Origin of the sequence: Atopobium sp. oral taxon 810 str. F0209, from assembly GCF_000466405.1 — a bacterium.
In the GTDB taxonomy this organism is placed as follows: Bacteria; Actinomycetota; Coriobacteriia; order Coriobacteriales; family Atopobiaceae; genus Olegusella.
The window spans coordinates 1-57,671 of the sequence record NZ_KE952966.1; the positions used below are offsets into that span (position 1 = coordinate 1).

Here is a 57,671-nt window from a genome sequence, read left to right on the forward strand (position 1 = left end):
GCAAATTTACACACCATTTTGGACTTGACCACGAAGTGTGGCTTTTGGTACCCAGCATGAAATAGAGTGTGGCTTTTGGCACTTGGTATGAAACAGGGTGTGGCGTTTGACACTTGATATGAAGGAGAGTGGGCTTTTGTTGGTTACGATGCGCTGCTACAAGACGAGTTGATAGTGTGGACACGTGCTTTTCGCGCACGTCCTGCTCCAAGATGTTGCAACCTGAGGTTGCAACGGCAGGCTTTCTACCGGTACGTTTTACATAGATACACAGCTAGAAGGCTTACCAAATTAGCCGTATCAACCTGAGGTTGGGATAGTTTGGGGCATAGATAGGACATATACCCAGACATTTTTTCTTACGTGCACGAATATGGGGATGGGGCGATGGTGGATCTGAGAAGGAAGTGAGTTTAAGCGTAGGCGGATTTGCTTGGCTGAAGAGCTCGACATGCCCAACTAGCTTGGATTTGAGCGAAGTGTGGGGATGCCATAGCGAGAAAGCTTGGCCAAGATTTCAGGATCCGAAGCGTTTGTGATAATTGCTGAAAAGTCAGTGATGGAAGCAAAACGGAACACGCCAGGACGATGGAACTTCTCTTCCTCTACCAGCAGAAAGCGATAGGAGGCGTTATGAATCACACGCTCTTTCATCTCGCCAGTGTCGATGGAGTTGGAAGTTACGGCTCCTTGTTTGAGATTGACGCCGCTTGCTCCGATAAACGCCTTCGCCATCAGTAGAGGTTCCAGCAAACTTTGGGTAGCAGAACTCATTGAACCTGTGACTTGTACGTTGAGATAGCCGCCTGTACCTAACACCGTAACATGAGATAGAGAAGACAGGCGCTGCTGCACTTCAATCATATTGGTGGTAACAATGACGCGCTTGTCGCCTTCGGCAATTAAATCTGCCAGCAACAGGTTTGTTCGCGACACATCCAAGAAAATGGAGTCACCATTATTGATTTCAAGATATGCGCGCCGGGCAACTGCTTCGCGAGCTTGGTGTGCTGTGGTATCAGCTTCTTGTTCGACAGAAATGGGACCCAAGGTGGGCTCGGAGATGTTCCAAGGCCAAGGATGAGTTTGAGCAGTAGGTCGGGAAGCAGTTCCGGAACCTCGAGCAAAGTTCTGACCACTACGACGGACAGCAGTAGGGGTGGGATTACTAATCCTGCGGGCTCCACCGTAATAACGCTCAATACGGCCTTCGCGAGAAAGACTTTGTAAATCCTTGCGGATACTATCGACGCTCACGCCAAAGCGACGTGCAAGGTTCTCGACGCTAGCCGAACCCTCAATTTCAAGAATGGCAACGATTTGCTCCCAGCGCTCCCGACGAAACAAGCCCGCACCCCCTCTCTAGGCCGATGAGCTTGTGAAAAAATTTATCTCACGATACCTCCAAACTGTTGAACCTTTTTTAAATTTACCATAAATATGTAGGAATTATGTACAAAACAAGAAGAAACGCGAATGTGTACTTTTTTCGAACAAAACAGGAAAAAACATGAATAGAATGTGCACGTAATGAGAAGCATCTATGAACTTTCCAAAAGCTTAAGCGCTAACAGAAAGATCTTAAGGTGATTTTAGTGTTTAGAGCCGATTTTTGAGGGGAGGTAACACTATGGGTGCTATGTCTGAAATGCTCAAAAGAGAAAACGTGCAGATTGTTCCTTCTTGTGCAGACTGGCAAGATGCTATTCATGTTGCTGTCCAACCGCTGGTAGATGGCGGCTTTGTTACACCTGCCTATATTGACGGCATCATCGAAAACACAAACAAGTTTGGTCCGTACTTTGTGCTTGCTCCGGATTTGGCTCTTTTGCATGCTCGTCCCGAGCAGGGCGTTATCAAGCAGCAGCTCGCGGTAACCATTGCGCGTCAGGGTGTCGAATTCAAGCCTGGCGAGCCTGTTCGCGTCATCGTTACATTGGCTGCAACAGATCCCGATTCGCACATTGATGTTATGCGCATCTTGGCAACGATGTTTGCCGACCCTGCAAATATCGAAAAAGTGGCAACCGCTGCTGATGTCGATGAGGTTTACAGGATTTTTGTTGAGGCGCCTGCCGCCTAATGCGTGGCTTTGCGGCTTAGCCGTCTGAGCACGTTTGTAATACAAGCGGAACCATGTAAGGCACATTGCAACTGGAGGAGGAAAAATGGCAGTACTAGACTTTATTGTCAACATTCTGTCGACGCCGGCTATTCTAGTCGGTCTGCTTGCACTTGTGGGTCTTTGCCTACAGCACAAGCCTATCGAAGACGTTGTCAAGGGCACCATTAAAACCATTGTTGGCTTCTTGGTGTTGTCCGCAGGTGCATCTTTCCTGCAGACTGGCTCTCTGCTCGCCTTTGGTGAGCTTTTTAACTACGCCTTTAACATGCAGGGCGTTGTTCCCAACAACGAGGCAGTCGTCGCTGATGCTCTTCAGAACTTTGGCACCAGCTCCGCTATCATCATGGCTTTGGGCATGGCGCTCAATATTGTTCTGGCTCGCTTCTCCCGTATGCCTTATATCTTCCTGACTGGTCACCACACTCTGTACATGGCATGCATGATTGCTGTCATTCTTGGTGGCGCTGGTCACCTTGAGGGTGTCTCCCTGTACATTGCTGGTGGTTGCCTGCTTGGTCTCATCATGGTTCTGTCTCCCGCTTATTGCCAGGTCACCTTCCGCAAGGTTACTGGTACCGACGGTGTTGCCTTGGGCCACTTTGGCGGTATCGGTTATTGGTTTGCAGGCGTTATTGGTAAGCTTTTTGCTAATGACCCCAAGCGCAAGAGCACCGAGGAGATTAACTTCCCCAAGCGTCTTGTCTTCCTGCGTGATACTACCGTTTCTATTTCCATCACGATGATGGTTTTCTTCCTGATTGTTGTTGGCGTTGCTGTTGCCAAGGGTCTGCTGAACATCGTTCCTGCTGGTACCGATGCAGCTGCAGCTGCTGAGCTACTTGCTCCTTATGGTCTTACTGTTGGCAACCTTGGTGCTCTGCTTAACATTGGCACCGAGACCAAGACCAACTGGATTGTCTGGGCTCTTACCTCTGGCATGAGCTTTGCTGGTGGCGTCTACATCATCCTGTCCGGCGTCCGTCTGATCATTGGCGAGATCGTTCCTGCTTTCAAGGGTATTGCTGACAAGCTCGTTCCTGGCGCAAAGCCTGCTTTGGACTGCCCCGTTGCCTTCACCTATGCTCCTAACGCTGTCATCATCGGCTTCTTGAGCTCCTTCATCGGCGGTATCGTTGGTCTGCTTATTCTTAACGGCATCAACACAGCCATTCCGGTTGCTCTTATCCTCCCCGGTGTCGTGCCACACTTCTTCTGTGGTGCAACCGCTGGTGTCTTTGGTAATGCTGAGGGCGGTCTCAAAGGCTGCATCGCTGGCTCCTTTGCACATGGTCTGCTCATTACCTTCCTACCTATGATTTGCATGCCTGTCTTTAGCGCTCTGGGCTATGTTGGCACTACGTTCTCTGATGCTGACTTCTCTTGGATGGGTATCGTCTTTGGTAACACTGTGAACTTTGCACAGGGTGGTCTGCTTGTTGCCATTTGTGTCATCGTTTACTTGCTGCCGATTATCTACAACTTCGTCGCTCCCAAGAAGCAGGCCTAATGCCTCAGTTCTTGTCCGAATGACGAGATAGCCAAACATGGAGCCGGAGCCCGAGTGTCTTCGGCTCCTTCGCTAGAAGCACCGTTTATCGGCGTGGTAATTTGTTTTGTATTACTGCTAGAAAAAGTGGATAGACTAGGTACGAACACGCCGCTAAAACGATTATTGGCGGCCCAACCAAAAGGAGATCACTATGGCTATTCGTAAGATTATGTGCGCCTGTGGTTCTGGTCTCGGCTCCAGTCTCATTGTTCACATGAACACCGAGGAAGTTGTCAAGAAGCTTGGTCACAGCGAGATCGAGGTTGATCACACCACCATTTCTGATATCAACCCCACGGCTGCCGACCTCTTTGTGGTTGGTGCCGACCTCGGTGACTTCATTGCCAACATCCCCGAGGATCGCAAAGTTGTTCTGAGCAACATCCTCGACAAGGCCGAGCTTGAAGAAAAGCTCAAGGCAAAGCTGGGCTAGATTTTTGAATAAACGCCCTGTGTAGCTTCGGCTCGCAGGGCTCTTTTTTGTTCTAAAGGTTTCACAACTCATTGGAGGCACGGTGAAAGAAGAAGAGCTCAAGGAGGCAACGCTACTTGCGGCAAAGGTGCGCCGCGATGTGCTTGCTATGTTGCAGCACCGCGGATATGGTCATATTGGTGGCTCCTTGTCCTTGGTTGAGTTGATGGCCGATTTGTATACTAAGCAGCTCAAACACGACCCTGCAAACCCTAAGTGGGAAGAGCGCGACCGTATTGTCTTGTCCAAGGGTCATGCAGGTCCTGTTATGTATTCTGTGCTGGCAGAGCGAGGCTTTTTCCCCAAAGAGTGGTTAATGACGCTTAATGATGGCGGAACCAATCTACCATCTCACACTGACCGCCTGAAAACTCCGGGCGTTGATGCAACGACAGGTTCGCTAGGTCAGGGCACTTCTGAGGCGGCGGGCATTGCTCAGGCACTTGCGCTTAAAGGATCTGATGCGTACACCTATCTCATCGTAGGCGACGGTGAGCTCAATGAGGGTCAGTGTTGGGAGGCGTTCCAGTTTATTGCGGCAAAGAAGCTTTCCAACTGCATCGTCTTTATCGATAGCAACAAAAAGCAGCTTGACGGTACTACGGACGAAGTTCTCTACGGCTTTGATTACGTGGAGAAAATGAAAGCTTTCGGCTTTGAGACTCAAAAGGTCAACGGTCAAGATATTGCCGCGATTGATGCTGCTATTGAGGCTGCAAAGCAGAACAAATCCTCTGCCAATGCAATCGTTCTGGATACTGTTAAGGGTGCCGGCGTCAAGTACTTTGAGACTGCTGTTTCTAACCACTCTATGAAGTGGAATAACGACGAAATCAACCAAACAACTGATGAAGCCATTGCTGCTCTTGATGCAGAAATTGAAGGGAGTGAGGCATAAATGTTCACACTTTCCGAAACGCTCGGCGGCAAGGGTGCTTCATATCGCGATACCATTTGTGATGCCATCATCGACTTCATGAATACTAACGACAAGATCATTATGCTTGAGGCTGATCTTGGTGGCGCTTCTGGTACGAGTAAGATTTTGGAAGCACATCCCAAGCAATATGTACAAGTGGGTATTGCTGAGGCCGACATGATGGGCATTGCTGCTGGTATGAGTTCTGAGGGATTTATTCCCTTTACCCATACCTTTGGTCCGTTTGCAACGCGTCGCGCTTTTGATCAGATTTTCTTGTCTGGTGGCTACGCGGGCAATACGATCAATATCTGGGGTTCTGATCCCGGCTTTACTGTGGGCGCAAACGGTGGCACGCATACAACCTGGGAAGATGTTGCAATTATGCGTACATTGCCAGGTTCTGTTGTCTGTGATGCAGCTGATGCGGTGCAGGCTGACTGGATTGTGCGCGAGTTTGCCAAGATGGATGGTATTCATTACCTGCGCACAGGGCGCAAGGATGCTCCTTCTATTTATGCTGATGGCTCAACTTTTGAGATGGGCAAGGGCAACGTAGTTCGCGAGGGCTCTGATGTGCTGATTATTAGCGCTGGTCAGTTAGTTGCTGATGCGCTTAAGGCAGCAGATCTGCTTGCTGATGAGGGTATTTCTGCAGAGGTTATCGATATGTTCTGCATCAAGCCTCTTGACGTCGAGCTTGTTTTGGCTGAGGCGGTCGGTAAGCGCGCGGTGGTGACTTTCGAAAATCACAGCATCGTTGGCGGTTTGGGTGAGGCTGTTGCCGCTACCCTGATGGAGGGTGGTGTTGCAGTGCCGTTTAAGCGCCATGGTGTCAATGAGCGTTTTGGCCAGGTGGGTACACCCGACTTCTTGCAGGCGGAGTTCAAGCTTACTGCCGCCGATCTTGTGGAGACGGTTGAGGGTCTGCTTGCGTAAGCGAGTCCGCAAGTTGCAATTGTTTTGCTTGTCTCGTTTGTTTGATTTATTTTGCTTGCTAACGATATCTTGAGTCGAGAGTCGCGTGTAATGACAGGACCGGTGGTTGTCGCTGTGGCACCACTGGTCCTTCTTTTGTTGCAATATCCAAGCGTGTAATTGTGCTGAACATGCAATTTATTAAAGGACACTTTGTGAACCCGTTGCATCCTTCTTTATGCAGACGGTTCAAAACCGTACCTTACATGCCACAAAAGCCCTGATAAAAATTGTTGCGAGGGCGCTTATTGAACCCGTTGTAGGCACTTTTCCACAGGCGGTTCAAAAGCGTACCAAACCGCCGAAGAATGCCCAGGTAAAAAATGGCGTAAGGGCGCATATTGAACCCGATGTGGGTTGAAGGGCGCTTTTTGAACCCATCTACAGTGGGAGCGGGTGCTTCCGAAGTCCGTAGGGGAGCTATATAAGCAATTTAATTATGCGTACTTTCTATATATCGTCCTTTGTTGATGCTGGTAGAATTATGCAGAATATGGCTCTTTTGGAAGAAGGCATACATGTGCGGCATCGTTGGCTTTACCGGCAGAAAGCAAGCACAGCAATTTTTGCTTGATGGCCTACAGGCCCTAGAATATCGCGGCTACGACTCCGCGGGTCTATCTATCTTGTCTCCTGATGGCGAACTGCATGCGGTGAAGTGTTCCGGTCGTGTAGCAACTCTTGCCGAGCGCTGCCAAACGGCAAATTTGGTGGGTACCCAAGGCATTGCTCACACACGTTGGGCGACGCATGGTGCGCCGACCGATCGCAATGCACATCCTCATACTGATTGCACAGGACGCATTGCTATTGTGCACAATGGCATCATCGAAAACTATCTCAGCTTGCGCAGCTATCTTATGCAGCATGGCCATGAAATCAAGAGTGAGACAGACTCCGAAGTAGTGGCGCATTTAGTGGAAGATGCGTGGAATGGTCCCGCGCGCGGCAATTTGCTGGCAGCGGTTCGCAATGCGGTATCGCGCCTTGAAGGCTCATGGGCGCTGGCGGTTGAGTGTGCCGATGCGCCAGGAGAGCTTGTCGTGGCACGCAAGGGCTCTCCGCTGGTAGTTGCTTCAACCCCTGAAGGTGCCTATGCTGCTTCCGACGTTATGCCACTTGCGGGCGTTGCTTCTGAAGTTATCAATCTTGAAGACGGTCAGTTTGCGCGCCTTTGCGCTAATGGCAAAGTCGAGGTATTTGAGGCAGACGGCACACCCTGCGAATATCCTCAGACCTTACAGGTGGATTGGGATGCTTCTGCGGCAACACTGGGAGGCTATCCTGACTTTATGGCAAAAGAAATTGCCGAGCAGCCCGAGGCGCTGGAGCGTTTGCTGGCAGGCCGTTTGGGCAAGCATGGCATTGAGCTTGATGAGCTTTCAATGACAAAAGAAGAGCTAGCGGCAATTGATCGTGTGTATTTGGTTGCGTGTGGCACTTCGTACCATGTATGTCTCATTGCTCGTGAGTTGATTGAGCGCTGGGCACATATTCCTACGATTTGTGAGTATGCTTCCGAGCTTAACTATAAAGATCCATTGGTTACCGGCCATACGCTTTGCGTTATCGTGACCCAGTCGGGCGAGACAGCAGACACGCTGACAGCAGCTCGTCGTATGAAGGCTTTGGGTTGTAAGGTCTTTGCGATTACCAATGTCCTTGGCTCAACTGCTGCGCGAGAGTCCGACGGCACAATGTATGTGCAAGCAGGACCTGAGGTTTGTGTTGCTTCGACCAAAGCTTATACGGCGCAGGTGGTTGCTGCATGTCTCTTGACCCTACGACTTGCCTTTGCCAAGGGTGCCATGACCACGGAAGAAATCTCTCGACGTTATCATGACCTTGAGGCGCTGCCCGATCTCATCCGCGAGGTTTTAAAGCGTAGCTGGCAAGACAAGCGTGTGGCACAGGTTTTTCGCAAGGCACATTCAGCGCTGTTTTTGGGTCGTGGCGTCAATGCAACTACGGCATTTGAAGGTGCGCTCAAGCTCAAAGAAATCAGCTATTTGCACGCTGAGGCCTATCCTGCAGGAGAGATGAAGCACGGCCCGATTGCTCTGCTTGAGCCAGGTTTTCCTGTGGTTGCAATTGTGCCGGCAGACCATGTGCATGACAAGACGGTCTCGAACATCCAGGAAGTTCATGCTCGTGGTGCACACTGCATCGCAGTAGCCACTGATGGTGATGTTGATGTAGCGCGTCAATGCGAGAATACCCTTTGGATTCCGCCTGTTCCCGAAGAAGAGTTAGTGCCTATTGTGGCTATTGTGCATTTGCAGATGCTTGCTCGTTTTGTCGCGATGGAGCGCGGTTGCGACGTGGATAAGCCTCGTAACCTCGCAAAGTCCGTGACGGTGGAGTAGGGTTATGGCAACAGCTGGCATCGGCGTTAACATCATGGATATAGAGCGCGTTGAGCGCACTTTGGCTCGCCGACCATCAATGGCCCGTCGGGTATTTACTGATGATGAGCGTCGTTACTGCGAATCTCGTCCTCGCCCTGCAGCTCACTATGCAGTGCGTTTTGCTGCTCGCGGGGCCGTTGCGACCGCCTTGGGGGCGGGTCCCGAGGATGGTATCTGGATGAGAAATGTGACCGTTGAGCGCGATGAAGATGGCAAGAATCATGCTGTTCTTGCTGGTCGTGCACTTGAATTGGCACAAAAAGCGGGTGTTACCGAAATTGCCCTCTCGCTGTCTTTGACACACGAAGTGGCAGTTGCCAATGCGGTTGCTGTGACCGAAGATGCGCGCCCGCGCCTTGAAGAAAAACGTGATCCTGCCGAGGAGCTGCGAGCCACTTTTCGCCGTGCTCGGACGGTAATTGATGAATTAGAGCGTATCCAGACGAACCCCACAAAGGAGTGATGACATGCAGCCAGTGCTTAATGTCGAAGATGTCAAAAGGGTTGAGGAGGCGCTCACCAAGGCAGGTGTGAGTGTGTCAGAGCTTATGCACCGCGCAGGTGCTGCGCTGGCCCATGAAGTACTGCGCATGGAAGGCATTCATGAGGTTGCCATCCTTGCAGGCTTGGGTAACAACGGCGGTGATGGCTGGGTAGCAGCAGATGAACTCAAGCGCCGTGGACTCAGCGTAACTGTGGTTTCACCTGCAGAGATCGAAGATATTCATAGTGATCTTGCACGTGTGTGTGCTCAAGCAGCCCATAAAGCAGGCGTTGGTGTGATGGTTGCTCCTCCGCGCGATCAGCTGGATGCTCTGCTTGCTAGTGCCGATGTCGTGGTTGATGCCATGTTGGGTACGGGTTTTCAGGGCAGCGCTCGTCCACCTTTCAATGTATGGATTGACGCAGTGAATGCGTCGGGTGCGCGTGTGGTTTCTGCTGATGTGCCAAGTGGACTTTCTGCCCAGCGCGGCGTGGCATCTGGCCCTTGCGTAGCTGCCGACATAACCGTAACAATGCTCGTGCTTAAACCTGGTTTGTTGGCTGATGATGGCCGCGATGCCTGCGGGTCCATCGTTGTAGCTCCTTTGGCCGAGCAGACCGAGCGACTTGTTCGTGAAGCAGATCCTGTAGCATGGCGCCCCGACCTTGACGACTACTTAGATGTAATGGCACCGCAGTCTTCGGCGGTGGACAAGTTTAGCCGCGGTTCAGTGTTGGTGGTTGGTGGCTCTACTCGCTATCCCGGCGCTCCAATGATGGCCGCGCGTGCCGCTGCTCGCGCGGGCGCTGGTTATGTAACGCTTGCGGTACCTGCGGCTATTGCAGGTCTTGTGCAAACACATATGATGGAAATTCCCGTAATTGCCCTACCTGCTGATGCTGATGGTTGTTTTTCAACACGTGCTCACGATCTTATTGAGTCTCTGGCAAAAAAGTGTGATGTAACACTCGTGGGGCCCGGCATGCGTGTGAGCGGTTCGACAGTTTCTATTGTCTCGTCTTTGCTTACCGTTGATAAGCCGCTGGTTATTGATGCTGACGGCCTTAACTGTCTTGCTCGTCTTACCTCAAACCAACTGGATGAGTTCCCTGAATTGATTCGTCGTAAGGCGCCGTTGGTGCTGACGCCGCACCGCCTGGAGCTTGGTAGGTTGGTAGGGCTGTCTGACACACCTCCTGATTCACTTACCTCGGTCCTTGAGGCTGCTCGCCGTATTGCATGGGCCGATGGCGGCTCTGAGCTTTGTGTAGTGGCAAAAGGCAGTGCGACTGCTTGCGTGAGTCCAGAATCTGCTCTGCTTCCCAAACCTGGACCTGCAGCGTTGGCGACTGCTGGTTCGGGTGATGTATTGGGCGGTATCATTGCAGCGCAGTTGGCAACTACCAAGATCGGTACAGAGGGACTGCCCTTGCTTACTGCCTTGGCCTGCGAGATTCATGGCCAGGCAGGAGCCATTGCGGCTGGACGTTTTGGCTCGCGTGGCGTAATGGCAACAGACATTATTGATGCAATTGGACTTGCGGCAGATGCAATCGAGGAGCAGGTGGCGCTTCTAGATTTGCCTGGCGCAGCGGAGTAGGGGGTGCAATATGGCGCAGGTACAGTATCCCTCTGATCGCTGGGCGTGGGTTGAGATTGATCTTGGCGCAGTCAAGAGAAATACACGCGCATTTCGCTCGATGATTGAGCCAGGTACCAAACTGATGTGTGTGGTTAAGGCAGATGGCTATGGTCACGGTGCGGTCGCTTGTGCCAAAGCTATGCGTTCTGGCGGAGCAGATCAGTTTGCTGTAGCAACCGTTGCGGAAGGTGTAGAGCTGCGTAAAGCTGGGGCAACTCGCCCTATTTTGATACTTAATCAACCGCCAATCGACGCAGTACAGACGCTTGTGGAATACGACATTATGCCGTCGGTATATGGGACAGAGTTTGCTTTGGCATATGGTGAGTGTGCTGCTGCTGCCAACAAAGTGGGTAAGTATCATCTGGCAGTTGATACGGGTATGACACGTATTGGGGTGATGCCTGACGAGGTGCGCGAGTTCCGCCATGCAGTGGATTTCCACCGCGGCCTTGAATGCGCGGGTACCTTTACGCATTTTGCAACAGCTGAGGTGCCGGGGGACTGGGATTTTGAGTTGCAAGCTAACCGCTTCTCTGAGACTATTGCTGATTTGCGCGCGTCGGGTGTTAATCCTGGTCTGGTACATTGTGACAATACACCGGGTACCGTACTGCATCCGCGCCAGCATTTTGACATGTGCCGCGTGGGTATAGGTTTGTATGGTCTGCAGGCCTCTGATACAACTGCAGCACGTATGGATTTGGAGCCAGCAATGAGCGTGCGCGCTCGCGTGACGCGTGCGGTCAATCCGCCCGTGGGAGCAGGTGTTGGCTATGGGATGACTTGGCGCGTTCCTCGCGGAAACGTGCAGGTTGCAACAGTGCCCTTGGGCTATGCAGACGGACTTGCTCGCACACTATCCAACCGTATTGACGTGCTCTGTAACGGACATCGCTTCCAGCAGGTGGGCAATATCTGTATGGATCAGTTTATGTTTGCGGTGGAGGTTAATACCGCTCGTAGCTATCAACCCATCGAGCCAGTACAAGAAGGCGATGTGGTAACCATTGTTGGTCGTGATGGCAATGATGAAATCACGCTCGATGATATGGCTGCAGTGCGTGGAACTATCAATTATGAAGTCGCTTGTGACTTTGGGCTAAGGCTTGAGAAGGTTTATGTCTAGGGCGCGCAAAATTCGTCCGAGTCTGTTTTCGGAAGAGGGCAACATGGGGGTTATGCATATTCCTGGTCATCAAAATCAAAAGCCAGGTGAGGTTTCTCTTGCAGAAATTCGCTCGGTGCTGGGTGACTGCCATTTATGTCCATTAGGAGAGACTCGTAATCAACTAGTTTTTGGTGTGGGCAATCCTCATGCGCGAGTGATGTTTGTGGGTGAAGCGCCGGGCAAAAACGAAGATCTCAAAGGAGAGCCTTTTGTTGGTGCAGCCGGCCACAACCTTGATGCACTGCTGAGTCTTGCGGGGCTTCGACGTGAAGACATCTATATTGCCAACGTACTCAAATGTCGTCCGCCTGGAAACCGCAATCCTCAACCTTCAGAGATCGAGCGTTGCTCACCCTTTTTGCGCGAGCAGATTCGTAGCGTATGGCCCGATGTTATCGTGTGTCTGGGCAACTTTGCGGCGCACTTTGTGCTGCATACCGATGCAGGCATTATGAGCCTGCGCGGGAAGTTTTATCAGACGGGGCATTTTGCAGTACTGCCTGTCTTCCATCCCGCAGCCGCTTTATATCACCGTGAATGGCAGCAATTTTTGGATGATGACTTCCGTATGTTGGGGGCCTGGCTGGCAGAGCATCCGGCAGGAGGTGCGAGGTGAGTGAGCAGCTGATGGGCGGGGGGTTGTGTATAAAAACGCAGTCCACAGAAGAAACTATCGAGTTTGGTCGCAAACTTGGCGTGCAGCTAGTACCTGGTGATGTGCTGATTTTGACCGGGGATCTTGGTGCAGGTAAGACTCAGCTTACCAAGGGTATTGCGGATGCCTTGGGTGTTGAGGATGATGTGACAAGTCCCACTTTTACTATCGAGATGGTCTATGAGGGCAAGGATATGCCTTTATACCACTTTGACTTGTATCGTCTGGATGATCCTGACCAGCTAGAAGATACTGGTTTGTTTGATGTGCTCGGTGGCGACGGTGTTTGTGTCATAGAGTGGGGCGAGCAGTTTGCAGATGAGATTGGTGATGAGCGTCTAGATATTTATCTTAGTCGTCTAGACGATGAGGTAGAAGCAGGTCAAGAACCTCCTCGCAAGCTCTGCCTTGTTCCTCGTTGCCCGCGCGCTGCTTCTCTTCTCTCCCGTCTAGCCTAGTTTCCAAATCCTTTGCATATTTCCTAGCTCTGCTTCTTCATATTGGATGCTACGAATGCCTTGTATATGGGATTTAGTTTTGTTTAACTCCGTTGCAACCTGAGGTTGCAACGGAGAGCAGCTACCTGCATATTTACAGGTTTGTGCAGGTAGATAGTGGTATAAGAAAAGTGTTGCAACCTCAGGTTGCAACGAATCATTCCAAAAAGCCAAAAGGTACATAGCTGTACTGAGAGGTAATTATCAGAACATGCGACGTTTCATTTGGTATAAAAAGTTATGAAGTAAGTATTGTTTTTGGATAGTTATATTGTCTAGAGAAGGATGCGGTAGCCCCAGTTCTGCTTCCCAAGTAAAAATTGAGTCATTGAAAGCTTGATTGTTTAACAATTGACCAAAAGTAACTGAAATAACCTTATGACCCTGCGCTCGTAGTATTCCTGCACGAGTTTGTGTGTGGTCGAATTGCTGTCTATTCATGTGCTCTTCGTAACTGTCATATTCGAAGATGGCATCTAAATCCGGAAAATAGATATCAGCGCGAAGATAGTTACAACCGAGAGTACGTTGCCATCGATAGTTATGCAAAGGGAATTCCTGAGCTGCTTGATGTGGTGGAAATCCGCGCCCTCCCAGTCTAAGCGGAAGTGCCAGCTCGATTGAGAGGTTAACCTCTTGAGGTGATTCACAATTCTCATGCACGTACAGCAGCGCCTCTCGCGCTTTTGCAACACCATATACACCGGTAAGTTGATTGAGGTAATTTGAAATACGCTCAATCGAAGTGAGGGGATTACGTTTTCCTATAAGTCCATAACCCTCTGGAGATATATAAAATTTGCTGCAGAGATAGTAGCCGATCTCTATAGCATGAACGATATTAGATGTCCCCGAAGCAATTTCAAAGAATGTTGCTTCGGGGGAAGTAATCAAATCTTGTTCATTGAGCATGAGAATCGACCCTTCTGGCAAATGATGCTGAGATGTGGTCTGAGCAGTTCCTCTGATGGCGTGTGCTTGGAAATTTTGGGCTCTCCTAATGTCAGCTCGTGATTGCACCAACGTATGAATAAGGTGGTCGGTTTTGCATGACTCATAGGCACTATGGGAATTGCAATGAGCAGTGTCTCGGTGATGAGCGGTGCCTCGATCTGGTAAAGCGCCACAATCTATCAGAAAGGCACGCACTCTATCCACATCGGCTGTGCTGGTAGTGAGCGACTGAATCAATGAGTGGTTTGCGACGCATAATTGTCCTGGCGATTGGCTGCGGGTGAGCCAATAAGCGAGTGCTGTTGAATGTGCAATGCAAGTTCCCATTCTTAGAAATTAAGGTATGTAGCTTGGATTTAGCTTGGACGATTGCTTGCCATAAGCTGACTTTAACTGGAGCTCAGCTGTGTGCATGCATAAACCTAGAGCTAGAGAGGGGTAATTCCAAACGATTTTTAAGAAAAGGGGATGTCTGGAAAGAGCAATTATTTTCTTTACGGAATAAAAACCACATTCTCATCATTTTTTCTATCCAAAGAAGTGTACGGATAAAAAAGAAATTTGCTTCTGTCCGAAGGGCCAATCGTTGCAACCTCAGGTTGCAACGGGATTCATCTATCTGCAGATTTGTATATTTTCGCAGGTATATGGGGGTGTGAAAAAAACGTTGCAAGCTCAGGTTGCAATGTTTGTCGATGCGAGGATGAGCAGGGAAAAGTTGAGGGACGTGTTAGGCGGGAAAGGCAGGAGTGAGGAGACTGAAAGCAGAGGTATGGAATGAGGGTGAAGAGGGATGGTGGGCAGTGAGGAGGTTTAAACTAGAGAATTTGGGATTGGCAGCTGAGCAGCCCCATCCAGTGGGTTTTCAGCGTAAATTTTGATGAGATGAGTAGCGGATGGATGACGCTAAAGATATGAACACAAAACAGAACGAGCGGAACGTCCAGCCAGAGAAGCTGGTGCTTGCTCTTGATACCTCCACGGATATGCTGGCATGTGCGGTGGGTCGCATACAGGGCTCACAGGTTGAGCTGCTCGCCTCATCTGATCACCTATGCCGTCGCAAAGCCAATGTTGAGCTCGTGACAAGCTGCGAAGAAACTCTTGCACAAGCAGGACTCTCCATGGAAGACTTGGATGCAGTGCTTGTTGGTCGCGGCCCCGGCTCTTTTACCGGTGTCCGCATTGGTATTGCTACAGGTAAAGGTATTGCTTGTGGAGCAAACTTACCTCTGTATGGCGCCTCTGCCTTGGATTCCGTTGCTTGGTCGATGTGGAAGCAGGGCGCGCGCGGCAAAATAGCTGTGGCGGCTGATGCCATGCGTGGTGAAGTGTACCCAGGCATTTATATGCTTGATGAGGCTGGTGCACATCGCACTTTTGAAACCGAAACTGTGATGAAGGCAGCTGCCTGTGCAGAGGCTTGGGGCGCTCGTGAAGACCGTGATGAGTTGCTGGTTGTTGGCGGTGGCCTTATTAAACACCGTGCTGCCTTCGAATCTGCTGGTATGACGCGTTTTGCCGCGGAGGAAAATTGGCTCCCCACAGGCGAAGGCTTGCTTATGGCTGCAGTGTCTGCTGATGGACGCAGCCGAGCAGGCAACGGTGATCCTGCACTCGTGCTCCCCGTTTATACCCGCTTATCTGATGCTGAGGAAAGCGAGCGCCAGCGCTTGGGCCTTACCCTTCCTGCCTCGGTAAAGGTTACGGGAGTCGATGATGCACTTGCATCCATTCATCTACAGCTTCGTCCTATGTCGGTTAACGATCTTGATGCGGTGGTTCGGCTTGAACAAGACGCTTTCCAAGGTGCAGCCCATACGCCCTGGACACGTGCAATGTTTTTTGAAGAGCTCTCTCAACCCGGTCGTAGTTGGTGGGTAGCTCACGATCGTGGCCAGGTGATTGGTTTTGCAGGCGGCATGCTTGCGGGGGATGATCTTGAGCTCCTGGATGTTGCAGTAGAGCAGAGCCGCCGTGGGCAAGGTATTGCAACACGTTTGATTTCTCGCGTGGCCTACGATGGCCAAATGCTTGGTGCTCACTATCTATCCCTTGAGGTCGATTCCAAGAACACTGAAGGTCAGGCAACCTATGCAGCACTCGGTATGATTGAGGAAGGCAGGCGTCCTGCTTACTATGGCAAGGGTCACGATGCGTTGATTTTGCGTGCTGCTTTGCCGCTGGCTCTAGATGAAAAGCTTGTTGGTACTCGTCCCGAGCACAAGCCGTCCTTACGTGAATGGCCAACTCATGTTGCTCCACGCAGCACAGAGGCTCAAGCGCGCATCAAAGCGGCAGCTCCGCTTATCTTGTCTATTGAGTCTTCCTGCGATGAAACTGCTATGGCAATCATCAACGGTAAAGGCGAAATTCTCGCCAATGTTGTGGCAACTCAAATTGACTTCCATGCTCGTTTTGGCGGTGTTGTCCCCGAGATTGCCAGTCGCAAACATACCGAGGCAATTGTAGGCGTCTACGAAGAAACGCTCGCACAAGCAGGTGCATCGTTGGGTGTTGGCACACTGCAGCCATCAGATCTTACAGCTGTCGGCGTTACTGCGGGTCCTGGACTTGTTGGTGCGCTCGTGGTGGGCGTTGCTTTTGCAAAGGGTCTTTGCATTGGTGCTCATTTGCCCTTACTGGCAGTGCACCACCTCGAAGGCCATCTTTTTGCCAATCTCTTTGAGACGCCTGATCTTCAACCACCTTTTGTGGCAAGTTTGGTCTCTGGTGGCAATACCATGTTGGTACATGTCCGCGACTGGGGAGATTATGAGATCCTAGGTACAACCATTGATGATGCAGTGGGCGAAGCCTTTGATAAGGTGGCAAAAGCACTCGGTCTTGGCTATCCCGGTGGCCCCGTGATTTCGCGCCTGTCTGCCCAAGGCAATCCCAAGACGATTCACTTCCCCCGTGCGATGATGCATAGCCATGATTTCCGCTTCTCCCTTTCGGGTCTCAAAACCTCTGTTATTACCTATATCGAAGGCGAAAATAAGGCTGGACGTCCTGTCAACTTACCAGATCTGGCTGCAAGTTTCGAAGCAGCGGTTATTGATGTGCAAGTTGCAAAAGCAACAGAAGCAGTGCGCCAGACGGATGTCAAAGAGTTCTGTGTTGGCGGCGGTGTTGCTGCAAATCCTGGGTTACGCGCGGCTTACAAAAAGGCCTTTGACAAGATGGGCGTTCGTGTTACCGTGCCACCAATGGTAGTTTGTGGCGATAACGGCGCTATGATTGCGGCTGTTGCGTTGCGTAATTGGCGCGCAGGCATGATGGCTCCTCTTACCTTGGATGCAGATCCAAATGCAAAGATTGATGCGTGGACTAGCTCAGAGCCACCAGTTATTGCAAGTACTTGGCCTCCGCGCAACAAATAAGAGGAATGGTTGCAATAAATAGTCGCAGCAATAAATAAATAGTCGCAATAAATAGGAAGGGCGGGACGCAGCAAATTTTATCGCGAAAGTTTCGTATGCGTGTTAGATGACGACTGCGCAAATGCTAGCCATCTGGTAGAATCAGCCGAGTCACTGGGGTATCGTCCAATGGCAGGACAACGGTTTTTGGTGCCGTGAATGGGGGTTCGAATCCCTCTGCCCCAGCCACTTTTTATTGCGCTTTTGTATGCGCGGCAAAGCCTTGTATCAAAATGTAATTCTTTTAATCCTGTGGTTGCATTTTGCAGGAACGTTTTCACCGCCCATATGGCAGTCTCTACGCTATAGTAATTTGAAAAGAGAAGTTACCTTGTGCAGCTTCGCTTTTAGGATCTGCAAACCCCATACTGGAGGGTCTTGGCATGTCAACAACCGCGATTGTACTCGCTGCTGGCGAGGGAACGCGAATGAAGTCTGCCCATTCCAAAGTTACCCACAAGCTCCTCGACAGGCCGCTGGTCTGGTGGTCTGTGCGTGCGGCGCATCAAGCTGGCGCTGACCGCATTGTGGTCGTTGTGGGAAGTCACAGCCAAGAAGTACGTGATTGCCTTGCTGGTGAAGACGTGATGTTTGTCGAGCAAGTAGAACGTCTTGGCACTGGTCATGCCGTTCGCTGTGTGCGCGATGCGCTTGGTAGCTTTGATGGGCCAGTCGTAGTTTTATCTGGTGATTCTCCGCTGCTGCGCGCTGAAACCATTGTTTCTCTTATTGAGCGCACAAAAACAGAGCATAACACTTGCACTGTACTTACGATGACGCCTCCCGACCCTACGGGATATGGACGCATTGCCTTTGACGAGGCGGGCAAAGTCCAGGCAATTATTGAGCATAAAGATTGCACTCCTGAGCAGCGTCAGAGTTTGACTGAATGCAACTCAAGCATTTACTGCTTCTGCGGAGGCAGACTTACGGTCAATATTGACAAAATTGGCAACCACAATGTCCAACATGAGTATTACCTCACAGATATGGTGGGCATTTATGTGGACATGGGCGAGCCTGTTTCCTCTGTGCATGTTGATGATTATGCTGAGTTGCTGGGCGTGAACAGCCGTGCACAGCTAGCGGAGGCAAATAAAGCCATGCAGCTGCGTATCAACAATGCGTTGATGGCTGAAGGCGTCTCGATGCTTGATCCTGCGCTTGTCTGGGTAGGCCCCGAAGTGAGCATCGGACGCGATACTACGTTGATGCCTCTGACGATGCTCTGGGGTAATACGCAGATTGGCAAAGATTGTCTCATTGGTCCCAATACACGCCTTACAGACGTGCAGGTAGGTGATGGCTATATCCTTGAAGATTTTGTTGCCAAGGAAATCAACATTGAGGATGAACTTGATGCTGCACAGCCTTCCTAAGCACTTCTTTTATGTTTAGCAATTCAGGTGTCCCGACACCTTAATAAGCAGTTCGTTCGTTGTATCGTCCAAATATTACAAACAGTCATAGCGCCAGCCACACAGCCCCATCAAGGAGGACAAGTACATGTACGAAGATCTAAGCGCCCCTATGTTTGCCACCAAGGAAATCAAACTTTTTACCTGTAGCGGCAACAAGGAGCTCTCGCAGGAGATTGCCGACATCTTGCACCTTGAGGTTTCTGGTCTCAAGCTTGAGAAGTTTGCTAATGGCGAGATTTATGCTCGTTTTGACGAGTCTGTTCGTGGTGACGAGGTCTTCCTTATCCAGTCTATTGCAGGTAAAAACGTCAATGACCTGTTGATGGAGCTTCTCATTGCTACTGATGCAGCTCATCGCGCATCTGCTGCAAGTGTGACGGCTGTTATTCCTCACTATGCCTATGCTCGTCAAGATCGCAAGGCTGCTTCCCGCGAGCCAATTACTGCTCGCCTTGTTGCCAATCTGCTTGAAACTGCAGGTGTTAATCGTGTTATCACTCTTGATTTGCATCAAGGTCAGATCCAGGGATTCTTTGACATTCCTGTAACTCACCTCACCGCTCTTGATCTCTTTGGTAAGTATTATGCCGAGATGGGTGAGGAAAAGGGCTGGGATTGGGAAAACGTTGTCGTTGTTTCTCCCGATGTGGGCCGCGCTAAGGCTGCTAAAAAGCTCTCCGATATGCTGGGTTGCTCGCTTGCTATCGCCCACAAGGGTCGTCCTCGCCACAATGTTTCCGAGGTCATGGCTATCATTGGCGATATTCAAGGCAAGACCTGCATCATTAACGACGACATGATTGATACCGCAGGAACGCTTTGCGGCTCGGTGAGGGAGCTCAAGAAGAAGGGCGCTGGCGACATTTATGTCTGCGCCACACATGGTGTTTTTTCCGGCCCCGCTATTGAGCGTCTTGAAGATGCACCTATTGAAGAGTGCTGCGTTACCAATGCAATTCCTTGCGAGTATGCAAATAAGGAAGGCTCCAAGATCAAGACGGTCTCTGTGGCACCCGAGCTTGCCGAAGCAATCTACAAGGTATATACCAACCAGCCGACCTCTACGATTTTTGGTGGTGGCAGCGAGTTATAGGACGCTTTTATGCCCTCTGTTCCAAAAACAATTCGCATAGTCTGTGGTCTGGGTAATCCTAGCGCAGACTATGCGTTTACTCGTCATAGTATTGGCTTTGCCGTAGTTGACCGTCTGGCGGATGACTATGGTGTTCGCTATTGGAAAAGCGAAGCTGGATGTATGGTCGCGCGAATCAAGGTGACGGATGTTTTTGGCGAAACGCGCGAAGTGCTGCTTGCCAAGCCGCAGGATTTTATGAATACCAGCGGTGGACCCCTTTCCAAACTTGCACGCTTAAATCATGTGAGTCCCGCGGAGTTGTTGGTAGTGCACGATGAGGTTGATTTAGCGGCGGGCAAGGTTGCTGCCAAGTGGGGCGGAGGTCTTAACGCGCATAATGGCCTGCGTTCAATTGCTGACAAGCTGAGTACACGCGATTTTGGTCGCCTGCGCTGCGGTATTGGTCGTCCTCCTGGAAAAATGGATGTGGCAACTTATGTGTTGCGTCAGCTCAAAGGTACCCAGCTGGAGGAGTTTGAGATGCTTGCCGCCGATGGTGCGGCTTGCGTTGAGCGCTGTTTGAAAGAAGGACTCGCTAAGGTAGCAAAATAAGCTACCAATCTCGAGGTGCCGCGCGTCGCGCTGAATTGAGTCACGCCGTTGGCATCTACATCCCATGGCATCTACGAAAGCGATGCTCATGCCCCGATCCCATAAATGTATCAAAGCGTGACATATATACAACTCTATTGGGAGTTTGTGGGAACAAGTACGCATCTGTTTGTAGTATCAAAGAAACATAGGTTTTGGTTCTAAGGGGATGTGATGTCGCTTTTTACCAGGGATGCTACAGCCAAGCTTGCAGCTGTAGATTTTCACAGCACAAAGACAATCTTTGAGGCTCCGCGATTTTCTTTTTTGCCTTCCTTTTACCAAGATGAGAAGAATAAAAAATGGGCAGTTGTTCTTAAAGGAATGCCTGCAGCAATTCATAGCTACGCAGATATCGTGGATTGTCAAGTTATTGAAAATGAGGCCTTTGATAGTAAAGGGGCCGATCAAAAGGCACTTTTCAAAAAGATTCTTATGAATCCCGCGCTCGTTTCAAAGGCAAATGCAAGTAAAAATGGAAAGTACTGCACGTCCATGCATGTGGTATTGCAGGTACTAGCAGCAAATGGTGAAGTTTCGACCCTTGGAGTTCCCCTCGTGCAAAAAGAAGTGCGACGTGATTCTTCTACCTATGAGATGATTAAGCAGGTTGCCAAGAAAATGAGAGACGATTTTCTTGCAATGAAAGAAGCAGGTCAAGCTTAAATTCTGAACTTTGATTTTGGAAAACTACAGCTGTGATGTAGTTCTCGCGAGGCGCTATGAGTGATGGAAAGATTCCAGCGTTTGACTACGCTTTGGAAAACATAAAAAACTACATTGAGAAGTTTGAACTCAAAGCTGGAGATCGCCTACCTTCTGAGCGCGATATGTGCCTTGAATGGGGTGTCTCGAGGACTGCATTGCGCAGTGCTATTCAGTTTTTGGTAGAAGCACATACCCTAGAAAGCAGAGGTGGATCCGGTACATATGTGGCGCCTGTTCGTCCTGTGTCGTATACAGGTCGAGCTGGTTTAGTTGGCTTTAGTGACAACGTGCGCGCGGTGGGTAAATCGCCAGCATCCGTTCTTCTTCATGCAGAAATACTGCCTGCGAGTCCTCATGTAGCAAAAAAATTGCGCATTAACCCTAGCGATTTAGTTTTCTATTTACATAGGTTGCGCCTTGTTGATGGTTTGCCTTGTATGGTCGAAAAAACCCAAGTGAACTATGCAATGTGCCCTGGAATAGAGAAGCATGATTTTGCATCGGAGTCGCTCTTTGATGTGCTCAAGACAAACTACGGAATTTATGTTGCACATGGTGAGGACCGTATTTCAATTACTCGAGCAGATACGCAGGAAGCAGAGCTGCTTGATATAGCTGTTGATGAACCGGTCTTTTTTGAGACGGGAACAGCTTGGATGGATGATGAAAGGCGTTTTGAGTACTACAAGTCAGTCATTCGTCCCGATCGTTATAGCTTTGTATCTGAAGCCGAAGACAGCCGTTATGTGATGGCAAAAACGTCGAGGACGGTACGCAATGACTGAGACATTCAAGCCACATCAGCCTATGTACCTGCAGCTTCGGGAATTGATCCGTACAAAGATTGAAGAGGGTGAATACCAACCCTACGACAGCATCCCTTCAGAAAATGAGCTTGCAGCCGAGTTTAATACCACGCGTCCTACTGTTCGTAATGCTGTAGATGCGCTAGTAGAAGAAGGACTCTTGCGCCGCGTGCAAGGCAAGGGCGTCTATGTGGTTGATCGCTCTCAAGAATTGGTGGAGTCACAGAAGGTTCGTGGCTTTCGTGAAGGCATAAGTGCGCAAAACGCTGTGCCAACGGTAAAAATTCTTTCGAAGAATCGTCGTCCTGCAGGAGAGTATTATGCGCGACTTTTCTCAATTCAGGCAGACGATATGGTGCTTGTGGCTCGACGGCTGAACTATGTGAACAACGTTCCCATTTCCATTGAACGTACGGTAATCCCTCTACCCATATTCCCTGAAATCGAAAAAATTGATATAGCGCTTTTCTCACTCTATGATGCGTACGCCCTTTTTGGACATCCTATTGCGCAGGCAGTTGAACGACTTGATATGGTGAGACTTACGGCACGCGATGCACGATTTCTCGAGATGAAAGAAAACCAACCCGTTATGGTTTATGACTGCATCAGTTATGACGAAACGGGAGCCGCAATGGAGCACTCGCGTATGTTGCGTCGGGGCGATAGGGCTTCTTATGCCGTTGTTTACTAATAATTCCATATACCACTTATCGTAAATTTAATACCACTAACCCAATCGCTCTGCTTTTTGTCAAAAGTGGTCTTATAAAACATTATCTTGTAAAAAAGTGGTTCTTAGAAACATGCAACATGTTTCTATAGCCTTATGTTCACGCCACACATATAAAGGGAGATTCACCATGAGGGAAAGTGCAACGGTGGAAATCATGAACTTTGATCAAGAAGGCTATCTGAGCGATGGCAAGCAGCTATACGAAATCGGAAAGAAGATGAAAGCGCTTGCCGATAAGGTTTGTGATGAAGGTTTTGATCACTTATTTCTGCTGGGTGTTGGGGGTACTTGGGATGAATTTTTGCGTCTCCAATATCTCATGAACAAGTATGCGGACACTGAGCATCAAGTACATCTTCTTCACGCAGCTGAGTGGAATGTTGTTGGTGACAAGTTTATGACCGACAAGTCAGTAGTTTTTACTTCTTCTGAGTCGGGTACCACTCCCGAAGTACTCCAAGCAGTAAAGAAAATGAAAAAGCAGAGCGTGCGTATTTATGCCATGACAAATCCCGAAGGACCCATTGGACAGGCGGTTGGTGCTGAAAACTGCATCATGATGGAAAACGACCACGCTACTGGTGGTTGCGAAAAAGGTTATTACCTTGCCGATTGCTTTGGCTTGCGTATCCTTAACCGCCAGGGCTTCTTCCCAAAGTACGATCAATTTATTGAGCAGACCAAAGGTATTTGGCAGGTACTGCTTGATATTCGCAAGGCCTTTGAACCCAAAGCTGAAGCCTTTGCAAAAAAATATGCCTTGGCTCCTTACACTATGTTTATCGGTTCGGGTGCTTTGTGGGGAGAAACGATTCTTTTTGCCATGTGTATTCTTGAAGAGATGCAGTGGAAGCGTACACGCTATATCAGTTCCGCAGACTTCTTCCATGGGACTCTTGAATTGGTAGAGCCTGGTGTGCCCGTAGTTTTGTTCAAGGGCGAAGATGAATGCCGCGCCCTTGATGAGCGCGTAGAAGCCTTTCTCAAGAGTGGCCGTACGGGTGATACGGATATTACCGTTATTGATACGGCTGAGTATGGCGTACCTGGACTTGATGATGACTTCCGCACGATTATTTCGACATATATTATTTCCGTGCTGTCTACCGATCGTTTGGCGCGCTACTACGAGACAGTAACAAAACACAATCTCAAATATCGTCGTTACTATCATCAGTTTGTTTACTAAGACAATGCTGGTGTCAACTCACTTTGGAGATTTACAGGCATGAGTAGAAAGTACGTAATTGCATCACATGCGCATTTTGCTGCGGGCATCTATGAGAGTCTCTGCCTTTTGGCGGGAGAACGAGATGACGTCTATATCCTCAATGCTTTTGTCGATGGAAACGATGATATTGCTTTAGCAGCAGTGGAGTTAGTTGATTCATTGCCATGCACCGATGATGTGGTTGTGTGTACTGATCTCTTTGGAGGTAGTGTCAACAATGAGTTCACCAAATTGATGCTCTCTCGCCTCAATGTCTATTTGATGTCAAATATGAATCTTCCTCTACTACTGACCTTGTTTTTTGCGGATGCAGAGGAAGACACGGATGCATTGTTGCGTAAGCTCGCTCATGATGATTCGCTGCATCCTGTGTACTGCAACGATGCAGTTTCAGGCGTGGATACCGAGGATGAAGACTTCTAACGTCAGGGCAAGAGGTGCGAGCAAGAGGGAGGGAATTCAATGATTTTATTGACACGAGTTGACCATAGGTTGCTACATGGCCAGATTGCCGTTTCTTGGGTACAGGGTATGCATGCGAACTGCATCTTTTGCGTTGGTGACCATGTGGCAAACGATCCTATCTGGAGGACCACTCTCAAGCTTGGCAAGCCTGCAGGTTGCAAACTGGTAATCAAGGATATGGCGCATGCAATTGAGGCAATCAATTCTGGCGTTACAGATAAGTATCGTATGTTGATCTGCTTGCAGACTATTGCAGAAGCAAAGCAACTTATCGATGGCTGTCCTCAAATCAAAAGTTTGAACTTAGGTAATACAAAGGCTACGGCGACCACACGCGAAGTGGCGCGTCAAGTCTTTTTGGAACCCGAAGAAGAAGAGATTTTGCGTCAGCTGGTAGACCAAGGAGTGGAGGTGGAAATACGTCCGCTTGCAGATGACCCAAAAATCGAGATTCAAAGTGTTCTGTAACTAGTTAAAAGTTTGAAAATCTAGCAACGGAAAGGATTGGAGGAGAAGATGCTTTTGCAAGCCATTTTGGTCGGCTTAGTTGCTGCCCTTGCAAATATGGACTATCAGTTTGGCACGCTTTACGCATTTAGGCCACTGATTACTTGTCCTCTTGTTGGTCTCGTTTTAGGAGATTTGCCCACAGGATTGGCGATTGGTGCAAGCCTTGAGCTGCTCTTTATGGGAAACATCTCTATTGGCGCTTATGTTCCCCCTGATGAAAAAGTTGGCAGTGTTCTTGCGTGCGCTTTTGCTATCACGCTTGGCAAGGGTACCGAAGCAGCAATCGCTCTCGCAATGCCTATCGCAGTGTTGTCATTGTCTATCAACAACATCATCAATGCCTTTATGCCTGTTTTGGTTGATCGTGCAGAGGTATATGCAAAGCAAGGCAATTTAAATGGTATCTATGCGATGCACTGGATTATTGGTCTTGCGGGCGTTGCGAAGAACTTCTTGCTTGTTTCTCTTGCCTTCTATCTTGGTGCGGATGCCATTCAGGGTGTACTTAACTGGATTCCCGAGTTCATTCTTACTGGTTTTGGCGTTGCAGCAAACATTCTTCCGGCAATGGGTTTTGCAATGCTTGGTCGTTTGGTACTTAAGAAGGAAAATCTACCTTTCTACTTCTTGGGCTTCTTGCTGGCATCGTATATGGGCGTTCCTGCTTTGGGCGTTGCCCTTATTGCCATCATTATTGGTATCGAAAAATTTAACCTGCTTGGCGTTGCCACTGACAATCAGCTAGCCGTAGAAGGAGATGACGACGATGACTTCTGATGCAGTAAATAACAATCTGCAGACTGCAGATGATCAGTACAAGATCACTAAAGATGACCTCATTAAGTCATCCCTTAATCTAGGCTCCTTGGGTATGGAGTTCTCTTGGACCTACTACAAGCAGATGAATCTTGCGTTTTGCTTGATGGTTGCGGGTATGCTCAAGAAGATTTATCACGATCGTCCTGAGGATTATGCAAAGGCACTCACTCGCCATGCGGCATTCTTTAACATCACTGTGCAGTTTGCTCCTTTTGTTGGCGGCATTGCTATGGCAATGGAAGAGCGTATTGCTCGTGGCGAAATTGAGCCTGAGGCGGTTAACGATGTTAAAGCTGCTCTCATGGGCCCGCTGTCGGGCATTGGTGATTCTATCTTCCTGACAACTATTCGTGTCATTGCTGCCGCAGTTGGTATTTCGCTTTGCCAAGCGGGCAATGCTTTTGGTCCCCTTGTTTTCCTGTTGATTTACAATATCCCTGCGTTTTGGCTGCGTGTGTGGGGTGTCCAGAAGGGTTATACCGTAGGTGTTAGCTTTTTGGAAAAAGCATCCGAAAGCGGTTTGATGCAAAAGGTTATCATGGCTGTGAGTATTGTCGGTGTCATGGTAATTGGTGCAATGACAAAAGACATGTTCTGGGCGACTATTCCTGTCCAAATTGGTACCGCTGCAGAAGGCGCAGATCCCACTACGATTCAGACTGTGCTTGATGGCATTATGCCGGGTGCTGTTGGTTTGATTGCTTTCTGGCTGTACTATTGGCTGCTTTCTAAAAAGATTAATCCCATGTGGTTGATCTTGGGCACTATGGTCTTAGGTGTTGTTGGTGCCTACTTTGGATTCCTTGCCTAAGGGCTGGAAAGTTGAGCTACTTTTGGTTTTGCGTAGGCGGTGGCTCTTTTGGGCCATCGCCTTTTTCATAGACTCACATAAACCCAAAACTCAGATGGTTCATCCTTCGAGTTTTTGAAAAATATGAGCTGCAGTTTTGTGCTTACTTGCCCCGAAACTTGAACCATCTATGGGTATATTCCTAAAAATGGCAATCATGCGATTCGCTTTGGACATCAATGCGGCATTTTCAGACCACTCTTCGCTCTGAGGGCCGATATGCGCCATTGCCTCTTTTTTATATCGCAGCATTTCTGCTGGTAGAAAGCCTGTTTTGAAAGACGGCTATTTTCCCGTGTTCTGCCGCATCTTTTGGTTTTAGCAAACTGGCTGCTAGACGACGTATGTCTATACTTCCAATATAAATATATTATTCAATATCAGCTCTAAATGGCGCATATCGGCTCTCAGAGCGAAGAGGGGTCTGAAAACACGCTTCATAGCGATAGAGAGACGAAAAATTTGCCAGTACAGGCAGCTGGGTACCTGATGTGGTGAGTGAAATCGCCTAGGGTGTATACCTTAGTTGAACTCGATTTTTTAAATGATCTGGGGTAAAGCGCTCAGAGGAGGCGTTTTTGGTAGGATTCCGATCGAAAACGCCTCCTCGGGGCTAAAATTTTTAACTAACCAGATGTGCTCAAGTAAATCAAGGAAAAAACATGGCGGGCACCTTCTTTGGCGTACCTTTATAGCGCACCTTCGCCTATGTGTGGCAGCTCTTAGCAACATACAGAAAAACTGAGCATGAACATGAAAGTGCTGAGGCTGCTGTATGGTGCTTAAAAGTTTACCTGCGCATGTGGGTCGTGGACTCGCGGGAGATAAGTTCGGTTTGTAAGAGCATGGACGATACGTCCGACGATGTACCACGAAGTCTTTCCAACATTAAAGTGCAGGCTGAATATCCCATTTGATAGCGTGGTTGAGCAATGGTGGTGATAGACGGTGTGAGCATCATCGAAGACTCAATATTGTCAAAACCAACTACAGCGAGTTCTTCAGGGATTTTGATGCCCATTTTGAGTGAGGCACGAATAACAGCAGCTGCATATACATCAGAGCAGGTAAAGATGCCATCGGGAATTTCATCCAAACCAAAGAGGTGGCTTGCTGCCGAATATGCAAGTGCATAACTATTGTCAGGAAGCTGCATGGTGTACTCGGGGCGGAGCTGTAGTCCATGCTCATCGAGCGCCTCAACAAAACCTCGGTAGCGCTCGCGTGTGTATTTGTACGTCTCGGGGCCCCTCATGATCGCTAGCCGCTCGCACCCACAGCTCACAAGACAATCAACCGCTTTTTTTGCGGCCATTCGGTCATCGATACTGATGAATGGCAAATCTGCTGCAGGAGTGTATTCGGCACACTGTACTACAGGAAATTGCTTGTCGAGTTCAACGAGAAATTCTGCATCAGTAGGACAGAGCATGATGACCCCTGATGCGTTGCAAGCTTCCAGCGCTGCTATGAAGCGCTCAAAGCTGCCACTAGCAGGGGCTTCATAGCGGACAAGAATCTCGCTACCTGCCATACGCGCGGCATCTTGGGCACCATGAATAATCTCACTATAAAAAGGGTTATCAAACCAAGGTATACACATAACAATGGGCCCGCGCGGTGTACGAGTAACTCCGCGTGCTGGAACTTCGTAGCTGTAGCCAAGACGCGCCATGGCCGCATGAACGTTACGTGCGGTTGCAGGGTCGACAATATCAGGGTGGTGCATAACACGAGAGACGGTCGCTGGGGATACTTGGGCCTCTTTTGCCAGCTGTGAGACCGTTACTTTTTTTGCTGCCATGACGGATTCCTTCGTCTGAACAGATGAGATGAGAAAATTTCAGCTTCTATCTTTACATAAGAAGAAGCTCAAATTGCCCAGAATCTTTCATTTAGATGAAAATTATGAAAATAAACCATTAACAGTAAAAAATAAGCCGTTTAGCGATGAAAACGTGAAAAGTAATGAAAAGATATTCAAGATAAATGAAACAAAAGAGTCAATGTTTCATGAAACGTGTTCATGAGGATGGGAGAGTTTATGCTGAAGGTAGGAGTTATCGGATGCGGACGTATTGCTCAAACTCGCCATCTACCTGAATATGCCGCCCGTAAAGATGTCGAGGTAGTGGGTGTATTTGATCAAAATTCCACCCGTGCAGAAGAGGTGGCTAAGCAATTTGGCGCTCAGGCATACTCCAGTGCAGAAGAGTTCATTGCGGACAAGCAGATCGATGCTGTAAGTATTTGCACTGCCAATGAAACGCATGCAGAACTTGCAATTGCATCCCTTCGTGCGGGCAAGCATGTTCTTTGCGAAAAACCCATGGGTACCACCCTAGAAGAGTGCGAAGCTATGGCAGCAGCTGCACGTGAAACTGGCAATCAGCTGATGGTTGATCAAAACCAACGCATCGCTGCAGCTCATAGCCGTGCTCGCCAGTTGATTGCTGAAGGTCACATTGGAAAGCCGTTGAGCTTTTCTACTACTTTTGCCCATGGTGGCCCCGAAACTTGGAGTGTCACTCCCGGTACTACGAGCTGGTTTTTTGATAAGAAGCGCGCGTCTCTTGGCGCGATGGCGGACCTCGGCGTGCATAAGACCGATTTGATTCAGTATTTGCTTGGCAGTACGGTAGTCGAGGTCAGCGCAAAGATTGCCACACTCGACAAGCGTACTCCCGATGGCGAGCTTGTGAGTGTAGACGACAATGCCCTGTGCATCTATCGCATGAGCGATGGTGTAATTGGCACGATGCGTGCGAGCTGGACCAACTATGGTCCCGAAGACAACTCGACAATTATCTATGGTGATGCAGGTGTCATGCATCTGTATGACGACCCCGTGCATTCAATCGTGATTGATTTACGCGATGGCACACGCGAGCTCTACGACCTTGATGTTATCCAAACCAATGACAATCAAACTTCCTCGGGCATTATTGATGCTTTTGTCGAAGGCATCACAGATGGCATAGGTCCTCTTATTTCTGCAGAAAGCGTATTGCCCGCGATGAGGGCGGTGTTTGCTGCAGTTGAATCTGACCACCTTGGTAAGGCCATTCAGCTTTAACGCAATGTACCAATAGTACGAGAAGGGAGCAAAGCTTTATGAAGTTAGGAATGCTTACCGCGATCCTTGATGATTACAGCTATGAAGAAGCAATTGATGCTGCAGCTGCATTGGGCTATGAATGTGTAGAGGTTGCATGTTGGTCCCAGGGCAAAGCAGAGCGACGTTACGCAGGTACGTCTCATATTGATGCGGAGCGCATACTTGTTGACGACGCTTACCGCGATCATGTAAAAAGCTATGCAGCCGAGAAAGGGATTGAGCTTTCGGCTTTGGGTTATTACCCCAATGTGCTTGACCCCGATCCATATCGTCGCGAGGTGTTTGTTGCTCATTTGATGGCGCTTATCCATGCTGCGTCGCGTTTGGATGTACCTGTTGTGACCACCTTTATTGGGCGAGATCAAAAGCTCAATGTTGAGGAAAACCTTGAGCTCGTAAAGCAGGTCTGGCCAGTGATTATCAAAGCAGCCGAGGATGAGGGTATCAAGATTGCTATTGAAAATTGCCCCATGCTTTTTGGTCCTGACCAGTGGCCAGGAGGTCAGAATCTCTTTACTTCCCCTGAGATGTGGAAGCGTATTTTTGAGATCCTTCCATTCAAAAATCTTGGTATTAACTTTGATCCCTCGCACTTTGTGTGGCAGCAGCTTGACTACGTCCGTGCTGTTAGGGAATTTGGCGACAAGATCTTCCACGTGCACTTTAAAGACATCAAGCTCCTTCCTGATGAGCTGGCGCGCGTAGGCGTACTTGCCTATCCGCTGGAGTACATGGTCCCCAAGCTTCCTGGTCTTGGCGATGTTGACTGGGACAGTTTTGTCTCTGCCTTAACTGAGGTGGGCTATGACGGTCCTGCTTGTGTAGAGATGGAAGACCGCGCCTTTGAGAGTAGCCGCCAAAAAGTAATCGATAGTCTCACACTGGCACGTCGTTACATGTTGCAGTTTGTCATTTAGGAATCATGCCTCCATCGAGGATGGAGGCTTAAAGGGGCAGGGATTGGCCCTGCGATGATTGGCAGCAATGCTGACGAAAAGGAGAGAGAAATGATCCAACTTAACCGTCGTACATTCTTGGCAGGCGCAATGGGCACAACTTTTGCTACGGCACTTGCAGCTTGCGGATCATCCAATACCGCAAGCAACGGTTCTGCTGCGGGTAGCTCGGTTGCTGGCTCGGGCAAGCATATTTATGTTTTGACCCCTTCCGAGGACCATGGCTGGACTGGTTCTGTCGCTACTTTTGCAAAGGCAAAGATCGAGGAGGTCAATAAGGCTGGTGCATACGAGGCTGAGCTTATTACTTCCGACAATGCCGCCGACCAGATTAAGCGCGTCGAGGATATCCTTGCGGGCGACACCAGCAAAATTGCGGGCATCGTTATTCAGCCTATGGATGACACACTGCAGGCAACCATTCAGTCCATCGCTGACGCCAAGATTCCTTACGTTGCATTTGACCGCATTATTGATGCTGTTGCCTCTACAGCAGTCTCCAATGTCAAGGGTGATAACCAAGGTATCGGCGCTGGCTCTGCTGCTTGGTTTGTTGAGAATGGCCTTAAGCCCGGTGACGACGTTTACGTCTTTGAGGGCGATACCTCCTCTGTTACTACCCTGCGTAACGAAGGCTTCACCAAGTATCTGACGGGCGACCTTGATTTTGATGGCACCTCTATCGATGGTGCTGCAAAGTGGAGTGAGGACGATCTTAAGCACATCACCAAGTCTGGCGCTACCAACTGGAGCCGTTCTGATACCAAGGCAGATTTTGAATCTTTGCTGGGTGATGAGGCAAACGCAAAGATTAAGTGGTGGTATTGCGAGGATGACGAGTTGGCTATGGGTATCCTCGAGGCTCTCAACGGCGGTGGCATTTCCGATTCTGCCAAGAAGACCTTCTTTGAGCAGAAGCCCTTCATCACTGGTTGCGGTGGCCTTGACGAGCTTTACGAAGTCCTGCGTGGCAACTCCTACCAGGACATCGTTGCCAAGATTGGTGGTCTCATGTCTGTCACCTATTCACCTTCCATGATTCAAACCGCCATCCAGGACCTTATCGACAGTCTTGATGGCAAGGATGTTGAGCAGGATCACGTTATTGAGTGCCACAACGTTACCGCTGAAAACGTTGCTGACTTTAAGTCCTTCAAGTAAGCAGTACGACGCACGACACGGGTGGGGTCCCTCTGCTCCACCCGTGTACTTTTTTTGGGAGGAGAGTGCATGAGCCTACTTGAAATGCGCGGCATCAAAAAAGCATTTAATGGAATCAGCGTGCTTAATAGCGTAGACCTCACGGTGGAACGCGGAGAGGTCCATGCTCTGCTTGGTGAAAATGGAGCAGGTAAATCCACGCTGATGAATATCCTGACGGGAGTATATTCTTCCGATGCAGGTACGGTGAACTTTGATGGCCAAGACCTTACGGGTCTATCAATTCGTGACACCGAAGCTGCAGGTATTGCCTTTGTGCATCAGGAACTCAGTCTATTTAATGACCTCAAGGCCTATGAGAATATCTATCTTGGCAAGGAGTTGGTCAACCGTTTTGGTACATTGCAGCGTCGCCAAATGGCGGATACCGCAGCTGAGCTCTTTGCACGACTGGGTGTAGATATTGATCCCTACGCAGAAGTTTCCGAGCTCAAGACCAGTCAAAAGCAATTGCTTGAGATTGCAAAAGCACTCTTTTTTGATGCGAAACTCCTCATTCTTGATGAGCCGACAACTGCACTCAACAATGAGGAAGTGGAGCATCTCTTCCAGATTGTGCGCAAGCTCAAGGAAAAAGATACAGCATTTGTTTTTATCTCCCATAAAATGCCAGAGATTTTTGAACTCTGCGACAGTTATACCGTCCTGCGCAACGGAAGCTTTGTGACATCAGGCAAGATTGCAGATACAACACCCGCTCACGTGACGGGGCATATGGTGGGCAGCGAACTGCGCCAAGGAGATGTGTATGTGGCTCGTGAGGTGGGCGATATCGTGCTGTCGCTCAAGGATTTTTCGGGCCCAGGATTTGCTCACATCAATCTTGAATTACATCGAGGCGAAGTTGTGGGCTTTACAGGACTGCAGGGGTGTGGGAGCAGCGAACTTATGCAGTGCATGTTTGGTGCAACTTCGCCCACCTCAGGCACAATTGAGGTGAATGGAAAGCGATTGTCTGGTGGGTCTATTCATGAGGCAATGCGCTCTGGTATTGCTATGCTTGCCTCAAATCGCAAGGAAAACTCTCTGCTTCCAGACTTGTCGTTGCTTGAGAATATGTATGTCTCCGAGCATGTACTTTCTGCTTGCCACTTCAATATCAAGCATGCAGAAGAAGAGCAAAAGTTTGCCAATTACCGGGAGTCTCTGGGTATCAAATGCAATAGCAGCGAGGATTTGATTACCTCGCTTTCTGGTGGTAATCAGCAAAAAGTTTTTGTGGCACGTTGGCTCGATACGGATGCGCAGGTTTTGCTTTTTGATAACCCCACGCAGGGCATTGATGTGGGTGCCAAGGCAGAAATATACCGGCTCATTCTTGCGCTTGCTGAGCAAGGCAAGACTATCGTCATCAATACGCTTGAGATTCCCGAAATCCGTCAGGTAGCAGATGCCTGCTACGTCTTCTATGAAGGCTCGATTATCAAGACACTTCCTCATCAGGAAATTGAAGAGCATACCGTGATGTTGTATTCCACCAATTCCCTTGCCGCAGAGGTGACGGGTAGCAATAAGATCAAGTGGCAGGAGGAACACTAATGGCAAAAAATACTAAGGGAGGAGCTTTGCTTGGCTCCCTCAAGAAGTACGGCTATATTCTGGTTTTCTTGGTCATCTATCTGGTGTATGCCAGCGCAAGCGGTGGTTTGAGCGTTGCCTCTTCAATGAATATCTTGCGTCATAGTGCAGTTATTGGCAGTGTAGCAATTGGCATGGGATTGATTTGCTTGACAGGTGATATTGACCTGAGCGTGGGTTCTATGCTGGCACTTGTTGCGGGTTTTGCGGTAGTAGTGTTCAATGCTACGGGCTCCATTATTTTGACCCTGCTCTTTGCGCTTGTCTTTGGTGCGTTGCTTGGCTTTATTAATGGTGTGTTGGTGGGCGTGGTAAAGATGCCTGCTTTTATTGCGACTCTTGCGACGATGCTTATTTATCGTTCTCTATCTCAGTATTTTTGCCAGCACCTGCCGGCAGAACTTATTGGCAACGGTAGTTCGGTTTATCGTATGTCTGCAAGCATTCCTTCTTATCAGGGACTCTATGGTTTTGGCAATGGCAAGCTTGGTGTTATCCCCATCGTGGGCATTGTGTTGATTGTGCTGGCTGTTGCCTTTGTATATGTGAGTGGTTTTACTAAATTTGGCAAGAAGATCTATGCCGTGGGATCTAACGCTAAAGCAGCTCAACTTGCGGGTATTAACGTCGCTCTTATGCGCACACTTGTCTTTACCCTTTCGGGTGTCTTGGTAGGTTTAGGCGCTTTTCTCTGGATTGCAATGAATGCATCTGCTGATCCTGCAACTACAGGTAGTGGCTACGAGATGTATGCTATCGCCTCTGTTGTTCTTGGCGGTGTAAGCATGGCTGGAGGTCGTGGCACCTTCCTTGGCGTGTTTTTTGGTACGCTTTCCTACGATGTTATCGACAAGATTATCATCGCCCTCAAGATGGATTCTCTTATCAACAATTCAATTAAGGGCGTCATTTTAATTTTGGTTATTCTGATTCAAATTTCAGCCCCCGAAATCCGTGCTTGGTTTGCATCGCGTCGCAAGTCCGCCTAAGGTGAAATACCGCTTCTTAGCTAGGCTTTTTGTTTTCCCACCTCCTCCCTTAGTTTTAGTCATTTTAGGGAGGAGGTGGGGTGTTTTTGGACGTATTGCCTTAGGGGGAGAGGCGTGATTGCGTTACAATCTTTATGTTTTGTGGTTCGACCGGCGCGGGGGACGTGCGGGTCGAATTGAGATGCTGCGAAGGAGAGGAGCCCTGCGCTATGTACAAAATCCTCGATAAGACGCAGTTCTCGGAGAAGGTATTCAAGTTCCGCATTGAGGCACCCAAGATGGCCAAGCATTGCAAGGCTGGTCAATTCCTGATGGTGCGTGCAAACGAGACGGGCGAGCGCGTGCCTTTCACTTTTGCGGATTGGGATGCCGACGAGGGCTGGGTTGAGTTCATCTTCATGGTAATTGGCAAGACTACCATGATGCTTTCGACGTATCAGGTTGGTGACTTTATTCAGGATGTCACTGGTCCTTTGGGTCGACCCAGCGAGTTTGAGGATGGTGTTTGGACGGTTATTGGTGGTGGCGTTGGCTTGGCTATCGCATTCCCGATTACCCGTCAGCTAGTCAAGACTGGTCATGAGGTTCATGCCATCATGGGCGCTCGCACCAAGGATTTGCTGTTGCTCGAGCCTCAGTTCCGTGAGATTCTTGACGACGAGCACATCCATATCACCACTGATGACGGCTCCTATGGTGAGCAGGGCGTTGTCACTGCACCGCTTGAGCATCTCCTGCAGGCTGGCCAGACCGACCATGTCTTCTGCGTAGGCCCCGTGCCGATGATGAAATTCTCTGCTATGACTGCCGAGAAGTACAACACGCCGATTATCGCTTCTTTGAATCCCATTATGGTTGATGGCACTGGTATGTGCGGTTGCTGTCGTGTTGAGGTTGGTGGCGAGACCAAGTTTGCTTGTGTCGATGGCCCTGACTTTGATGCAACCAAAGTCGACTGGAATGACCTGCGTGCACGTCAGGCTGCATACCGCACCGAGGAGGGTCAGGCCATGAAGGCTTATGAGGAGGCGAACTGCGCATGCCAGAAGTAAAGGGTCGTTATATCCCTGATATGAAGACGCCGCGTGTTCCTGCTAATGAGGAACCAGCGCTTGAGCGCGCGCGCGACTTCCGTCCCGTTGACAAGGGTTATACCGAGGAGATGGCCGTTACCGAGGCTAATCGCTGCCTCGATTGCAAGCGTCCATTCTGTGTTGAGGGCTGCCCCGTCAACATCAATATCCCTAAATTCATCGAAGCCATTCGTGAGCGCGACTTTGGTCGTGGTCTGGATGTCATTCGCGAAGACTCTATGCTGCCTGCTATCTGCGGTCGTGTCTGTCCGCAAGAGAGTCAGTGCGAGGGCAAGTGCATTCGTGGCAAGAAGGGCGAGCCTGTAGCAATTGGTCAGCTCGAGCGCTTCTTGGGTGATCGTCCTGAGCTTGCTTCTGCCCCTGTCAAGAAGCCTGCAAATGGCAAGAAGGTTGCCATTATTGGTTGTGGTCCTTCTGGTATTACCTGCGCTGGCGAGCTTGCTCGTGAGGGCTTTGATGTCACCGTGTTTGAGGCCTTCTTTACCGGCGGTGGCGTTTTGGTTTACGGCATTCCTGAGTTCCGTCTTCCCAAGGCAGTTGTCAAGCGCGAGATTGATGGTCTCGAGGAGCTTGGTGTCAAGTTCGAGTACAACTCGGTTGTCGGTCGTATCACCGATGCTCAGGAACTCTTCGACCAGGGCTTTGACGCTCTTTACATTGCACTTGGTGCAGGTCTGCCCAAGTTCCTGAATGTTCCTGGCGAGAACCTGCCTAATGTCTTCTTTGCAAACGAGTACCTCACCCGTGTCAACCTCATGAAGGCAAGTCAGTTCCCCGAGTACGACACTCCTACCAAGCACGGTAAGCATGTCGTGGTCTTTGGTGGCGGCAATGTTGCTATGGACTCTGTCCGTACTGCTTTGCGTCTGGGTGCTGATGAGGTTACCCTGTGTTATCGTCGTACCGAGGCTGAGATGCCCGCGCGTCGTGCTGAGGTGCTCCATGCCAAGGCTGAGGGTGTCAAGATTCATGAGCTGGTCTCGCCGCTGGAGTTTATCGCTGGTGAGGACGGCGCTGTTTGTGGTGTCAAGGTGCAAAACATGCAGCTTGGCGAGCCCGATGAGTCTGGCCGTCGTCGTCCCGAGCCTATCGAGGGCGACACCGAGGTTATCCCCTGCGATGTTGCAGTGTCCGCAATTGGCACTAACGCTAACCCCTTTGCCGAGATGATTGGTGATTACGACCTCAACAAGTGGGGTTATATTGCCGCTGACGAGGATGGTCGTACTTCCGATCCTCGTATCTGGGCTGGTGGCGACGTTGTAACTGGTGCTGCTACGGTTATTTTGGCAATGGGTGCTGGCAAGAAGGCCGCCGCAAGTATGACCAAGGCTCTGCTTGGCGAGTAAAGTTTTAAGTTATTTATCTAAGCAGGTCAGATGGGGCTCGCAGATGCGGGTCCCGTTTTTTATAGCTGACCAACTTGGTTCCCTGCATTTTTTGCAGAAAAACTGCTGAGGTAAAACCAATCTAGTCCTGCTTATCCTTTGACCAGCCCTCGTAATTGTTGCAACCTCAGGTTGCAACGCTTCCTTTTTACCTGCACTTTTTCATAAATAAGCAGGTAGATAGGTATGAAAAATATTCGTTGCAAGCTGAGGTTGCAACGAATACAAAGAGGGATTTGCAATAAAAAAAGCTCCAGCCTGAGACTGGAGCAGAGTAGAGGTAGAGATTAGAGAAGCAGAGCTAGTTTGCCTCAGGCAAAGCAAAAGCAGCGCAAATTGCATCTAGCAGCATGACAGCAAAGGTCTGAGAGTCACCTGCAGTAAAACTGCCGTCATATCCTAAATTGAGCGGCAACTCAATGCGCAGCACCTGTGGCTCATTGTGTTTATGTGTGACATCCAAAGCAACGCGGATACGCATGGGCAGCGCCTCTACATCATCCATCGTTACGTTTTGGATGGGCGAGTCAGTTGGTAGTGGTGTTGTGGCCACAATAAAGAGCACATCAATGTCTGAGCGTGCGTCCTCGGGAGTATTGATGAGCTCAAGACCACTCTCTTCGGTTGTAGCAGAAGCGAGGTTCCATACACGCCCTGCAATACTACGAGAAATGGGATCTTCGCCAGTAATCTGCAGACTCATTGATTCCAGTACATCTGCTGCGCGAGCAAAGCCCATGCCGCCCATGGGGTGTGGGCCAGAAGCAGGCTTGCCACCCCATACATGATGCAGACGGTCAATAGCATCAAAGGTATCTTGGAAGCACATGCCATCGGCAAGGGCCCCCTGGCTTTCTTGGAATTGCTTTACCGCAGACTCGGTGTAGGCACCATAGTATCCATCGGCCTCTCCGCAAGAAAAACCCAAGATATTAAGGCGTGTTTGCAGTGTACGTACATCGGAGCCATGAAACTTGGGCAACCTTAGATAGAGCGTGCGGTCACCGAGCTGATAGCCTTCATCCACCAAAGCAGACCATGTTTCGGTATCGACACAGCTATCTAGTGTTAGTCCCTGTGCCAGACGAAAACGACCCACGGCTGTTGCGGTAGAAGGACCAAACCGACGAGCCTCAAGTTCGGCTGCATCAATCTGTTGACCGGTAGCAACTAGACGCTCTTGGATGTCCTCCACGGCGGCGCCAGTTGCGCCCTCGCGAATGGGTTCCATTTATGCACTCCGTTCGATAAAGAAATCTGCCATAGAAAGCAGGGTGGCACGCGCTTCTTTAGCAAACATAGCGCCATCCAGCTTGAGTTTTGCTGTAGCAATCAGGCGAGCAGCCTCCTGCTGTACGTAGCCAATCGATCCCGCTTCTTGCATGAGTTCGACTGCATATTTGAGTTTAGCAGCATCGGTCGTATGGGTCTTAAGAATCTGTAGTAGTTCCGCATGCTTTTCTTCAGGAAGATGTGTAAGCGCATGAACCACTGCAAGCGTGCGCTTTCCCTCGGTGATGTCGCTGCGGAAGTCCTTGCCTTGTGCTGTGGCATCTCCTATAAGGTTAAGCAGATCATCGGCCAGCTGGAATGCAAGACCTGCTGCCATACCAAATTCTCTCAGCGCTTTTACTTGATCGGGGCTTCCTCCGCCGCAGATAGCGCCTACTGCCAAAGGTACTGCTCCTGAGTAATACGCAGTCTTATGTTGCGCCATGTATAGATAATCTTCGGGCGTAACATCCCAGCGCTCATCACGTACCCAACCCAGGTCAAGCGCCTGCCCCTCGACGGTCATGCGCTCCATACGTACAATTTCGCTGATAGCACGCAAAGTTACCGTGTCGGGCAGACTGCTGTGAGCAAGCATATCGCTTATAACTTCTACTAATGCGAGGTCTCCCACGTTTATTGCAATTCCGACGCCTTCACTTACATGCACGCAGGGTTCACCCCGCCGGGTTTCTCCCTGATCGGCAATATCATCGTGAATCAGCGCAGCACTCTGAAAATTTTCAATTGCGCAGGCAAAGGGCATTGCCCGCGTGGCATCTCCCCATACTGCCTCACAGCCAAGCAGGCAGAGCGTGGGACGTGTTCTCTTGCCTCCACGTGCGGTAAATTCTGCGAGCGGCCCATAGAGATAACGCTCTAAGTCATCATGCTGGCTACCAGCAGCTGCATGTGGCGCATGCGTCGCAAGGTAGTCTTCGATGACAGGCAGGCTCCGACGTAAATATGCAACAAAACGACCAGGTTCAGGCTGTACACCCGCTGCATGAGAAGTCACGTTTTGCCTGCTTTCTTGTTGTCGTAAATACTGCGTTTTGAGTCTGGAACTCAATTTTAGCGTATGCATGCTGTGCGCTGCGAGAGCTGACGGCCACACCGTTTGCGGCTGTCATAGGGGAGTGATTACTCCTCACCTTCAGACTCGTAGCCATTGGGGTTGTTGCTCTGCCAATTCCAGCTATCGCGACACATATCATCGAGGTTGTATTTTGCCTTCCAGCCCATCTCTCGCTCTGCTTTACTGCAATCTGCATAGTTGGCAACAACATCGCCTGCGCGACGGGGACCAATCTTGTAAGGCAGCTCCTTTCCACAAGCGCGCGAGAAGGCATGCACTACATCCAACACAGAAGAACCCTTACCAGTGCCGAGGTTAAAAATCTCAACACCTGTGCGACCATTCATCCAAGCAAGGGCCGCCACATGACCTGAAGCAAGGTCCATCACATGGATATAGTCGCGGACGCCAGTGCCGTCAGGCGTGGGATAGTCATCGCCCCACACGCGGACATATTCGCGTTTGCCCACGGCAACTTGTGCGACATACGGTACAAGGTTGTTGGGAATGCCTTTGGGATCTTCGCCCATAAATCCTGAGGAATGCGCGCCGATGGGATTGAAGTAGCGAAGCAAAACGACATCCCACTCGGGATCTGCCACATGCAAATCGGTTAGGATTTGTTCGATCATCCACTTGGTCCAGCCATAGGGATTGGTGGCAGGTTTCTTGGGACTGTTTTCGGTTAGCGGCAGTGTGTCGGGTTCACCATAGACGGTAGCTGAGCTGGAAAAAATTATGGACTTGCAGCCGTGATCACGCATGACCTCAACGAGGTTAAGTGTATTACCTAGATTATTCTTGTAGTATTCGATGGGTTTTTCGACGGACTCACCTACGGCTTTGTAGCCCGCAAAGTGAATAACACGGTCAATTTGATTGTCTGTAAAGATGGTATCCATGGCCTTGCGGCTATTCACATCGGCCTCGTAGAAGGTCAGGCGGCTGGCTGCTTCGTCGCCCACAATCTCATCAATGCGGTCGATAACAATATCAGAGGCATTGGAAAGATCATCGACAACAATAACCTCATAGCCTTGCTGTAATAATTCGACTACGGTGTGGCTGCCAATGAAGCCTGCGCCGCCTGTAACGAGTACGCACGTATCCTTGGGATCCTTCTTCTGGCCCATGTCTGCTCCTTAATTAGATAAGAGTGAAACCAAGCTAGAAAGAGTATACATGCGCTTGATGTTGGTAACGTGGGGAGCTGTGATGGACGTTTTACCGATAAGTAGAACAACCAAAGTTTACTTATTAGGTATTTATACCTGCTGACCTGCTACCATAGCGAAGTATCAAAGCTTAAATGATGGAGGAGTGACGTGAATCAGCGTATGGAACCAGATTACTCTCGCGGTAATAGCTCTCGAAGCTCAAATAACCGCAGAGCTCATACGCCGCGCCGCAGTGTCCGTGAAGCTGAAGAACTCCGTCGTGCTCGTCGCAATGTTCGTCAACAAGAGCATCGAGGTCTGTTTGGGCACACTGGTGCGGGGCGCTCTGAGCATGCAGCACAAGCAAAACAAGCGGCTCGCGACTTGCACAGAGAAGAAAGGCTGAGTGCTCGTCAAACGAGAGGTGCCGCCACACCTGCCATGTCCAATAGTGCTACTCCATACAGCGGAGGGCGTAATGCTGCTTCACGCAATAAAGGGCGGCGTATTGATGCGCTCGATGGCCTGCGTGCGATTTGCGCACTAGCTGTTATTGCATATCACATGGGTATTAAGTGGATGTCGGGTGGCTTGCTGGGTGTTACGATTCTCTTTGTGCTTTCGGGTTATTTGGCAACCGACAGCGTGATGAGTGAATTTGCTCGTAACAAGGGACGTTTTGATATCAAAGCTTATTTCCTGCGTCGTGTTCGCAGGTTGATGCCGCAAGCAATACTTTGCATAGTAGTGACGGCGGCGCTTTGTACGCTGTTTAACCACATTTTGCTGACCAAAATGCGACCCGATGTTATTCCGTCTTTGCTGATGGTGCTTAATTGGTCAAAAATTTTGACTAAGGTTTCTTATTTTGCAGCTGCGGGCGCTCCTTCGCCATTGACGCATTATTGGTCGTTGGCCATTGAGTGGCAGTTCTTCTTGGTGTGGCCACCGCTTTTGTATCTTTTGATGCGTTGCCATGTGCCCAAACGCCATATTCGTATTGGCTTGCTTGTATTGGCAGCTATTTCTACTGCGCTGATGGCCTTTCTCTATACGCCTGGAGCAGATCCTTCACGTGCGTACTATGGTACCGATACGCGCGCAATGAGCCTGCTTTTGGGTTGCTGGCTTGCTTTCAAGTTGCCACTCCGGCAGACCGCAGCAGTGGTTGCTGAGGGTAAAAATCGCCAGATTGCCGAGGCGGCAGGAGCTCTGTCTATCGCGGCACTGCTTGTCATGTTGGTGTTTACTGAAGGATATACGTCGTTTTCTTATTATGGCGGCGTTGCGCTTGCATCTGTGGTGAGTGTTATTGCCATTGCCGCCCTGCTTCCTTCGGGAACTATCATCTCCAAATTGCTATCTCTGCCACCTTTTGTGTGGCTGGGTCAGCGCTCTTATGCTCTTTACCTCTGGCATTACCCCATAGTTCTACTCTTCTCAAATTTCAATTCGACCTCAGGTACGCCCTGGTGGTCATATGTGTTGCAGCTGGCGCTTACGTTACTGGCGGCTGATTTGACCTACCGTTTTGTCGAGCAGCCTTTGAGCAAAAAAGGTACGCTTACTACAACGATTGCAAACTTTTTTGACGAATTGCGTGAGCGCGGAGCTGCGTTGGCGTTCAAGCAGCGCGTGCTGATAATTGTGCCAGCGACGTTGACGTTGTTGATTGCAGTGTTTGGTTTGGCGTTGGTGCCTGCTGCTGATGCGGCAGGTGGCAAGCCTGGAGAAGATCACGTAGCGGCTGCTTCTCTGCGTACTCCCACTGCTGATGGCGTTTACGATGTTGTGCTTGTAGGCGATTCTGTGCCATTGGATGCCTATGACAAGCTTGCAGAAGTTTTCCCCAAAGGGCTGATTGATTGCAAGATTTCTCGCCAGATGGACGCGGGTATCAAGGTGCTTAAAGGCTATATCGACCAAGGTGTTGTGGGCGATACCGTGGTGAGCTGTCTTGGTTCTAACGGCGCACTTAAGGAAGCAGAGCTTGATCAGCTGCTTGAACTTGTTGGTGATAGGCGTACGCTCTGGTTGGTCAACAATCGCATGAAAGATAATTGGCAGGACGCTAACAATCAGCTGATTAGCAAGTTTGCTGAAGCTCATGACAATGTGAATGTTATTGACTGGTATGACCACAGCAAGGGCCATGACAATTGGGTTTGGCAAGATGGTGAGCATGTTACACCCGAGGGTGCAGCAGCGTACGCGCAGCTCATTAAGAAGTCGATGAATTATGAGACGCCTACCAAGGAAAATACAACCTATTCGACTCTGGTGGTTGGCGACACCGTAGCCTTGGATGCCACTGATGAGCTAGCGGCTGCTTTCCCACAGGGTGCAATTGACTGTGCCGAGGGTCGCAGCTCCAAGTCTACGCATGAGACAATTGCAAGCTATCTCAAGAAAAAGGTTGTGGGACCCAATGTTGTAATTGCTATTGGCGCTGAGTCTGTCTTGGTGAAAAGTGACCTTGAGAACACGATTGATGAGTTGGGTTCTGATTGCAAGATTTGGTTGGTGAGTGTTCGTTCGACAGGCCCTTGGCAGGATGGTAACAACAAGCTGTTAAAGGAGTTGGCTGACTCTCACAACAACGTGAAACTTATTGACTGGTACAAGGCGAGTGCAGGCCACGATGAGTACTTTGCAGGTGACGGTGCTAATCTCAGTAAAAAGGGTGCTAAGGCATACGCAAAGCTCGTGAGTGATGCGGTTGGTGATACGGTAGAGGCTGATAAAAACGATGTGTCGAGCGGTGATGCTGCCCATACAGACCTAGATGATTCAACAGCAGGTGATGTGGTAGCAGGGACGCAGAAGTCTTAGGATTCTCTAAGCTTCCAGCCTGTTTCCGTGGAAAGCTCATCAAGAAAACCAATCATAAGCTGGTGTCGCGTTGTAGCAATGCGGTGTGCTGCTTCCGTGTTGAGCTCATCTTTGAGCAGGAGTAATTTGTCGTAAAAATGGTCAACAGAAGCCTGCAGACTGCGATTATGCTTGCCCCCATATGCAAAGGTTCTTGCGATACCGATAGCGCCAAGCGCATCTAATCGGTCTGCATCTTGTACGATTTTACCCTCGAGAGTTGCAGGCTTCTTGCCACGGTTTTGACTGAAAGAAACCGATTTAATGGTGCAGCAGACTTGCTGGATCAGTGTGGGGCCTAGCCGCTGTGTAGCGAGGAATGCGCGCGCATTATCGCAATCGCTGCTTTGAAAAAGCTTGTGATCATCACAGTCATGGAGCAAAGCAGCGAGTGCTACGACAAAAAGTTTACACTCGGCTTCTTCGGCTGCAATCTGCAGTGCATTGTTATATACGCGTAGGCTATGAGCGCTATCATGCCCGTCCACATTGTTAGAAAAGAGTTGGTCAATATAAAATTTTGTATTTTCAACTACAAGTTCTTCTTGTGGAGAGAGTGTCATGTGATTTCCTTTGGGGTTTAGAACATGATGCAATATTCATTGCGCTTTATTGTAGAAGCTGACAGATCAAAAAGACTGGTCAAAATGTGCTCACATAAAAGAGGACTGGAATATTGATAACTATAAATATGGAGTCAGGTCTACTATCTTTTTATTAACCGTTTACCGAAATAAACAGTACGCATGCGGATATTACGCCATATACGGGTTACCATGTTGATACGCATGGAAAGAAACATTTTTTACGCGTAACCATTCTTTCCCAATTGTTTGCGGGCATGATTACAGAGTAGTGAAGGCTTAATATGTTCAAGAACATAACAAAGCAAAACGCCTTGCTCCTATGTATCACTGCTGTGGCTTCAATAGTTATTACTTTTCTTGTAATAATGTTTATAGGGAAAGGTGTGGTGCTTAACTACATCGCCACGGGTGCACTCGAGGGGTATTCCTTGAAGGGGACATATGCTGTTGGAACAGAAATAGATAACTCTATTTATTTTGAAACTAAAGAAGACAGTCGCATCGTCACATGGGGTGCACGGACTCCTGACACCGACTATGTGACGGGGACTGCGGAGCAAACTGATGACCCAAATATTTATGTATTGCTTGATGAAAAAGGCAGCTTTTATGCTTTAGCTCACCTAGCTTATGAAAGGAATAACACTGGCAAGTTATATGTCAGCTACGATGGCAAAAACTTCGAGCCTTATGAAAAAATTTCTAATATACGCGTGACATATACAGCAGAACCCTAATGGCCCGTAATCTTTACCTCGCTTAGTTTTTCGATTGTGGCGAGGTATGCGTCAAAATCAGGCATGCTTTATGTTCTACGAATCAAAAAAGCAGGGACGAAACACTCTTCGCCCCTGCTTTTGTCTGCTATAACAACACTTTGTTTAACTGAAGTACTCGACACCACCTTCAAAAATAGGTTGGAAGTGATTGCCAGGGACGTTTTGGAAATTGCCCGCAGTCCAGCGTTCAGTATGTCCCATTTTGCCAAAGATGCGGCCGTCAGGGCTGGTAATGCCTTCGATTGCCATAACAGAGCCATTGGGATTCACGTTTAGACTCATGCTTGGTGTGCCCTGCTCGTCTACGTACTGAGTTGCAATCTGGCCGGATGCTATCATCTGAGTAAGCAGTTCATCGTTTGCCACAAAACGGCCTTCACCATGACTAATAGCAATGGTATGTATATCGCCAACCCCGCAGCGTGAAAGCCAAGGCGAAAGATTAGAAGCAACGCGTGTGCGTACGAGCCTACTTTGATGACGGCCGATGTTGTTGAAGGTCAACGTGGGGCAACTCTCGTCCATTGGACGGATATCGCCGTAGGGCACAAGGCCCAGCTTAACCAGTGCCTGGAAGCCATTGCAAATACCTAGCATCAAGCCATCACGTGCCTGCAGCAAGTCGCGTACTGCCTCGGTAACCTCAGGCGCACGGAAAAATGCAGTGATAAATTTTGCAGAACCGTCTGGCTCATCGCCGCCACTAAAGCCACCGGGGATCATGATAATTTGGCTTGCCTTGATTTGGCGTACCAACTCGGCGGTACTTTCGGAAACGGCCTGAGGTGTGAGGTTGTTGATAATAAGCGTACTCACCTCAGCACCTGCACGTTCAAAGGCATAAGCAGAGTCATATTCACAGTTGTTGCCAGGGAAAACAGGGATGATGACGCGAGGTTTAGCGAGCTTAAGCTTGGGAGTTGGACGGCTGATATTCTTGTTGGCAATGTCAAAGCTTATGGTCTCGACCTGCTCACCTGCACCGCGATAGGGGAAGACGGGCTCCATATGGGACTCCCAAGCTTCCTGTAAGCCAGAAAGATCAATCTGCTCATCTTCGCAGCTCAAGAGATAGTCGGCGGAGCTAACACCTAGGCGAATGGCGTTGACGTTCTCAGGCAGTTCGGGCAAGCATGCACCCTCTGCCAGTTCAAGTACAAAGCTGCCATAAGCAAGCTCAAAGAGGCTGTCTGAGCTGATGGTCTCGTCGAGAGTCAGACCAATTTGATTGCCCACGCACATCTTGAAAAGAGCCTCAGCCAAACACCCATAGCCAGGAGTCGCTGCGGCACTCACGGCTTTATCGCCGATGAGTTTCTGAATATAATCAAGCGTTGCAAGCAGTGACTTGGCTTCGGGCATAATGCCATCAGATAAATAATTTGGTTTGATAAGCCATAGTTCGGATCCAGCATGTTTGAGTTCAGGGCTGGTAATGCGGTCAATCGAGCCTACTGCTGTTGCAAACGAGACGAGTGTGGGCGGTACATCAAGATTCTCAAAGGAGCCAGACATGGAATCCTTGCCGCCGATAGCGCCCACTTCAAGTTCAACTTGCGCCTTGAGCGCGCCCAGCAGAGCAGCTAGAGGCTTGCCCCAGCGCTCGGGTACATCGCGCAGCCGTTCAAAATACTCTTGGAAAGTCAGGTATGTGTCCTGGCGATTGAGGCCGGCAGCAACAAGACGTGACAATGACTCAACTACAGAAATATATGCACCAGCAAATTGATTGACTTCCATCAGATATGGATTAAATCCCCAGGCCATACCACTAACTGTAGTGGTTTCACCATCAACAGGTAGCTTTGCCACCATAGCCATTGGAGGTGTGAGCTGGGTTTTGCCACCAAAAGGCATGAGTACAGTTGCAGCACCGATGGTGGAGTCAAAGCGCTCGGAAAGTCCCTTGTTGGAAGCAATATTCTCGTCGGTAACCAAAGAGACGAGACGCTCGCTCAGGCTATCCCCCTGCCAAGACGGATGATAGCTGCTCTGCTTTTCTACGTGGACATCCTGATGTTTTGGCGCACCATTAGAGCCTAGGAACTCACGACTCACATCAACGATGGTCTTTCCTTGCCACATCATGCGTAGGCGCGGCTCTGCAGTGACTTTAGCTACGACCGTTGCTTCGAGATTTTCCTCGCGCGCATAGCCCATAAACTCATCAACATCAGCAGGATCCAATGCAACTGCCATACGCTCCTGAGATTCACTGATAGCAAGCTCGGTGCCATCAAGACCTTCGTACTTCTTGGGAACAGCATCTAGATTGACTGCCAATCCATCGGCCAGCTCGCCAATTGCAACAGAAACGCCACCTGCACCAAAGTCATTGCAACGCTTGATAAGTTTGCAGGCGTCTTCGCGGCGGAAAAGTCGTTGGAGCTTACGTTCGATAGGAGCATTGCCTTTTTGAACTTCAGCGCCGTCCTTCTCTAGTGACTCGACATTGTGAGCCTTGGAAGAGCCGGTAGCTCCGCCAATACCATCGCGGCCTGTACGGCCACCAAGCAAAACAATTTGATCCCCTGGAGCAGGGACTTCGCGACGAACATGGCTTGCAGGGGTGGCTGCTACAACAGCACCAATTTCCATGCGTTTTGCCACATATCCGGGGTGATAAAGTTCGCTGACCTGACCTGTCGCAAGACCAATTTGGTTGCCATAAGAAGAATATCCTGCGGCTGCAGTCGTCACAAGCTTGCGTTGAGGAAGTTTGCCTTCCAGTGTATCCGCAACGGGTACCAAGGGGTCACCAGCACCGGTAACGCGCATGGCTTGATAAACGTAGCTACGGCCAGAAAGAGGATCGCGGATTGCACCGCCGATGCAGGTGGCGGCACCGCCAAATGGTTCTATTTCGGTGGGATGGTTGTGCGTTTCGTTTTTAAAGAGATAGAGCCAGTCCTCATCGTGACCATTAACATCAACCTTGCATTTGACCGTGCAGGCATTGATTTCCTCAGATTTGTCCAAACGTGTCAAAATACCTCGGTGCACAAGGGCCATGGCACCAATCGTGCCAATATCCATCAGGCACAAGGGTTTTTCCTCGCGACCAAGCTCACGGCGTAGTTCTAGGTAGTGCTCATACTCAGCGCGAACATCCTCATCATCAATGCTTATATTTTCGAGCTTGGTGCCAAAGGTGGTGTGGCGGCAGTGATCCGACCAGTAGGTGTCAATAACACGCACCTCTGTAATGGTGGGATTGCGCTGCTCACTGCGGAAGTAGTTTTGCAAAAACTCAATATCAGCTTGATCCATTGCTAGGCCATGGCTGGTGCGAAATTCCGCCAGCTCATCGCTGCCCAGAGCGTTGAAACCATCTAAAATCTCAACCGCGTCAGGTGTCACAATATGCTGTTTGAGTGTCTTGCGAGGTTCAAGAGAAGCTTCGCGTGCTTCGACTGGATTGATGACATAGTGCTTGATGGCATCCACGTCTGCGTCAGTTAAATCACCAGTGAGTACGTAAACCTTGGCCGAACGTACCTCAGGACGTTCACCCTGACTAATGAGCTGTATACACTCGCTTGCACTTGTTGCGCGCATGTCAAATTGACCCGGCAAAAACTCGGTTGCAAAAACGTACGCATCTTTAGGTAAAGTGGGTAATTCAGATGTGACATTGTCACTTTGAGGTTCGGAAAATACCGTAGGTATGCACTGCTTGAATAGAGCCGTATCAATATCTTCGACGTCGTAACGGTTAAAAAGGCGCAAATTGTCGAGATGTGCGATGCCCAGAATTTCTTGAAGTTCGTGAGCGAGCTGACGAGCTTCGATATCAAAACCGGGCTTCTTCTCCACGAAAACGCGCGAGACCATAGGGACCTGCCTTCCAAAATGGGGATGCTTAGGTTGGGTTTCGTGCCAGGCTCTATGATAGCGCGACCGTTAGATTTTGAGGTCTGTCTCGTTGTGACTCATGACATCAAATCGGTTAATGCGCGAGAGGATTTGTTCGAGGTCAAGAGTGCCCCAGAGAAAGGCATGGGTAGATTGTCCATAAATAAGCAAGCTGCGGTAGCCACTGCCCAAATAACTGCGCAACCAACGCATTCGCTGGATCTCGTCATAGCGGATTTTCTTTGTGCTACCAAAAAATGGAGTTACATTGAGTGAGTCTGCAAAGGTTGTCACACGATAGCGACGGATGCCGAGCCACATAATAAAAGCCACCACTAAAAAAGAAGCAAAAAAAGTGTAGACCGAAATAGCATCTGCAGTAAAAACGCCTACCGAGCAGAGCCAGCCGGCAACGAGGCCCAATACACCGACAAATGTCATCATCAACATGAGCGTAGAGGAAATTGAGCGAGGCACGAGATAGGTATCGTGATGGCTGTGGTGGCGCTCGGAGATGCCAGAATCGCCAATCCACTCAATCAAAACTGACAGTAGAGGCACCAAGCCGATAACTATGACTAGTGCAAACGTGCCCATCGCCAATCCTCCAAAGGCGAATGCCATCACCGCGATGAGGTGAGGCATATGCAATAGGGGGCGCAAAATGCCAGTTCATCGGCGGCGTGCTGCTTATCCACTAAAGAAGGGGAAAGCAACAAAACTTTTATCGTCAGAAAGTAGGTTATCAATTTAGCGACAAAATTTTTGTTGACGCACAAGGTGTGCGGTATCAGTTTCACGGTACGCGGTGCAGCGGTAGCTATTCTTCTGTTAGCGGTGCAAAATACCACGTATTTTGGTTGAAATACCTGCGCGGGGCGTTGATCCGCTGGGGATTCCTCGTAGGGTGCTGCCATGTGCGATAGCCATCAATGCCAGCAGGGCTACCGCAATGAGGAGAAATTCTGTTGGCATGTGGGCAATGGCTACAAGAGCAAGCCAGCAGGTACAAATTGCGATGGCGCCCACACAGAGATAGCCCGACAGGATTACGACAAGTAGACCAAAGAGGCAGGAGTCAATGCCCAGCAGAGGAGAGGCAAGAATGATGGCAGAGCAGGTGGTGGTGACACCTTTGCCTCCGCGAAAGTGATGCCAGATAGGGTAGTTGTGACCGAGCGTAGTGCCAAGACCCGCCCACATTCCTGCAAGCAGAGCAACATTAGGAAAGAGTGCACGAGCGATGAGCCATGCTGCGATAGTTTTTGCGATATCACCCGCGAGGACAAGTAGTGCGGCACCTTTACCAAGCTCATGTCCTATGTTTGCCATGCCGGGGTTGCCTACTCCCAGCTCAAAGGCACTTTTGTGAGCAAAAGCGTAAGAGACGATGTCTGCGGTGAGAAAGCAGCCAAGGAAATAACCAATGAGCAGACTAGTGATGCGCATTTCCATGGGGCTCCCCTCGAGATTATTGTTCTTCGAAATGGTTGTAGCTTTCAGAATAGCTTTTTTCTAGGACAGTATTGGTGACGCGTGCAAGGAGATGTGAATAAAATTTCACGATTTTGGATTGCCGTTTGACAGAGGCGGAGCTAATGCGTATCTTTATATATCGCGCTAAGGCGCATCCAGATATTGCGGGGTGGAGCAGTCTGGTAGCTCGCCGGGCTCATAACCCGGAGGTCGTTGGTTCAAATCCGGCCCCCGCGACCAAAATCAAGGCCCTGACCTGTGAAGACAGGTCAGGGTTTTCTTTTGACCGACATCTGACCGCCAACCCGACCGACATTTTACCGCCAAAAATTTTTCGCGGGTGGCCAAAAACGCCGCGAAAACGGGCCTCTGGTTGCGGTGTGGCGCAAGCGGTAGTTATTAACATGCGCCCTGGCGCAAATATGGTTGCGGCAGAAAGAAACCTCTTTTGCGCCCTGGTGCAAGCAACGAGGGTCGAATTTGCGCTCTGGCGCAACCGTTCTGAACTTATCTTTGAATTTTTATAAAAACCAACTGGCCCTATATCGCGGCCGACCACCTGGAGGCATCTTCTCGCAGTGGCGTATATGAACATCGGGCCATCGAAACTGCTCGCAGCATTCGGGGAATTTATAACGGGCCGATTGCGAGCAGACCGAGTGTGGTGGTAAAGGCCATCCTTAAAGCGGTAAACGTGCGCAGACCGAAAACTCGCTATCTTACGGGAGCAGGAGCGCACGCTGGTGTTTTCTGGCACTCGGTGCTTCCCACGCGGGTATTTGATTTCATTATCAAGCGTATGATGTAGCACATAAAAGCAGTACCTGCGATAGCACCCTACCTACACGGTATCGTGATATTTACAGGAACTTCGACTTTTGGTTGGGGCTCCTTTATGGACAGTGATGGTGGCTCGTGATGGTGGCTCGTGATGAGAGTTTATGATGGTGGCTCGTGACGGGAGTTTGTGATGGCCGATCCCAAAGAAGTCAAAATTGCCCTGCTTACCGGATATCTCGGTGCAGGAAAGACAACCATTTTGAATCATATCCTTTCCAATACCCAATCCATCCGCGCCGCCGTTATTGTGAATGACATTGGTGAGATTAATGTGGATGCCGCTTTGATCCAAGATGGTGGGTATGCAAAAAAGAGCGATGTTGTCCCGCTGATAAATGGCTGTATTTGCTGCACACTTTCAAATGACCTTGCCTTGCAGCTTGGTGATTTGGCCGGTACCGAGGAGTTTGATTACATCATTATCGAGGCATCCGGTATTTGCGAGCCTATCCCCATTGCGTATAACATCTCGGCATTCTGCAACCAGAGCCAACATACCTCCAAGCCCTCCCACGTGAGTCTTGACAATATCGTTGCCGTGGTCGATTGTGCGCGCATGTACGATGAGTTCAGCGGTGGAAAGGCTCTTCTCGCCAGCGATATAGAAGACGACGACATTGAGAGCCTTTTGATTCAGCAGATTGAGTTTTGCTCGACGTTGATTTTGAACAAAACCGATCTGGTGACTGAAAAACAGCTGACGGAGCTTAAGGCTCTGGTACGCGGCTTGCAAAGAGATGCGGTCATTGTTGAGGCCCAAAATGGAAATATTCCTCTCATCGAGCTTATCAACACCGACCGTTTTGACTTTGATAAGGCTTATGCGTCAGCTGCGTGGATGGATGCAATGGAGCATCCGGAAGAGCATGAAGATCCCGAGGTGCTTGAATACGGAATTACAACCTTTGTGTACAAGCGCCGCAAGCCCTTTGACCTCAAGAAACTGAATGAGTTTGTGTCCGGATGGCCCAAGAGCATCATTCGTGTGAAGGGGTCGCTTTGGGTGGCGCAAGATCCCGATATGAACTATGTGTTTGAACAGGCCGGTAAACAGGTGCAATTTTACGAGAATGGTCTCTTTTATGATTCCATGCCGCCTGAGGCTCTTAAAACATTGCTTGACGAGAAGCCCGAGTTGCGCGAAGACTGGGATTTTAGGCTAGGGGACCGCCAAACAAAGCTCTGCTTCATCGGCCGGCACATGGACCATGAAGGGCTTAAAGCCGGCTTGGATGCGTGTCTCACCGAGTATGTTCCCGAGGCCTAGGAGATACGTATGCGTGGTTGGATACATCAATCGTTTTCGGTAGATAGATCCTGATAGATACCGCGGTTTACCAATTGCCTAACAAAATCCGTTGCGGGTTTATGGAAGATCTCGTGAGGCGTTCCATATTGCTGGATCTCTCCTGCATTCATGACCAGCACTTTTGTACCTAACTTGAGTGCTTCGGAAATATCATGAGTGACAAAGAGGACGGTAATGTTCGTTTCGTTGTGGATACGCTTGATTTCTTCTTGGAGCTGATTGCGGGTAATCTCGTCAACCGCGCCAAAAGGTTCATCCATAAGCAGAATGTCTGGCGATGCCGCAAGAGAACGGGCAATACCTACGCGTTGTGCTTGGCCTCCGGAGAGTTCGGCAGGATAGTGATCTTTAAACTCTTCGTCAAGACCTACGATTTGCATCCATTTGGCAACGGCATCTTTGGTTCGCTTGGTATCCTTTTTATTAAGGAGATTGGGTACATAAGCAATATTTTGCTCAACGGTCATATGTGGGAACAAAACACTGCCTTGGATGGCGTAGCCGATGTTTCTCCTAAGCTCAATGAGGTTCTTCTCGCGAATGTCTTCTCCATTAACAAGAACGTTTCCACTGGTGGGCGTAGTAAGACCATTGACCATTTTGAGAAGCGTTGTTTTACCGCAACCCGAAGACCCAATGAACGTGACAAATTCACCTTGCTCAATCGTAAGAGACAAATCGCTGATGATGATTTTCTCACCATAGGCTTTGTGAATGTGTTTGAATTCGATTGCAGCTGCCATGGGTATTACCTCCTACACGAGACCCTTGGACACAAGGTATTCATGGGCTACGTCTTTGGGCTCCCTACCGTTGGTTTCAACTTCGTAATTCATACGGGCCATGTCCTCGTTGGTGATGGTGTTGGTAAGGCTGTCGAGAAGACCCTTGAGCTCAGGATGTTTTTGCAAGACTTCGCTTCGTACCACATTACCTGCCTGATATGAGGCAAAGAAGTGGCGATCATCTTTTAGAATGACGACATTGGCAGTATTGAGTTTACCGTCAGTAGTAAAGACTATCATGGCGTCGATTTTTCCCTGGCTCATGGCCTCATATTTAAGACCGATGTCTAAATCAACGGTATTTTTGAAGGTCATTCCATATGCTGTGCAAAGGGCGGCATAACCGTCTTCACGTTCAAAAAAGTCATATTCTCCACCAAAGCTGAGTTGGTCTGAGACGCGCGCAAGATCGGAATAGGTCTGCAGGTTATATTTTTGGGCAATGTCTTTCCTGACGGCAAGGCCAAAGGTGTTCTCAAATCCGTACATACCTAGCCAATCCATATTGTATTTTTGCTGGTATTCGCTCTGAAGTTGTGAGAACTTGTCGTTGGAATAGAAATCGGTATTTTTTAGGACTAGGTTCCATCCAGTGCCCGTATATTCCGGATAGATGTCGAACGAGCCCTTCTCCATTCCGGGCTGAATGTTTGAAGTGCCGCCACCGACTCCCTGCGTAAGATTTACTTTGAGGTTCGTTTTGTGTTCGATGAGTTCTTTGAGTGCCTCGCCAAGTATGTATTGTTCAGTCATTGGTTTGGTTGCAATACTGATAATTTCTTTCTGACCAAAAGGTAAAAAGAGCGTAACAGCAGCGATGACAGCAAGGACAATACCTATAATACCTGCAATTTTATTATGCTCGTGAGCCTTGGCGTTTCTGAGCTTCATGCGCTTTTCGATACATCCAAGCAAGAAATCTACGGTTAAGGCGAGAAAGGCAATAAGGAGGCTGCCGTCCATGGTCATGGCTGAGTTATTGGTGGTAATGCCGCGATAAATGGCAACGCCCAAGCCTCCCGCGCCGATGAAGGATGCAATGCCGCCAAGAGCAATGGTCATGACGGTCATACTGCGAATGCCTGACATAATAACGGGAAGTGCCAGAGGAATTTTGATTTTGACAAGCGTTTGCAGGGTGGTACTGCCCATACCTTCAGCAGCTTCAACGAGCAGCGGATCAATATTGGTAAGTCCGGTATGCGTATTGATAACCATGGGGAGCAGTCCATAAACCGTTAGGGCAATGACGGCGGTGACGTTGCCGATTCCTGAGAACGGGATCAAAAAACCAAGCATGGAGATGGACGGGATGGTGTAGAGAAAGTTAATGACGGCAAGCGTGAGCTTTGCAGTTCTTTGAAAGTGGCTTATGAGAATGCCGGTTATACCACCTACGATGATGGCAATAACAACTGCCGCAAAAGAAATCTTGATATGTTCAAGAAGCAGTCCACCAAAGAAATCCCAGCGAGAGATGAGGAGTGTCCACATGTTTTGCAACATACTCATGCTAGTCTCCATGCCGAAGACCTGGTTCATCGGATGATGTAAACCAGGTCGAGGTTTTTTATCGTGATATGTCCTTATCCGGATGGGAGCTTTCTAAACGCGCGCTACAGAACCTACAGAAGGCAGGCTCCTGATAACAAAAATAATGCAAAAGATGACTCCAAGGGTAAGGCCGATCATACCGCCGGACGAAGCATCGAAATAGTAGCTGCCGGTAATGCCCACAAGTACACTCATGATGGCAATAAGCGGGGAGATCCAAAGCATGTGGCGCATGCGGTTTGTAAGGAGCCGAGCACAGGCTCCCGGGACGATTAAAAGCGAAACGGAAAGAATGACACCCACCGCCTGCAGTGATATGACGATGGCCAAGGCAAGGGCAATCAGCAAAAGCGAAGTCAGCCACCGCACAGAAAGGCCGATTGCCTGCGCATGGGTAGGATCGAACGCCAAGAGTGTGAGGTCTCTGTTTTTAAGCACAAGGACAAGTGCGATGGGAAGGCCAATGAGGAGTACCTGCAGCATGTCGGGAACGGTGACGCCCAACAAGTTGCCAAAGAGGATGTGCGAAAGGTTGATTTGACTGGGTACCTTTGATATCAGGACGGTGCCGAGAGCAAAAAACGTTGTGAATACGATGCCTATGGCCGTATCGGGTTTGACAATCTGACTCTTTTTTACCTGCCCGACCAGTATGACCGTAATAAGTGCAAAAACCAGAGCACCTATCAGGTACGGCAGCCCTACAAGATGAGAAATGACTACGCCGGGAAGGATGGAGTGCGAGATGGCGTCTCCCATCAGCGACCATCCCATATGCGTGATCCAGCAGCTCAAAAGGCCGCATACGAGTGCGGTGGCAAGACCCGTTATCAAGGCGCGCTGCATGAACGCGTATTTGAGGATTTCAATCTCAGGCATGAGGTACCTCCTCGATATGTCCGTGTTCGCTCAGTCCCAGGCTGGCGAGAAGCTCCGTGCTTCTCAAAACATCGGACGCAAGACCCTGGGCGGTTATCGTCTTGTTGATAACCAGGCAATCTTGGAAATTCTCCCGGGCCGAATGGATGTCGTGAATGGAAACCAGCAGCGTGCGCCCCTCTTCTGCAAGAAGGCGGAGCTGCTGGGTGATAATTGCTTCGGATTTTGCGTCGACTCCAGCAAACGGCTCGTCCAGCAGCAAAAGCTCGGCTTTCTGGGCAATGCCGCGTGCTACAAAAACGCGCTTCCGTTGTCCGCCGGAAAGCTGTGAGAGCGGTCGGTCTATCAGCTCCAAAAGTCCTACTCGCCCCAGAGCCTGAGCTACGAGTGTGCGGTCTTCTTGCGAAGGAACGCGGAACCAGCCCTGATGGCAGTAGCGCCCCTGCATAACCACGTCCTCCACCAGCAGCGGAAACGAGGCGTCGATGGCTTCTGTTTGCGGTACGTATCCAATGAGTCCCTGGCGACGCGCTTCGCGGAAAGGCCGTCCGTTCCACGTGATGGATCCGCTGAAAGGAATGAGTTCCATCAGAGCCTTGAACAGCGTTGATTTGCCGGCACCGTTGACGCCCACAAGGGCACAGAGCCTGCCGCTTTTGAGCGTGAAGGTGATGTCGTGGATGACGGGTGTTTTGTCTTGGTTTCCCTCATACCAGGCGGATACCTCTGAAACGTTAAGTGACATGTTAGTTCGCACTCTTTCCCGTGAGCCCTTCGACGATGACATCCGCATCGTGTTTAAGAAGGTCGAGATATGTAGGCACCGGTCCTGCTGCTTCGGAAAGCGAATCCACATAGAGCATGTGAGCTTCGTCCGTCTTGAGGATTGCTCCTGTTTCGTCGGCAACTTGCTGCATAGCTTTGGGGCTGACGGTTGATTCGCAGAAGACGGAACGTACCTGCTGTTTCTTGACCTCTTCAACCACCTTTGCAATCTGTTGAGGAGTACCTTCCTCAGACGCATTGACCGGCCAAAGGTAGATCTCATTCAAACCGGTATCGCGGCAAAGATACGAGAAAGCTCCTTCGCACGTTACCAGCGTGCGTTGGTTTTGAGGCAGGGAAGAGAGCTCTTCCGTGAGATCCGAGGAGATCTTTTGAAGTTTTTCCTTGTACTTCTCGCCGTTTTTTGCAAAGTCATCCGCATGGTTGGGGACCAAAGCACTCAGACCCTTTACGATATTGTCAACGTAGATTTGGCCATTTGCGGGAGACATCCATGCGTGCGGATTGGCTTCTCCCGCATACTCTCCTTCAGAGATGTTCATGGGAGTGACCCCTTGGCTCAAATCTACGCGCTCAGCTGCCGAGTCGGCGACAAAACGTTCAAACCAGCGCTCAAGCCCAAGGCCGTTGTTGAGGATCAGGTTGGCTTTCTGGGCAAGCTTAAGGTCTTCGGGCGTTGGTTCATAATCGTGAATTTCCGCTCCCGCCTTTGTGATGGATTGAACGTCGCAAAAGTCGCCCGCAATATTTGCGGCCATGTCTTGGATGACCGTAAACGTGGTAAGTACGAGCGGCTTTTTCGCTTCTTTTGACTCGGGAGTGGGAGAGGTATTGTTTTCACAGCCTGCAAGAGATGCAGTGGCTAAGGTGCCGAAAAGAGCTATGGCTTGTCGGCGTGTAAAAGACGATGCTGAGAAACGGTACATGTAAGCCTCTTTTCCAATTTGTTGTGTGTCATTGCCATTCTAATTCATAGAGTTAGCCTTGTCTAACTATTTTTGTTTCAATTAAGCTGCCTGAACGAAAACAAGACGCAAAATTGGATACAAATTAAGGTTGCCTGAGTCGAAGAGGGAAACCTCTGGCTGAAATGAGAAACCCATCGGGGAAAGGGAAACCTCTGATAAGTAACCGGAAATCCTTTGAATGGCAGCGGTTGTGGAGAATAAGAATGTCTATCACAGTGAATTTGAGATACGCAGGCAAAGACGGCAGTGCTCTTGCGTTTACCCATGAAATGTCTGAGAACGGTACAGTGGCTAAAATTCGCGCCGAGGAAGGTAACTTGCGTTACGAATACTACCAGTCGCTCGATGACTCGGAAACGGTTCTGCTCATAGACAGTTGGAGAGACCAGCAATCCATTGATAAGCACCACGCTTCGCCGATGATGCAGACCATCGCGGCTCTTCGGGAGAAATATGATTTGCGCATGACGGTGAGTCGTTCAGGATCCAGACCGCGCGGTTACGGTACACGCTTCTCAGGGAGTGGAACACGTCTATGATCCCGTCAAAGGTGACTCCCGTCTTCGCGACCTCCGGTTCG

At 49.6% G+C, this 57,671-nt stretch carries 50 protein-coding genes and 2 tRNA genes; 36 read left to right on the forward strand and 16 right to left on the reverse strand.

All coding sequences use genetic code 11. From position 1 onward, the window contains the following. Positions 1–459: 459 nt before the first annotated feature. On the reverse strand, positions 460–1,347 hold the full coding sequence (locus tag HMPREF9069_RS07280) for a DeoR/GlpR family DNA-binding transcription regulator (RefSeq protein WP_021626587.1): 888 nt from the start codon (positions 1,345–1,347) through the stop codon (positions 460–462). A 283-nt stretch (positions 1,348–1,630) separates the two neighbouring features. Between HMPREF9069_RS07280 and HMPREF9069_RS07285 the strand changes: the two genes are divergently transcribed. The 11 genes from HMPREF9069_RS07285 to tsaE all read left to right on the forward strand — a co-directional run bounded on the left by HMPREF9069_RS07285 (position 1,631) and on the right by tsaE (position 12,861). Then, on the forward strand, positions 1,631–2,083 hold the full coding sequence (locus HMPREF9069_RS07285) for a PTS sugar transporter subunit IIA (RefSeq protein ID WP_021626588.1): 453 nt from the start codon (positions 1,631–1,633) through the stop codon (positions 2,081–2,083). Between the two features lie 85 nt (positions 2,084–2,168). Continuing rightward, complete coding sequence (ulaA, locus tag HMPREF9069_RS07290) at positions 2,169–3,632, forward strand: PTS ascorbate transporter subunit IIC (protein ID WP_021626589.1); 1,464 nt, start codon at positions 2,169–2,171, stop codon at positions 3,630–3,632. 193 nt (positions 3,633–3,825) lie between these two features. Continuing rightward, entirely contained in the window at positions 3,826–4,107 is a 282-nt protein-coding gene (locus HMPREF9069_RS07295; RefSeq protein ID WP_021626590.1) for a PTS sugar transporter subunit IIB, read from the forward strand. 82 nt (positions 4,108–4,189) lie between these two features. Continuing rightward, positions 4,190–5,044, forward strand: a complete 855-nt coding sequence (locus HMPREF9069_RS07300) for a transketolase (protein ID WP_021626591.1) — start codon at positions 4,190–4,192, stop codon at positions 5,042–5,044. Then, positions 5,045–6,004 carry a transketolase family protein gene (locus HMPREF9069_RS07305; protein WP_021626592.1) on the forward strand — a complete coding sequence of 320 codons (960 nt, stop codon included), beginning with the start codon at positions 5,045–5,047 and terminating at the stop codon, positions 6,002–6,004. A gap of 557 nt (positions 6,005–6,561) precedes the next feature. Further along, the gene (glmS, locus tag HMPREF9069_RS07315) at positions 6,562–8,409 is read left to right on the forward strand and encodes a glutamine--fructose-6-phosphate transaminase (isomerizing) (protein WP_035438815.1); all 1,848 of its coding nucleotides are present in this window, start codon (positions 6,562–6,564) and stop codon (positions 8,407–8,409) included. Between the two features lie 4 nt (positions 8,410–8,413). Then, on the forward strand, positions 8,414–8,914 hold the full coding sequence (locus HMPREF9069_RS07320; protein ID WP_021626595.1) for a holo-ACP synthase: 501 nt from the start codon (positions 8,414–8,416) through the stop codon (positions 8,912–8,914). Between the two features lie 4 nt (positions 8,915–8,918). Beyond that, positions 8,919–10,535 (forward strand): bifunctional ADP-dependent NAD(P)H-hydrate dehydratase/NAD(P)H-hydrate epimerase, encoded by a 1,617-nt coding sequence (locus tag HMPREF9069_RS07325; protein ID WP_021626596.1) that lies wholly within the window; start codon positions 8,919–8,921, stop codon positions 10,533–10,535. A gap of 10 nt (positions 10,536–10,545) precedes the next feature. Continuing rightward, on the forward strand, positions 10,546–11,706 hold the full coding sequence (alr, locus tag HMPREF9069_RS07330; protein ID WP_021626597.1) for an alanine racemase: 1,161 nt from the start codon (positions 10,546–10,548) through the stop codon (positions 11,704–11,706). Between the two features lie 43 nt (positions 11,707–11,749). Next, positions 11,750–12,364 carry a uracil-DNA glycosylase gene (locus tag HMPREF9069_RS07335; RefSeq protein ID WP_035438867.1) on the forward strand — a complete coding sequence of 205 codons (615 nt, stop codon included), beginning with the start codon at positions 11,750–11,752 and terminating at the stop codon, positions 12,362–12,364. Between the two features lie 11 nt (positions 12,365–12,375). Then, complete coding sequence (gene tsaE, locus HMPREF9069_RS07340; RefSeq protein ID WP_035438868.1) at positions 12,376–12,861, forward strand: tRNA (adenosine(37)-N6)-threonylcarbamoyltransferase complex ATPase subunit type 1 TsaE; 486 nt, start codon at positions 12,376–12,378, stop codon at positions 12,859–12,861. Positions 12,862–13,104: 243 nt separating this feature from the next. On the opposite strand, the gene HMPREF9069_RS07345 is transcribed toward tsaE, so the two are convergent. After that, positions 13,105–13,812 carry a hypothetical protein gene (locus HMPREF9069_RS07345; protein ID WP_021626601.1) on the reverse strand — a complete coding sequence of 236 codons (708 nt, stop codon included), beginning with the start codon at positions 13,810–13,812 and terminating at the stop codon, positions 13,105–13,107. 938 nt (positions 13,813–14,750) lie between these two features. On the opposite strand from HMPREF9069_RS07345, the gene tsaD reads away from it, so the two are divergent. The 13 genes from tsaD to HMPREF9069_RS07415 all read left to right on the forward strand — a co-directional run bounded on the left by tsaD (position 14,751) and on the right by HMPREF9069_RS07415 (position 26,512). Further along, complete coding sequence (tsaD, locus tag HMPREF9069_RS07355) at positions 14,751–17,240, forward strand: tRNA (adenosine(37)-N6)-threonylcarbamoyltransferase complex transferase subunit TsaD (RefSeq protein ID WP_021626603.1); 2,490 nt, start codon at positions 14,751–14,753, stop codon at positions 17,238–17,240. A 154-nt stretch (positions 17,241–17,394) separates the two neighbouring features. Beyond that, a tRNA-Gln gene (locus HMPREF9069_RS07360) sits at positions 17,395–17,468 on the forward strand. A gap of 194 nt (positions 17,469–17,662) precedes the next feature. Continuing rightward, positions 17,663–18,658 carry a bifunctional UDP-N-acetylglucosamine diphosphorylase/glucosamine-1-phosphate N-acetyltransferase GlmU gene (locus tag HMPREF9069_RS07365; RefSeq protein WP_021626604.1) on the forward strand — a complete coding sequence of 332 codons (996 nt, stop codon included), beginning with the start codon at positions 17,663–17,665 and terminating at the stop codon, positions 18,656–18,658. A gap of 127 nt (positions 18,659–18,785) precedes the next feature. Then, entirely contained in the window at positions 18,786–19,793 is a 1,008-nt protein-coding gene (locus tag HMPREF9069_RS07370; RefSeq protein ID WP_021626605.1) for a ribose-phosphate diphosphokinase, read from the forward strand. A gap of 9 nt (positions 19,794–19,802) precedes the next feature. Next, positions 19,803–20,387: an aminoacyl-tRNA hydrolase gene (gene pth / locus HMPREF9069_RS07375; protein WP_021626606.1), complete on the forward strand. Its 585-nt coding sequence runs from the start codon at positions 19,803–19,805 to the stop codon at positions 20,385–20,387. Between the two features lie 213 nt (positions 20,388–20,600). After that, positions 20,601–21,092, forward strand: coding sequence for a hypothetical protein (locus tag HMPREF9069_RS07380; protein ID WP_021626607.1), 492 nt, complete (start codon positions 20,601–20,603; stop codon positions 21,090–21,092). A gap of 56 nt (positions 21,093–21,148) precedes the next feature. Next, positions 21,149–21,919, forward strand: a complete 771-nt coding sequence (locus tag HMPREF9069_RS07385) for a GntR family transcriptional regulator (RefSeq protein WP_021626608.1) — start codon at positions 21,149–21,151, stop codon at positions 21,917–21,919. After that, positions 21,912–22,634, forward strand: a complete 723-nt coding sequence (locus HMPREF9069_RS07390) for a GntR family transcriptional regulator (protein WP_021626609.1) — start codon at positions 21,912–21,914, stop codon at positions 22,632–22,634. Before HMPREF9069_RS07385 ends, HMPREF9069_RS07390 begins: the two co-directional genes overlap by 8 nt. Positions 22,635–22,803: 169 nt before the next feature. After that, positions 22,804–23,865: an SIS domain-containing protein gene (locus HMPREF9069_RS07395; protein WP_021626610.1), complete on the forward strand. Its 1,062-nt coding sequence runs from the start codon at positions 22,804–22,806 to the stop codon at positions 23,863–23,865. Positions 23,866–23,904: 39 nt separating this feature from the next. Beyond that, the gene (locus HMPREF9069_RS07400) at positions 23,905–24,330 is read left to right on the forward strand and encodes a PTS sugar transporter subunit IIA (RefSeq protein ID WP_021626611.1); all 426 of its coding nucleotides are present in this window, start codon (positions 23,905–23,907) and stop codon (positions 24,328–24,330) included. Between the two features lie 39 nt (positions 24,331–24,369). Continuing rightward, positions 24,370–24,840, forward strand: a complete 471-nt coding sequence (locus HMPREF9069_RS07405; RefSeq protein WP_021626612.1) for a PTS sugar transporter subunit IIB — start codon at positions 24,370–24,372, stop codon at positions 24,838–24,840. Positions 24,841–24,888: 48 nt separating this feature from the next. Beyond that, on the forward strand, positions 24,889–25,659 hold the full coding sequence (locus HMPREF9069_RS07410) for a PTS mannose/fructose/sorbose/N-acetylgalactosamine transporter subunit IIC (RefSeq protein WP_021626613.1): 771 nt from the start codon (positions 24,889–24,891) through the stop codon (positions 25,657–25,659). Beyond that, entirely contained in the window at positions 25,649–26,512 is an 864-nt protein-coding gene (locus HMPREF9069_RS07415; RefSeq protein ID WP_021626614.1) for a PTS system mannose/fructose/sorbose family transporter subunit IID, read from the forward strand. The genes HMPREF9069_RS07410 and HMPREF9069_RS07415 overlap by 11 nt, the downstream gene beginning before the upstream one ends. Positions 26,513–26,611: 99 nt before the next feature. On the opposite strand, the gene HMPREF9069_RS09625 is transcribed toward HMPREF9069_RS07415, so the two are convergent. Continuing rightward, positions 26,612–26,779: a hypothetical protein gene (locus HMPREF9069_RS09625; RefSeq protein ID WP_232204059.1), complete on the reverse strand. Its 168-nt coding sequence runs from the start codon at positions 26,777–26,779 to the stop codon at positions 26,612–26,614. Positions 26,780–27,341: 562 nt separating this feature from the next. Further along, entirely contained in the window at positions 27,342–28,355 is a 1,014-nt protein-coding gene (locus HMPREF9069_RS07420; RefSeq protein WP_021626616.1) for a LacI family DNA-binding transcriptional regulator, read from the reverse strand. Positions 28,356–28,595: 240 nt separating this feature from the next. Between HMPREF9069_RS07420 and HMPREF9069_RS07430 the strand changes: the two genes are divergently transcribed. From HMPREF9069_RS07430 to gltA, 7 genes are all read left to right on the forward strand, one after another. Beyond that, positions 28,596–29,627 (forward strand): Gfo/Idh/MocA family protein, encoded by a 1,032-nt coding sequence (locus HMPREF9069_RS07430; protein ID WP_035438817.1) that lies wholly within the window; start codon positions 28,596–28,598, stop codon positions 29,625–29,627. Between the two features lie 38 nt (positions 29,628–29,665). Beyond that, positions 29,666–30,586 (forward strand): sugar phosphate isomerase/epimerase family protein, encoded by a 921-nt coding sequence (locus HMPREF9069_RS07435; protein ID WP_021626619.1) that lies wholly within the window; start codon positions 29,666–29,668, stop codon positions 30,584–30,586. A 90-nt stretch (positions 30,587–30,676) separates the two neighbouring features. Then, complete coding sequence (locus HMPREF9069_RS07440; protein WP_035438879.1) at positions 30,677–31,786, forward strand: substrate-binding domain-containing protein; 1,110 nt, start codon at positions 30,677–30,679, stop codon at positions 31,784–31,786. Between the two features lie 69 nt (positions 31,787–31,855). Then, positions 31,856–33,385, forward strand: a complete 1,530-nt coding sequence (locus HMPREF9069_RS07445) for a sugar ABC transporter ATP-binding protein (RefSeq protein ID WP_021626621.1) — start codon at positions 31,856–31,858, stop codon at positions 33,383–33,385. Next, positions 33,385–34,413, forward strand: coding sequence for an ABC transporter permease (locus HMPREF9069_RS07450; RefSeq protein WP_021626622.1), 1,029 nt, complete (start codon positions 33,385–33,387; stop codon positions 34,411–34,413). The genes HMPREF9069_RS07445 and HMPREF9069_RS07450 overlap by 1 nt, the downstream gene beginning before the upstream one ends. 209 nt (positions 34,414–34,622) lie before the next feature. Beyond that, complete coding sequence (locus HMPREF9069_RS07455) at positions 34,623–35,465, forward strand: sulfide/dihydroorotate dehydrogenase-like FAD/NAD-binding protein (protein ID WP_035438820.1); 843 nt, start codon at positions 34,623–34,625, stop codon at positions 35,463–35,465. Further along, a complete protein-coding gene (gltA, locus tag HMPREF9069_RS07460; protein WP_021626624.1) occupies positions 35,453–36,856 on the forward strand; it encodes an NADPH-dependent glutamate synthase in 1,404 nt (467 codons plus the stop codon). Before HMPREF9069_RS07455 ends, gltA begins: the two co-directional genes overlap by 13 nt. 340 nt (positions 36,857–37,196) lie before the next feature. On the opposite strand, the gene HMPREF9069_RS07465 is transcribed toward gltA, so the two are convergent. The 3 genes from HMPREF9069_RS07465 to galE all read right to left on the reverse strand — a co-directional run bounded on the left by HMPREF9069_RS07465 (position 37,197) and on the right by galE (position 40,378). Further along, complete coding sequence (locus tag HMPREF9069_RS07465) at positions 37,197–38,126, reverse strand: peptidoglycan-binding domain-containing protein (RefSeq protein WP_021626626.1); 930 nt, start codon at positions 38,124–38,126, stop codon at positions 37,197–37,199. Beyond that, positions 38,127–39,185, reverse strand: a complete 1,059-nt coding sequence (locus HMPREF9069_RS07470; protein WP_035438823.1) for a polyprenyl synthetase family protein — start codon at positions 39,183–39,185, stop codon at positions 38,127–38,129. It abuts the gene before it with no gap. 125 nt (positions 39,186–39,310) lie between these two features. Next, positions 39,311–40,378, reverse strand: a complete 1,068-nt coding sequence (gene galE / locus HMPREF9069_RS07475; protein WP_021626628.1) for a UDP-glucose 4-epimerase GalE — start codon at positions 40,376–40,378, stop codon at positions 39,311–39,313. Positions 40,379–40,570: 192 nt separating this feature from the next. Here galE and HMPREF9069_RS08925 point away from each other — a divergent pair, with 192 nt between their 5' ends. Next, complete coding sequence (locus HMPREF9069_RS08925; protein ID WP_051317822.1) at positions 40,571–43,234, forward strand: acyltransferase family protein; 2,664 nt, start codon at positions 40,571–40,573, stop codon at positions 43,232–43,234. On the opposite strand, the gene HMPREF9069_RS07485 is transcribed toward HMPREF9069_RS08925, so the two are convergent. Next, on the reverse strand, positions 43,231–43,836 hold the full coding sequence (locus HMPREF9069_RS07485) for an HD domain-containing protein (RefSeq protein ID WP_021626631.1): 606 nt from the start codon (positions 43,834–43,836) through the stop codon (positions 43,231–43,233). The genes HMPREF9069_RS08925 and HMPREF9069_RS07485 overlap by 4 nt on opposite strands. A 305-nt stretch (positions 43,837–44,141) precedes the next feature. Between HMPREF9069_RS07485 and HMPREF9069_RS07490 the strand changes: the two genes are divergently transcribed. Then, positions 44,142–44,597: a hypothetical protein gene (locus tag HMPREF9069_RS07490; RefSeq protein ID WP_021626632.1), complete on the forward strand. Its 456-nt coding sequence runs from the start codon at positions 44,142–44,144 to the stop codon at positions 44,595–44,597. Between the two features lie 144 nt (positions 44,598–44,741). On the opposite strand, the gene HMPREF9069_RS07495 is transcribed toward HMPREF9069_RS07490, so the two are convergent. From HMPREF9069_RS07495 to HMPREF9069_RS07505, 3 genes are all read right to left on the reverse strand, one after another. Beyond that, positions 44,742–48,473, reverse strand: coding sequence for a phosphoribosylformylglycinamidine synthase (locus HMPREF9069_RS07495; protein WP_021626633.1), 3,732 nt, complete (start codon positions 48,471–48,473; stop codon positions 44,742–44,744). Positions 48,474–48,542: 69 nt separating this feature from the next. Continuing rightward, entirely contained in the window at positions 48,543–49,091 is a 549-nt protein-coding gene (locus tag HMPREF9069_RS07500) for a hypothetical protein (RefSeq protein ID WP_035438826.1), read from the reverse strand. 234 nt (positions 49,092–49,325) lie between these two features. Further along, a complete protein-coding gene (locus tag HMPREF9069_RS07505) occupies positions 49,326–49,949 on the reverse strand; it encodes a glycerol-3-phosphate acyltransferase (RefSeq protein WP_021626635.1) in 624 nt (207 codons plus the stop codon). A 184-nt stretch (positions 49,950–50,133) separates the two neighbouring features. On the opposite strand from HMPREF9069_RS07505, the gene HMPREF9069_RS07510 reads away from it, so the two are divergent. Together HMPREF9069_RS07510 and HMPREF9069_RS07520 are read left to right on the forward strand one after the other, a co-directional pair. After that, positions 50,134–50,210: transfer RNA gene (locus HMPREF9069_RS07510), tRNA-Met, on the forward strand. Positions 50,211–50,940: 730 nt separating this feature from the next. After that, a complete protein-coding gene (locus tag HMPREF9069_RS07520) occupies positions 50,941–52,077 on the forward strand; it encodes a CobW family GTP-binding protein (RefSeq protein WP_021626637.1) in 1,137 nt (378 codons plus the stop codon). Positions 52,078–52,103: 26 nt separating this feature from the next. Here HMPREF9069_RS07520 and HMPREF9069_RS07525 read toward each other — a convergent pair whose 3' ends face one another. The 5 genes from HMPREF9069_RS07525 to HMPREF9069_RS07545 all read right to left on the reverse strand — a co-directional run bounded on the left by HMPREF9069_RS07525 (position 52,104) and on the right by HMPREF9069_RS07545 (position 57,049). Beyond that, positions 52,104–52,862, reverse strand: coding sequence for an ABC transporter ATP-binding protein (locus tag HMPREF9069_RS07525; protein ID WP_021626638.1), 759 nt, complete (start codon positions 52,860–52,862; stop codon positions 52,104–52,106). Positions 52,863–52,874: 12 nt separating this feature from the next. After that, entirely contained in the window at positions 52,875–54,416 is a 1,542-nt protein-coding gene (locus HMPREF9069_RS07530) for an ABC transporter permease/substrate-binding protein (RefSeq protein WP_156894187.1), read from the reverse strand. 93 nt (positions 54,417–54,509) lie between these two features. Next, a complete protein-coding gene (locus HMPREF9069_RS07535) occupies positions 54,510–55,337 on the reverse strand; it encodes a metal ABC transporter permease (protein ID WP_021626640.1) in 828 nt (275 codons plus the stop codon). Beyond that, positions 55,330–56,082: a metal ABC transporter ATP-binding protein gene (locus HMPREF9069_RS07540; RefSeq protein WP_021626641.1), complete on the reverse strand. Its 753-nt coding sequence runs from the start codon at positions 56,080–56,082 to the stop codon at positions 55,330–55,332. Before HMPREF9069_RS07540 ends, HMPREF9069_RS07535 begins: the two co-directional genes overlap by 8 nt. A gap of 1 nt (position 56,083) precedes the next feature. After that, the gene (locus tag HMPREF9069_RS07545; RefSeq protein WP_021626642.1) at positions 56,084–57,049 is read right to left on the reverse strand and encodes a metal ABC transporter substrate-binding protein; all 966 of its coding nucleotides are present in this window, start codon (positions 57,047–57,049) and stop codon (positions 56,084–56,086) included. A gap of 245 nt (positions 57,050–57,294) precedes the next feature. Here HMPREF9069_RS07545 and HMPREF9069_RS07550 point away from each other — a divergent pair, with 245 nt between their 5' ends. Beyond that, complete coding sequence (locus HMPREF9069_RS07550; protein WP_051317823.1) at positions 57,295–57,630, forward strand: putative quinol monooxygenase; 336 nt, start codon at positions 57,295–57,297, stop codon at positions 57,628–57,630. Positions 57,631–57,671: the final 41 nt, after the last annotated feature.

Bases quoted from the DNA above. Each gene is read 5' to 3' on its own strand.
- HMPREF9069_RS07285 (WP_021626588.1), top strand. From the start codon at position 1,631: ATGGGTGCTATGTCTGAAATGCTCAAAAGAGAAAACGTGCAGATTGTT.
- ulaA (WP_021626589.1), top strand. From the start codon at position 2,169: ATGGCAGTACTAGACTTTATTGTCAACATTCTGTCGACGCCGGCTATT.
- HMPREF9069_RS07295 (WP_021626590.1), top strand. From the start codon at position 3,826: ATGGCTATTCGTAAGATTATGTGCGCCTGTGGTTCTGGTCTCGGCTCC.
- HMPREF9069_RS07305 (WP_021626592.1), top strand. From the start codon at position 5,045: ATGTTCACACTTTCCGAAACGCTCGGCGGCAAGGGTGCTTCATATCGC.
- glmS (WP_035438815.1), top strand. From the start codon at position 6,562: ATGTGCGGCATCGTTGGCTTTACCGGCAGAAAGCAAGCACAGCAATTT.
- HMPREF9069_RS07320 (WP_021626595.1), top strand. From the start codon at position 8,414: ATGGCAACAGCTGGCATCGGCGTTAACATCATGGATATAGAGCGCGTT.
- HMPREF9069_RS07325 (WP_021626596.1), top strand. From the start codon at position 8,919: ATGCAGCCAGTGCTTAATGTCGAAGATGTCAAAAGGGTTGAGGAGGCG.
- alr (WP_021626597.1), top strand. From the start codon at position 10,546: ATGGCGCAGGTACAGTATCCCTCTGATCGCTGGGCGTGGGTTGAGATT.
- HMPREF9069_RS07335 (WP_035438867.1), top strand. From the start codon at position 11,750: ATGGGGGTTATGCATATTCCTGGTCATCAAAATCAAAAGCCAGGTGAG.
- tsaE (WP_035438868.1), top strand. From the start codon at position 12,376: ATGGGCGGGGGGTTGTGTATAAAAACGCAGTCCACAGAAGAAACTATC.
- HMPREF9069_RS07345 (WP_021626601.1), bottom strand. From the start codon at position 13,812: ATGCTCAATGAACAAGATTTGATTACTTCCCCCGAAGCAACATTCTTT.
- tsaD (WP_021626603.1), top strand. From the start codon at position 14,751: ATGGATGACGCTAAAGATATGAACACAAAACAGAACGAGCGGAACGTC.
- HMPREF9069_RS07365 (WP_021626604.1), top strand. From the start codon at position 17,663: ATGTCAACAACCGCGATTGTACTCGCTGCTGGCGAGGGAACGCGAATG.
- HMPREF9069_RS07370 (WP_021626605.1), top strand. From the start codon at position 18,786: ATGTACGAAGATCTAAGCGCCCCTATGTTTGCCACCAAGGAAATCAAA.
- pth (WP_021626606.1), top strand. From the start codon at position 19,803: ATGCCCTCTGTTCCAAAAACAATTCGCATAGTCTGTGGTCTGGGTAAT.
- HMPREF9069_RS07380 (WP_021626607.1), top strand. From the start codon at position 20,601: ATGTCGCTTTTTACCAGGGATGCTACAGCCAAGCTTGCAGCTGTAGAT.
- HMPREF9069_RS07385 (WP_021626608.1), top strand. From the start codon at position 21,149: ATGAGTGATGGAAAGATTCCAGCGTTTGACTACGCTTTGGAAAACATA.
- HMPREF9069_RS07390 (WP_021626609.1), top strand. From the start codon at position 21,912: ATGACTGAGACATTCAAGCCACATCAGCCTATGTACCTGCAGCTTCGG.
- HMPREF9069_RS07395 (WP_021626610.1), top strand. From the start codon at position 22,804: ATGAGGGAAAGTGCAACGGTGGAAATCATGAACTTTGATCAAGAAGGC.
- HMPREF9069_RS07400 (WP_021626611.1), top strand. From the start codon at position 23,905: ATGAGTAGAAAGTACGTAATTGCATCACATGCGCATTTTGCTGCGGGC.
- HMPREF9069_RS07405 (WP_021626612.1), top strand. From the start codon at position 24,370: ATGATTTTATTGACACGAGTTGACCATAGGTTGCTACATGGCCAGATT.
- HMPREF9069_RS07410 (WP_021626613.1), top strand. From the start codon at position 24,889: ATGCTTTTGCAAGCCATTTTGGTCGGCTTAGTTGCTGCCCTTGCAAAT.
- HMPREF9069_RS07415 (WP_021626614.1), top strand. From the start codon at position 25,649: ATGACTTCTGATGCAGTAAATAACAATCTGCAGACTGCAGATGATCAG.
- HMPREF9069_RS09625 (WP_232204059.1), bottom strand. From the start codon at position 26,779: ATGGCGCATATCGGCCCTCAGAGCGAAGAGTGGTCTGAAAATGCCGCA.
- HMPREF9069_RS07420 (WP_021626616.1), bottom strand. From the start codon at position 28,355: ATGGCAGCAAAAAAAGTAACGGTCTCACAGCTGGCAAAAGAGGCCCAA.
- HMPREF9069_RS07430 (WP_035438817.1), top strand. From the start codon at position 28,596: ATGCTGAAGGTAGGAGTTATCGGATGCGGACGTATTGCTCAAACTCGC.
- HMPREF9069_RS07435 (WP_021626619.1), top strand. From the start codon at position 29,666: ATGAAGTTAGGAATGCTTACCGCGATCCTTGATGATTACAGCTATGAA.
- HMPREF9069_RS07440 (WP_035438879.1), top strand. From the start codon at position 30,677: ATGATCCAACTTAACCGTCGTACATTCTTGGCAGGCGCAATGGGCACA.
- HMPREF9069_RS07445 (WP_021626621.1), top strand. From the start codon at position 31,856: ATGAGCCTACTTGAAATGCGCGGCATCAAAAAAGCATTTAATGGAATC.
- HMPREF9069_RS07450 (WP_021626622.1), top strand. From the start codon at position 33,385: ATGGCAAAAAATACTAAGGGAGGAGCTTTGCTTGGCTCCCTCAAGAAG.
- HMPREF9069_RS07455 (WP_035438820.1), top strand. From the start codon at position 34,623: ATGTACAAAATCCTCGATAAGACGCAGTTCTCGGAGAAGGTATTCAAG.
- gltA (WP_021626624.1), top strand. From the start codon at position 35,453: ATGCCAGAAGTAAAGGGTCGTTATATCCCTGATATGAAGACGCCGCGT.
- HMPREF9069_RS07465 (WP_021626626.1), bottom strand. From the start codon at position 38,126: ATGGAACCCATTCGCGAGGGCGCAACTGGCGCCGCCGTGGAGGACATC.
- galE (WP_021626628.1), bottom strand. From the start codon at position 40,378: ATGGGCCAGAAGAAGGATCCCAAGGATACGTGCGTACTCGTTACAGGC.
- HMPREF9069_RS07485 (WP_021626631.1), bottom strand. From the start codon at position 43,836: ATGACACTCTCTCCACAAGAAGAACTTGTAGTTGAAAATACAAAATTT.
- HMPREF9069_RS07490 (WP_021626632.1), top strand. From the start codon at position 44,142: ATGTTCAAGAACATAACAAAGCAAAACGCCTTGCTCCTATGTATCACT.
- HMPREF9069_RS07495 (WP_021626633.1), bottom strand. From the start codon at position 48,473: ATGGTCTCGCGCGTTTTCGTGGAGAAGAAGCCCGGTTTTGATATCGAA.
- HMPREF9069_RS07500 (WP_035438826.1), bottom strand. From the start codon at position 49,091: ATGGGCACGTTTGCACTAGTCATAGTTATCGGCTTGGTGCCTCTACTG.
- HMPREF9069_RS07505 (WP_021626635.1), bottom strand. From the start codon at position 49,949: ATGGAAATGCGCATCACTAGTCTGCTCATTGGTTATTTCCTTGGCTGC.
- HMPREF9069_RS07520 (WP_021626637.1), top strand. From the start codon at position 50,941: ATGGCCGATCCCAAAGAAGTCAAAATTGCCCTGCTTACCGGATATCTC.
- HMPREF9069_RS07525 (WP_021626638.1), bottom strand. From the start codon at position 52,862: ATGGCAGCTGCAATCGAATTCAAACACATTCACAAAGCCTATGGTGAG.
- HMPREF9069_RS07530 (WP_156894187.1), bottom strand. From the start codon at position 54,416: ATGAGTATGTTGCAAAACATGTGGACACTCCTCATCTCTCGCTGGGAT.
- HMPREF9069_RS07535 (WP_021626640.1), bottom strand. From the start codon at position 55,337: ATGCCTGAGATTGAAATCCTCAAATACGCGTTCATGCAGCGCGCCTTG.
- HMPREF9069_RS07540 (WP_021626641.1), bottom strand. From the start codon at position 56,082: ATGTCACTTAACGTTTCAGAGGTATCCGCCTGGTATGAGGGAAACCAA.
- HMPREF9069_RS07545 (WP_021626642.1), bottom strand. From the start codon at position 57,049: ATGTACCGTTTCTCAGCATCGTCTTTTACACGCCGACAAGCCATAGCT.
- HMPREF9069_RS07550 (WP_051317823.1), top strand. From the start codon at position 57,295: ATGTCTATCACAGTGAATTTGAGATACGCAGGCAAAGACGGCAGTGCT.